We start from the raw sequence: 57,671 nt of genomic DNA on the forward strand, positions 1-57,671 counted from the left end.
CCGCCCGGGGGGGGGGGGGGGCCCCCCCCCCCCGGGGGGGGGGGGGGGGGGGGGCGCGCGCCCGGGGGGGGGGGGGGGGGGGGGGCGCCGCCCCCCCCCCCCCCCGCCGCCGGATCAGGCCGCACCGACCTCGCGCACCAGCCTGCGGCGGATCGCCCGCAGCATGGACGCCCGGGTCAGCCCGCTGCCGAACCGCACCAGCCACCAGTAGGGCGCGAACGAGCGGCGGGTGCGCGCGTCGGTGGCGAGGACCCTCGTCTCCGTACTCAGCGTCCCGCCCTCGAAGCGCACGTTCATCCCGACCTTCAGGATTCCCGGCTCATGGCATCCGGTCACGATCTCGGAAATGGTGCCGGGGGGCCGGGGGACGTCGTGCGGCGACTGCACCCCGGCGAACAGGAACTCGTCGTCGCCGGCCGGGATCACCTCGCCCATGCCGCTCAGGTAGTCGGAGACGATACGGCGCTCGGCCGACACATCCGCCCGGGTGAGCGCCACGAGGACACGGGCCAGCGGCGCCTCCGACCAGGTCGCCGCCCGGACGGCCTTCATCACCTGGTCCGTCGTGCCGGGCACCGTAATCCGGTGCACTTCCCGGAAATGCCATTCGGGCAACAGCCGGTCCAGTTCCGATCCGCTCTCACCAGGCATTTCAGTCCCCTTCATGAAAAGGCAGCCTTCTGACTCCGCGGGACATCCTAGAGAAGTTTTCGAAATGGTCTCGCCGGGACCGGCCCACTGGCAGGTAAATGTCAGCAACAGGCTGTTTCGCCACACGTGCACGCCCGGCCGTCCGGCCGCCATTCAGCAAGTTGACAGAAAGAGTGCCGTGCCGCTCGCCGGCCCGCCGACGGCGGGCTCAATCGAATGCCGCCGCACCCGACACATCGGATGGGGAACAACGTGACCGCACACGACGTCGAATACATCGAGATCCTCACGAGCGACCTGGAGGCGACCTGCGCCTATTTCACGTCCGCGTTCGGCTTCCGTACGCGGGCCCGCGGCACGGCGGCCGGCCTGGAGGCGGTGCTGCTGGAGCAGGGTGCCGTCCGCCTCGTCGTCGCCGCGGGGCCGGCCGCCGCCGGTCACCTCGCCGCGCACGGCGACGGCGTGGTGGACATCGCCTTCGCCTGCACCGACCCGGTCGCCGCGCGGGACGGGGCGGTGGCCGCCGGTGGGCGCGCGCTCACCGGGCCGGCACCGGAGACGCTCGTCGTGTCGGGCTTCGGCACGGTGCGCCACACCCTCGTGCGGCGGGAGCCCGGGGCGCCGGCCCTGCTGCCCGCCGGCTATGACTGGGCCGACCTCGGGCCGTCCGCACCGGCCGGTGCCGCGCAGACCGCGCCACCCGCGCTGACCGCCCTCGACCACGTCGCGGTGTGCCTGGAGGCCGGGACGCTGCACGATGTCGTCCGCTACTACCTCGACGGCTTCGGCTTCGAGCAGTTCTACAGCGAGTACCTGGCCGTCGGCGAGCAGGCCATGGACTCCATCGTGGTGCGCAGCCCCTCCGCCGGGATCACGTTCACGGTCATCGAGCCGGACGTGTCCCGCAAGCCCGGCCAGATCGACGAGTTCCTGGTGCGCAACGGCGGTGGCGGTGTGCAGCACCTGGCGTTCCTCGTCGAGGAGATCGTCCCGGCCGTACTGGCGTTCGAGGCGCGGGGCGTGGAGTTCCTGCGCACCCCGGACACCTACTACGACGCGCTGGCCGAGCGGATCCCCTCGCTCGAGGCGATGATCGCCGACCTGCGCAAGACGAACGTACTCGCCGACCGGGACGAGTGGGGTCACCTGCTGCAGCTGTTCAGCCGCTCCCCCTTCGAGCGCCGCACCCTGTTCTTCGAACTGATCCAGCGGCAGGGCGCGCAGGGCTTCGGCAGCGCCAACATCCGCGCCCTGTACGAAGCGGTCGAGCGGGCCAGGGCGGTCACCGCATGACCGGCCGGCCGGACACCGCCGGCGACCACCGCCCGGCCCTGACCGTCGCCGACTTCGCCGAGCGCGCCCGCAGCCGGATGGAGCCGGCCGTGTGGGACTTCGTCGAGGGCGGCGCCGGCGAGGAGCGCACGCTCGCCGCGAACCTGCGCGCCTTCGACGGGGTCCGGCTGCGGCCGCGGGTACTGACCGGCGCGGGCGCCCCGTCGCTCGCCACCACGGTGCTGGGCCGCCGCTGGGCCGCGCCGCTCGCCGTGGCGCCGATGGCGTACCACACCCTGATGCACCCCGAGGGCGAGACGGCGACGGCACATGCCGCGGGCGACTCGGGGCTCCCGCTGGTCGTGAGCACCTTCGCGGGCCGCCCGTTCGAGGAGATCGCCGCGGCGGCGCAGGCGCCGCTGTGGCTGCAGGTGTACTGCTTCCGCGACCGGGAGACCACCCGCCGACTCGTCGAACGCGCCGAGCGCGCCGGGTTCGAGGCACTGGTCCTCACCGTGGACGCGCCCCGGCTCGGGCGCAGGCTGCGGGACGAGCGCAACGGCTTCCGGCTGCCGCGGGGCATCACGCCCGCCAACCTGCCGGCGGGCGACTACTCGTCCCCGGCCGAGCACGGCCGCCGCGGGCTCGACCCCGCCATGGACTGGTCCGTGCTCGCCTGGCTGCGCTCGGTGAGCCGGCTTCCGGTGCTGGTGAAGGGGCTGCTGACCGCCGAGGACGCGGTGCGGGCACGCGCCGCCGGGGCGGACGGGATCGTGGTGTCCAACCACGGCGGACGCCAACTGGACGGCGCCCCGGCCACCTTGGACGTCCTCGCCGAAGTCGCCGCGGCCGTCGGCGGGCATGCCCCGCTGCTCCTGGACGGCGGTGTGCGCCGGGGATCCGACGTGCTGGCGGCGCTGGCGCTCGGCGCGGACGCGGTGCTGGTGGGCCGTCCGGTCCTGCACGGTCTGGCGGTCGGCGGCCGGGACGGTGTGTCCGGGGTGCTGCGCCTGCTCACCGACGGACTCGCCGACGCCATGGCCCTCACCGGCACCGCGACGGTCGCGGACGCCGGCCCCGCGCTGCTCCGCACCCCGCCGGTGGCGCCGGCCGCACAGCACCCGGCGGAGCGGCACGTGCCGCCGGGCGGGCCCGCCCGGCCCGGTGAGGTGCGGCTGCGCAGGCAGGAGCTGCACCGGAGCGTCCTGGACCCGGTGCTGGACACCATGAACTTCCTCAACGAGGTCAGCGAGCGCTTCCCCGAGGCGATCTCCTTCGCGCCCGGACGGCCGTACGAGGGCTTCTTCGACACCGAGCAGATCTTCGCGCACGTCCACCGCTACCTGGACCACCTCGCCGGGCAGGGCGCCTCCCCGGAGGCCATCCGCACGGCCCTGTTCCAGTACGGGCCGACGGCGGGGCGGATCCGTGAACTGATCGCCGGCTCGCTCCGCGCCGACGAGAGCATCGACGTGCCACCGGAGTCGATCGTGGTCACCGTGGGCGGCCAGGAGGCGATGCTGCTGACGCTGCGCGCCCTGTTCGCCGGCCCCGGCGACGTGCTCCTGGTCGCCAGCCCCTGCTACGTCGGCATCACCGGCGCGGCACGGCTGCTGGACATCCCGGTGGTGCCGGTCGAGGAACGCGCCGAAGGGCTGCGGTGCGCGGACGTCGAGGCGGCGGTCCGCGCCGAGCGGGCCGCGGGACGCCGCCCCCGGGCGCTGTACCTGGTGCCGGACCACTCCAACCCGACCGGCACCACGCTGTCCCGGTCGGCGCGCGAGCAGCTGCTCGACCTGGCGGGCCGGCACGACCTGCTGATCCTCGAGGACAGCCCCTACCGGCTGGTCAGCCCCGGCCCGCAGCTGCCCACGCTCAAGTCCCTCGACCACGCGCGCAGGGTCGTCCACCTCGGCTCGTACTCCAAGAGCGTCTTCCCGGGCGCGCGGATCGGCTTCGTGGTCGCCGACCAGCCGGTCGTGGACGCCGACGGCCGGCAGGGACTGCTCGCCGACGAACTGGCCAGGATCAAGAGCATGGTGACGGTCAACACCCCGGCCCTCAGCCAGGCGGCGGTGGCCGGCGCCCTGCTGGCCGCCGACGGCAGTCTCGTCTCGTACAACGCCGTGCCCGCCAAGCACTACGGTGCCGCGCTGCGGTCCCTGCTGGACGAGCTCGACCGGCAACTGCCCGAGTCCTGGCGCTCCGTCCACGGCGTGGAGTGGAACCGGCCGGACGGAGGGTTCTTCCTCACGCTGCGGGTGCCGTTCCGCGCGGACGACGCGGCGCTCGTGCGCTCCGCCGAGGAATTCGGCGTGCTGTGGACACCGATGGCGCACTTCCATCCGGGGGCGGGCGGCGACCGGGCGATACGGCTGTCCTTCAGCAGCCTCGGTCCCGAGGAGATCGAGGCGGGAGTGGCCAGGCTGGCCCGGTTCGTGCGGGCGGAAACGGCCCGGTCCGCCGGGCCGAGCGCCGCGGAGCCGGCGGAGGTGGAGCTGTGAGGAGCGCCGCCGTCATCGGCACCGGACTGGTGGGCACCTCGGTGGCGCTGGCGCTGAGCCGGCAGGGCGTGGCGGTGTTCCTCGACGACCGGGACACCACCGCGGCCCGGACCGCCGAGGCCCTCGGCGCGGGATCCCTCGCGCCGCCGCCCGCCCAGGTGGACGTCGCCGTGCTGGCGGTGCCGCCCGCGCACGTCGGCGCGGTCCTCGCCCGCTGCCAGGAGCAGGGGCTGGCCGGGACGTACACGGATGTGGCCAGCGTCAAGGAGCGGCCGTACCAGGACCTCGTCCTCGCGGGCGGCGACCCGGCCCGTTACGTCGGCGGGCATCCGCTGGCCGGCGGGGAACGCTCGGGGCCGCTCGCGGCGCGGGCCGACCTCTTCGACGGCCGGCTGTGGGTGCTGACCCCGGCGGAGGCCACGGACCGGTCCGCGCTGAACCCGGTGCTGGAACTGGTGGCGCTGTGCGGCGGCACCCCGGTCATCATGGACACCGTCGCGCACGACCGGGCGGTGGCGCTGACCTCGCACGCCCCGCATCTGGTGTCGTCGCTGACGGCGGCCCGGCTCGCCGAGGCGGACGACGAGCACATCCGGGTGTCCGGTCAGGGGCTGCGGGACATGACGCGCATCGCGGCGGGCGAGCCGGCTCTGTGGAATGACATCCTGGAGGCGAACGCGGAGGCGGTGGCGGACGTGCTGGAGGCCTGCGCCGCCGATCTGGACCGGACCGTCGCCGCGCTGCGCGCCCTGCGCAGTGCCGACGGCTCGCGGCGGCGGCGGGCGGCCGCCGACCTGGACGGGGTGCTGCGGCGCGGCGCCCTCGGCGCGGCGCGGGTGCCCCGCAAGCACGGCACGCCGCCCGCCGAGTACGTCACGGTGCCGGTGGCCGTGCCGGATCAGCCGGGTGCGCTGGCGCGGCTGTTCGCGGCGGTCAGCGCGGCGGGGGTGAACATCGAGGACGTCAGCATCGAGCACTCGGTGGACCAGCCGAGCGGCCGGGTGGAGCTGGTCGTGGAGCAGTCGTCCACGGAGGAGATGCGCCGTCTGCTGGACGTGCACGGCTGGACGCCGCAGCCTCCGCCTCCGCTCGTATCGGGCATGTCGCCCACCGGCGGGCGGAGTTGACCGGCCGTCACTAGAATCGGCGGGATGCCCCTGCCGACCGGTAACCAGTCCGGGAATCTCGTCCGCCGCCGTCTCCTCCAGCCGCTCTGTGCGCTGCTCGCGGCCGCAACGGTCACGGGCGGCCTGGTCACCGGCCCCACAGCGGGCTGGCGGGCGGTCGTCCCCATGATGATCGCGGTGCTCGGCGCGCTGGCCGTGGCCGGCCGGCGCGACCGGGTGCCGATCGTGCCGACGGCCGTGGTCGTGGCGGCCGCCTCGGCGCTGGGCACACTCTTCGGCGACCCGCCGGTGCAGCGCCAGTCGACGGGCCTGGTGACCCTGTTGGAGATCGGTGCCACCCTGCTGCTGGTCTGCCTGGTCGCCCGGTACGCCGCCGCGCGGGCCGCCGTGGTGCTGTGCGGGGTGCTGGGCGTCCTGGCGTCCACGGTGATCCTGCGCCTGCAGGTGCCGCCGACGCTGCTGGAGGCGGCCGCGCAGTGCACGTTCTTCGCCCTGGGCGCGGTGGCCGCCGGCGCCGTCGGCGGCTATCTGCGCGGGCTGGAAGGCCGCCGGCTGCGCTCGGTGCGCGAGGCGCGCCGTCACCAGCGCCTCCAACTCGCCCGGGACCTGCACGACTTCGTGGCCCATGACGTGTCCGCCATCGTGGTTCTCGCGCAGGCGGCCCAGGTGGTCGGCGGCGACCACCCGGAGAAGGTGATGCCCATCCTGAGCCAGATCGAGACCGCCGGGCAGCAGGCGCTCCGCTCCATGGACCGCACCGTGCAGATGCTCGACGACGGTGCCGGTACCGCCGCCCCGGCCGCCGGGGAGGGCAAGACGCGGGCGTACGGGCTGCCCGACATCCCCGATGTCGTCGACCGGTTCCGGTCGGCCGGACGGTCCGAGGTGTGCCTGGGCATGGACCTGACGCCGGAGCAGATCGATCAGGTGCCGCGTGAAGTGGCCAGCACCGCGCACCGGATCGTCGTCGAGGCGCTGACGAACATCCGCCGGCACGCCGCGGCCACGCCGCTGGTCTCGGTGTCCGTGACGCTCGACGCCGAGGCCGCGGAGCCGGCCCTCACCGTGTCGGTGACCAACAGTCCGCCGTCGATCACGGAGCCCGGCGGTCTGCTCGGTGACGGGGGCCGGCGCGGCGGCGGCACGGGCCTGACCGGGCTGGCCGAGCGGGCCGGTGCGCTGGGCGGCAGCCTGGAGTACGGCGGCCACGGCGCCGGCGGCTGGCGGGTCACCGCCGTTCTTCCCCTGCGCTGACCCCGACGCCCGCCGCTGCGGCGCGGCATACCACGCGGACGGCGATTTCCGGGAATTCCGCAATTCCACTTCAACAGTTCTGATCCATGCTCCATGAATTCCCGCCGCACGGCTACCGTACAGCTGTAGGTGACGGCCCATGGGGTCCCTTTCGGTCATCCCTGAAAACGCCCGAAGACCGGTAGCGGACTTCCGGGATCGACGAAAGGGAATTCCATGGACACCCCGATGATCGAACTGACCGACGTCACGAAGGCGTTCGGCTCCACCAAGGCTCTCGACGGGGTCAGCCTCACGGTGCCGCACGGCACCGTGCTGGGCCTGCTCGGGCACAACGGCGCCGGGAAGACGACCGTCGTCGGCATCCTCAGCACGCTCGCCGTACCGACGTCGGGGCAGGCCCGGGTGGCCGGGATCGACGTGGTGCGCCACCCCGGGGAGGTGCGCCGGCGCATCGGGCTCACCGGTCAGTACGCGGCCGTCGACGAGACCCTGTCCGGGCACGCCAACCTGCTGCTCATCGCCCGGCTGCTGGGCGCGACCCGCTCCCAGGCGGCGACCCGCGCGGAGGAGCTGCTGGAGCTGTTCTCCCTCACGGACGCCGCCCACCGCGCGGTGAAGAACTACTCCGGTGGCATGCGCAGGCGCCTCGACCTGGCGGCGAGTCTGGTCGGGGACCCCGATGTGATCTTCCTGGACGAGCCCACCACGGGGCTCGACCCGACGGCCCGCCGGGCCCTGTGGACCGTCGTCCAGCGGCTGGTCCGGGCGGGCACCACCGTGCTGCTGACCACCCAGTACCTCGAGGAGGCGGACGTCCTCGCCGACTCGATCACGGTGCTGTCGGCCGGCCGGGTCGTGGCGTCGGGCACCGCCGAGGAGCTCAAGAACCGGATCGGGCACCGGTCGGTGTCGGTCACCGTGCGCGGCGCCGACGACCGGGTGTCTGCGGCCGCCGCGCTCCGCAGGGCCGGTCTCAGCCCCGCGCACGAGGAGGACGGTCTGGTGCTGACGATGCCCGTACGGGACTCCACCGCCGTGGCCCAGGTCGTCCGGGCCACCGACGAGGCGGGCGTGGACCTCGCGGGGCTCGCCTTCTGCGAACCCTCGCTGGACGACGTGTACATGGCCCTGAACCACTCCGACGGACGCTAGGCAGGGATGCCCCCATGACCCTCATCACCGATCAGACAGCGGGGGCCCCGGCCTCCGCGCTCACGCGCCCGCTCCGTTACGGCGGGGCCGGGGTGCTCCGGCAGGTCTCCGTGCTGTCGGGGCGGTCGCTCCGGGCACTGCGCGAGCCGGCGCTGGTGCTGCCGGGCGTCCTGGAGCCGATCCTGATGCTGACCGTGTTCAGCCAGGTCTTCAAGAGCGTCTCGCAGACCTCCGCCTTCCCGGCGGGCGTCAGCTACATCGACTACCTGCTGCCCGCCTTCCTGGTCACCGGTTCCATCAGCGCCGGCCTGAAGTCCGGGGTGGCGCTGACGACCGAGATGAACAACGGGATCATCGCCCGCTTCAAGGCGATGCCCATTCACACGGGGTCGGTCCTGGTCGGCCGGAGCATCGCCGACACCGTGCTGAACTGCGTCAACATGCTGGTGATGCTGGCGGCCGCCGCTCTCGTCTTCGGGTACGGCCCGGACGGCGGGCTGCTCGGCTCGCTCGGCGCGATGCTGGTCGCGGTGATGCTCGGCTGGTCGCTCGGCTGGGTCTTCATGGCGCTGTCCGCGTGGGTGAGGAAGCCGGAGGCCCTGCAGCCCATCGGCGGCATCGTGAACATGGTGCTGCTGTTCGCCTCGAACGCGTTCGTGCCGGCCGAGGGACTGCCCGGCTGGCTGAGGGCGTTCGCCGAGGTCAACCCGATGTCGTACGCGATCACCGCGGCCCGGGACCTGGCGCTCGGCGAGCCGAGCACGGCGACCGTGCTGGCCACCCTCGGCACCTGTGTGGTGATCGTGTCCGTCACCGCGCCGCTGGCGGTCCGCAGTTTCCGCCGCGCGACCTGACCGCGCGACGCGGACACGGCCGGGGCCCGGAACCAGCGACTGGTTCCGGGCCCCGGTGTGCTGGGGACGGCGGCTCAGCAGGGGATGAGACCCACGTAGCGGTCCGCGACCCAGGAGGGCTCGCTGGTGCTGACCGTCCGGCCCGGTGCGACGGTGTGGCACTTGTCCGGCACGGACGGCACTCCGCCCTTGCTGTACTGGACGTTCACCTGCTGGGTGGTGGAACAGTGGTTGGTGATCTGCACCGTGACCGTCACCAGGTGGATGGGCTTGGCCACCACGCAGCTGGGCACGGACGCGGCCGCTTCCGTGCCGGCGGCCCGGGCGGTGCCGTGCACGGCGCCGACCAGCGCGAGCCCGGCCACTCCGGCGCCCATCGCGCGAGTGATCCTCTTCATTCCCGTTCCTCCGTGTCTCTCGTCTGTCATGCCGTCGGTTCGGCGTACGGAAATCAATTGAACAAGTGGCGGACATTGCCACTCCAATGCAGATCAATAAATTCATTTCCGGACACCTGGCGAATCTCCGCAATCGCGACGGGAATCAGCCACGGCCGCAGTGCGCGCAGCCGCCGCGGCGGCGCAGGTGATAGCCGAAGGCCGCCACGCCCAGCGCGACGCCCCACACCGCCCAGAAGACGGACGGCCCCAGCGTTCCCCACATGTGCGGGTCGAAGTCCCGGACGGCCATCAGGCCGGCCGGGATGAGCACCACGGCCACGACGGACGCGGGCACGACCGCGGTCGCGGGATGGACCGGCCGGCCGCGCTTGAACCACACCCAGCGGGGCCACACCTCTCCCCACCGCGCGATCAGACCGTGCATCAGCAGACTGCCGAGTGTGGAGACGACCCCCAGAGCCAGGCCCATCTCCAGCATGTTCGGGGTCTCCTGCATGTCTTTCAGGAACTCGTCGGTGATGCCGAGCGGCCAGCCGAAGTACCAGGCGATCCGGGTGATGTCGTACGGGAGGGTGGAGATGACGGCGATCCACACCGCCCAGCGGCACCAGCGCAGTGTCGCCGCCGGGTCGGTCCAGGACGCCGCCGCCCGTTCGCCGCGCCCGCAGCGCACGCAGCTGCCGCCCGTTCGACGCTGGTAGGCCAGCGTGGCGGCGATCCAGAGCAGTCCGCCGACGAAGACGATGATCAGGTTGATGCGGTGCCAGTACAGGATGTCGCCGAGGTCCTGCGGCCCCGGGACCCCGGTGAAGACGAACACCAGCAGCACCGGCGAGAACACCAGCAGTCCGAGCAGCGAGTAGTCGGGGATCAGGAAGGTCAGCAGGCCGCCGGCCGTCCAGCCGAACGCGAGCAGCGCACGGCGGGTGCGGCCGGTGCCCCGGCCGCGGACCATCAGCGTCCCGGCGACCGCCCCCACGGCACCGAACACCGCCATCACGGGGGCGACGACCGCAGCACTGCTCGGCTCCAGGATCGACGAGGAGGAACGGTCCTCGACGGTCTTGGTGAAGGGGTACCCGTCCCCGCCCAGGGCCCAGTACAGGCCCGCGAGGCCGTACAGGACGGACCACACCACGACCAGGCGGCCCGACCAGTCCGGCCACCGGTGCCACCAGCGGCGGCGGGGCGCGGGGCCCTCGGAGGTCATCGGTGTCCGCAGGCTGTCCGGCTCTTCAACGGCTGTGTCTGCCATGACGGTTGTCCTTCTCCCACCGCTCCCCCGCGGGGTGCGGTTCCTGTCGTCGTGGAAACAAGGCTGCGGCCCGCGATCCGGTCGGCGCATCTGCCGTTCAGCAGATCTCGGCGGAAGTCCCGGCCGACGCGGGGACACACGGAAAGGCGGCTCCGGGCCCGGCGGGGGAAGGCGGGCCCGAAGCCGCCGGTCTGTGAAATCAGCGGGTTCGGAAGGGATTTCCGGTCGTGCTGTCCGTGTCTTGCCGTGTGCTGTGTATCCGTGTGCCGTCTTGCCGTGTACCGTCCTGCCGACTTCTGCCTTGCGGTGCCGGTTCATTGAATCCGGCGCCCGGCAGCCGCTCAAGCACGCATCGACGAATTCGAATCGAGGTGCTGTGCCGGCTCCGCCGCCACGCCCTGCGGGCCGCCCAGGCCGCAGTGCTTGCACGCCCCGCGCCGCCGGAAGTAGTAGGCGAGCGTGGCCGCCGCGAGGGCCGCGCCCCACACCGGCCAGATGGTCTCGGGCACGGTGGCGCCCCAGTTCTCCGCCGGGTCCTCGAAGGCACCCTGGAAGTGCAGGCGGATGTACATGATCCCGGCGGTGGTGACCATGACGGCGACGAGTGAGGCGGGCACGATCGCCAGGGCCGGCGGCACCCGCCTGCCCCGCAGTCCGGGAATCCAGCGCGGGAACACCTCGCCCCAGCGCTGCACCAGCCCCAGGGTGAGCAGCGAACCGAGGGCGCCCATCGTGGCGAGGGCGGCACCGAACAGCCAGAGCTTGTCCTCCTTGCCCTCCTCCCACATCTTGTCGGAGATGCCGAGCGGATAGCCCAGCGCCCAGGCCCAGCGTGTGCTGGCGTACACCAGCGGCACGGCGACGGCGGTGTAGGCGGCCCTCCTCCCCCAGCGTGCGGCGGACTCCCTCGAGGTCCAGTCGGCCCGCGCGTCCGTGCGCCCGCAGGCGGTACAGGCCCCGGTGGTGCGCCGCTGGTAGGTGACCGCCGACATCGTCATGAGTCCGACGGCGACGACCGCGAACACCTGGTTGATGACGGTCCAGTTGATGGCACTGAACCTCAGCATGAACACGTAGGCCAGGTTGCCGAGGATCCGGAAGTCCGCGATCACCCCGAGCACCGCGGCGACGGACAGCCCCGTCGCACCGAGCAGCACCGGGGTCGGGACCCGGCGCCGGCCGGGCAGCGCGAGCAGCACGGCCACCGCGGCGCTGAGCAGGAACCCCGTCGCCATCCAGGGCGCGAGCAGGTCCCGGCCGACGTGTTCGAAGGCCGAGTACTCCGGGTTCGCGTCGTCGGCGCCGAACGGGAAGCCCGACCCGCCCAGGGCCCAGTGGACATGAGCGAGGCCGTAGGCCGTCAGCGCGGCGACGGCCGCCCAGCCGATCAGGGCGGGCCGGCCGTGCGCCCGGTGCCCGGTGCGAGCCGCTCGTCGTAAGGGCGCGTTCTCCACCCGTGTCATGGCGCCTGCCTCTCCTTCGGTCGTTGCACGTTCAGCATGGCTCGCGGTGGTCCGCCGCCACATCTGCCGATCGGCAGATCCGCTCGGTGCGGCACGGGCAGCGCGCGGGCAGCACGCGGGCCCGGCTGCCGTGGCGCTGGTACGGAGCCGGGCCCGGTGGTGCGGGGTGGTCAGCGCCCGCCGAGCCGGTCGTTCAGGGCACGGCCGATCTCGGCGACGGGTCCGGCCTGGAGCAGCTGCCGGTGCTCGCAGTCGACCTCGCGGACCTCCACCGCACCGGTGACGAAGCGGCTGAGGCGGGCCACCGAGCGTGCGGTCTTGTCCTCCGGGTGGTCCTCGTCCCGAGTGGCCACGAACAGCAGGACGTCGCCGTCGAAGACGCCGGGTTCGAAGCCGATCGTCAGGTGCCAGTTGTTGTTGTTCACCGCGCCGATCCGCATGATGTGCTCCTCGTCGAACGTGGCGAGGGCACTGCCCTCCTCGCGGAGCACCGCCATCACCTCCTCGTGCCGCAGCGGACCGTCCCCGAACATCCCCGGGTCGCGGCCGACGAAGTCCAGCAGGGCCAGCAGGACCTTCTGCTCGTCGGCCTCGGTGTACTCGCCGTCGAGGTCCTCGGCGCTCATCGGCACCTGGTCGAGGTTGGCGAGCAGGGCCACCTCCTGTCCCTGCTGCTGGAGCCGGACGGCGACCTCGTGGGCGAGGATCGCGCCCATCGACCAGCCGAGGAGGTGGTAGGGGCCGGACGGCTGGACCTCGCGGATGCGCGCCACGTAGTCGTCCGCCATCTCCGGCACCGAGCGCGGCAGCGGCTCGTCCCGGGCGAGTCCGCGGGCCTGGATGCCGTACACGGGGTGCGCGCCGTCCACGTACCTCAGCAGACCGGAGTACATCCAGCTGACCCCGCCCACCGGGTGCAGGCAGAACAGCGGGGCCGCCTCTCCTCCGTCGCGCAGGGTGAGGACCACCTCGAAGGAGTCGTCCGGACGGCTGCCGGCCCCCATCAGCTCCAGCAGGGACGCCACCGTCGGGGCCTGGAAGAGGGCCCGGTTGGACAGGTCCGCACCGAGGACGGACCGGATCCGGCTGGTGAGCTGGAGCGAGATGATGCTGTCGCCGCCGAGTTCGAAGAAGTTGTCGTCGATGCCCACCCGGTCCAGCTTCAGCAGCTCCGCCCACAGCCGGCACACCAGCTCCTCGCGCGGGTTGCGCGGCCCGCGGCTGCCGCCGGACGGACCGAAGTCCGGGGCGGGCAGCGCCGTGCGGTCGACCTTGCCGTTGGTGTTCAGCGGCAGTTCGGGCAGGGCCACGAACGCGGCCGGAACCATGTAGTCCGGCAGGCGCCACGCCATCTGCTCGCGCAGGCCCGCGGTGTCCGCGCCGGGCACCGGCACGACGTACGCCACCAGCTGCTTGCTGCCGGGCCGGTCCTCGCGGACCGTCACCAGGCTGCGGGACACCTGCGGCTGGTCCTGCAGGACGGCCTCGATCTCGCCGAGCTCGATGCGCAGACCCCGGATCTTCACCTGGTGGTCGGCGCGCCCGACGAACTCGATCCGTCCCTCGGCGTCCCAGCGCACCACGTCGCCGGTGCGGTACATCCGCCCGCCGGCCGGCCCGGAGGGGTCGGCGACGAAGCGCTCCGCGGTCAGCCCCGGGCGGCCCACGTAACCGCGCGCCGTGCCCGCCCCGGACAGGTACAGCTCACCCGCGACGCCGACCGGGACGGGCCGCAGCCGGTCGTCCAGGACATGGGCCCGCATGTTGTCCATCGGCCGCCCGACGGGGATGCCGCGGCCGGTGCGGTACGGGGCGCGCAGCGGCAGACAGGTGGCGTACACGGTGGTCTCCGTCGGGCCGTAGACGTGCACCACCGTGGTGTCGGGGCAGGCGTCCAGGACCCGCTGGAAGGCGGCCGGGGAGACCTGCTCGCCGCCGGTCCAGATCTCGCTGAGCGGGGCGAAGCAGGCCGGGTCCTCCTCGGCGAGCAGGTTGAACAGCGCCGTGGTCATGAAGGCCGCGGTCAGCCGCTCCTCCCCGGCGAGCCGGCGCAGCCCCGCCGCGTCCAGCTGCCCGGGCGGCGCCACGACGAGCTGCCCGCCCCGCAGGAGGGTGGCCCAGATCTCGTACGTCGAGGCGTCGAAGGCGTGCGGCGAGTGCATCAGGACCCGCTCGTGGCCGCTGCGCCAGCGGGTGTCGGCGGCCAGCGCGACCACGTTGGCGTGGGTGATCCCGATGCCTTTCGGCCGACCGGTCGAACCGGAGGTGTACATGATGTAGGCCAGCTGGTCGGGGTGGACCGGCCCGCCCGGCAGCGGACCGGCCGGACCGTCGTCGTGGCCGTCGGCTTCCAGGTCGGCCCGCAGCACCTGCGCGGTGTGCTCGAACTCCACGCCGGACATGGCCTCGTCGGTGAGCAGGACGGCGCAGCCGGTCTCCGCGACGATGTGCTCCAGGCGCGGCACCGGGTAGCGCACGTCCAGCGGGACGTAGGCGGCTCCCGCCTTGAGGACGGCGAGCGTGGCGACCAGCAGGTGGACCGAGCGTTCCTGGAGGATCGCCACCCGGGCGCCGGGGGTGACCCCGGCGGCGGCGAGCCGTCGGGCCAGCCGTCCGGCCCGCGCGTCCAGTTCGGCGTAGTCGAGGGTGATCCCGCCTCCGGTGACGGCCGGTGCGGCAGGCCGTTCGGCCGCCCGCGCCTCGAACAGCGACACGATCGTCCCGCCCGGCAGTTCCCGGTCGGTGTCGTTGGCCTGTGCCAGCAGGGCCCGCTCGTGCGGCGCCAGCAGGTCGAGGTCGGCGATGCCGGCGGCGGGGTCGGCGACGACCGCGGCGAGCAGCCGGGTCAGGCGGTCCGCGAACGCCTCGGCGGTGGCGCGGTCGAACAGCGCGCTGTTGTACTCCAGTTCGCCGCCGATGCCGCTGGTGCCGCCGTCGCGGGGCACTTCCCCGAACGCGAAGGAGAGGTCGAACTTGGCGATGTCCGCCGAGGTCGGCTGCGGTGCCAGGGTGAGGCCGGGCAGGTCCAGCCGGGCCTCCTCGTTGTTCTCCAGGCTGATCGCCACCTGGAACAGCGGGTTGCGGCCGAGCACCCGCGGCGGATTGAGCTCCTCGACCAGCCGTTCGAAGGGCACGTCCTGGTTGCTGAACGCGGCCAGGTCGGCCGCGCGCACCCGGTCCACCAGTTCCCGGAAGCCGGGGGCACCGCTCAGGTCGGTGCGCAGCACCAGGGTGTTGACGAAGAAGCCGACCAGATCGTCGAGGGCCTCGTCGCCGCGGCCCGCCACGACGGTGCCGACCGGGATGTCGGTGCCGGCGCCGAGCCGGTGGAGCAGGGCCGCGACGGCGGCGTGCAGCACCATGAACAGGCTCGCGCCGCTCTCCGACGCCAGCCGGTGCACGCCCTCGGCCACCTCGTCGGGCAGTACCAGCGGCACACGGCCGCCGTGGCCGGCCGCGTCCGCCGGGCGGGGCCGGGCCGCCGGGAGCTCCAGTTCCTCGGGGAGTCCGGCCAGCGCGGTGCGCCAGTGCCGCAGCTGCCGGCCGAACGGGCTGTCCGGGTCGCCCTCGTCGCCGAGGACCCGGCGCTGCCACAGCGCGTAGTCGGCGTACTGCACGGGAAGCGGTACGAACTCGGGGGCGCGTCCCGCCCGTCGGGCGGCGTACGCGGTGCCGAGGTCGCGGGCGAGCGGTGCCAGGGAGGAGCCGTCGGCCGCGATGTGCTGCAGCACGAGGTCGAGCACGTGCTCGCGCGGGGCGAGGCGCAGCAACCGGGCCCGCAGCGGCAGGCCGGCGGCCAGGTCGAAGGCGTACGCGGCCGACTCGGCCAGCACATCGCCCAGTTCCCCCTCGGTGACCGCGCGGGTCTCCAGGGCGGGGACGGCCTCGCCGGCGTCGAGCACCCGCTGGTGGGGCGTGCCGCCCTCGGCGGGGAAGACGGTGCGCAGCGTCTCGTGGCGCTCCACCACGTCGCTCAGGGCCGCCTGGAGGGCAGGCGTGTCCAGGTCGCCGAGCAGCCGGACGGCCAGCTGGATGTTGTAGGAGCCGGCCGTCTCCTCCACCGAGTCGATGAACCACAGCCGGCGCTGCTGGTGGGAGAGCGGCACACGGGCCGGTCGTTCGGCCGGGGCGAGGCGCAGCCGGGCGGTCTCGGCCTCACCGAGCCGGGTGGCGAGCGCGGCGACGGTCGGCGCCTCGAACACGGCCCGTACCGGCGCCTCGGCGCCCAGCGCGCCGCGGATCCGGTTGACCAGCCGGGTGGCCAGCAGGGAGTGTCCGCCCAGGTCGAAGAAGCTGTCGTCGATGCCGACCTCGGGCACCCCGAGGACGTCGGCGAACAGGGCGCACAGCGTCTCCTCCCGTTCGTCGCGCGGAGCGCGGCGCTCCGCCCAGCCGCCGAGCTCCGGGGCGGGCAGGGCCCTGCGGTCCAGCTTGCCGTTGGCGGTCAGCGGCAGCGCGTCCAGGAGCCGCAGCGACGACGGCACCATGTAGTCCGGGAGTTCCGCGGCGAGGTACTCCTTCAGTTCCCCCGGCTCCACGGGGGCCGCCGCGACGACGTACCCGGCCAGGCGCTTGTCACCGGGCCGGTCCTCGCGGACGACGACGGCGGCCTGGGCCACGGCCGGGTGGCGGCCGAGGCGGTCCTCGATCTCGCCGAGTTCGATGCGGAAGCCGCGCAGCTTGACCTGCTCGTCGACGCGGCCCGCGAACTCCACGACGCCCTCACCGGTCCAGCGGGCCAGGTCTCCGGTGCGGTACAGCCGGGAGCCGGCCGGACCGAACGGGTCGGCCACGAACCGCTCCGCGGTCGTACCCGGCCGGCCGGTGTAGCCGCGGGCGAGCCCCGCACCGCCTATGTACAACTCGCCGACGACTCCGACGGGGACCGGGCGCAGCGCGCCGTCCAGGACGTACGCGCGCATGTTGTCCAGCGGCCGTCCGATGGGTATCCGGGCGGGCACCGGGGCGTCGGCGGCCAGCGTGTGGGACAGCGCGAACGTGGTGGACTCGGTGGGGCCGTAGCCGTCCACGACGACGGTGTCCGGGCAGGCCTCGCGCACCCTGCGCACGGCGGCGGCCGGTACGGCGTCGCCGCCGGTCCACACCTCGCGCACGCCCGCCAGGCTGTGCGGTGCCTCCTCGGCGACCAGGCGGAACAGTCCGGCGGTGAGCCACAGGGCGGTGACGTCGTGGGCGGTGAGGAGTCGTCCGAGGCCGGCCACGTCGAGGTCCGCGGGCGGGGCGACGACGACCGTGCCGCCGTTCAGCAGCGGCACCCACAGTTCGTAGGTGGACGCGTCGAACGCCGTCGGCGAGTGCAGCAGCACCCGCTGGTGCGCGCCGCCCTGCCAGCGCCGGTCCACGGCCAGTTCGACGATGTCCCGATGGGTGATCGCCACGCCCTTGGGCACGCCGGTCGAGCCGGAGGTGTACATCACGTACGCCAGCTGCTCCGGCAGGACGGTGCGCCCCGGGGCGGTGCCCGGCGCGTCCTCGTGCGCGCCGGCCACGGTGACGCCGAGGCGGGCCGCCCGGTCCGCGAAGGCGGCGTCGGTGACCACGACGGGGGCGCCGGTGGCGGTGACGACCTGCTGCTGCCGGGCGAGCGGATCGCGTGCGCGCAGCGGCACGTACGCGCCGCCCGCCTTGAGGACGGCGAGCAGGGCCACGGGCAGGTCGGCGGAGCGCTCCATCAGCACGGCGACCGGGGTCTCGGGGCCGACACCGAGGCCGGCCAGCCGGCCGGCGAGCCGGTCGGAGCGTTCGTCCAGCTCCCGGTGGCTGAGCGTCACGTCGCCGAAGACGACGGCCGGGGCGTCGGGAGTGCGCTTCGCCCGGGCCCGCAGCAGTGCGGGCACGGCCTGCCCGGGCACGTCGGCCGCGGTGTCGTTCCACTCCACGAGCAGGGTGTGGCGCTCGGCCTCGGTCAGGGTCGCCAGGGAGTCGACGCTCCGGCCGGGGTCGTCGGCGAACGCCTCCAGCAGGCCGCGCAGCCGCTCGCCGAGGGCGCGGGCGGTGCCGTCGTCGAACAGGTCGGGCCGGTAGTCGATCCGCAGGGTGAGGGCCGTGCCGTTGTCCGAGGTGCCGAGCGCGAGCGGATAGTGGGTGCCGTCCTGGATGCGGGCGTCGACTATGCCGAGGTCCTCGGCGGTCTCCTCCAGGTTCTCCTTGTCGACGGGGTAGTTGCTGAACTCGGTGGAGGTGTCGAACAGTGCCTGGGTGCCGGTGATGCGCTGGATGTCGGTCAGGCCGAGGTACTTGTGCGGCAGCAGTCCGTACTGCTGCTCCTGCAGCCGGGTGACCACGTCGAGCAGCGAGTCGCCGCGCTCGATGCGCACCCGCACCGGCAGGGTGTTGATGAACAGGCCCACCATGGTCTCGACGCCGGGCAGTTCGGCGGGGCGGCCGTTGACGGTCTCGCCGAACAGGACGTCGTCGCGGCCGGTGAGCCCGGCCAGCAGCAGGCCCCAGGCGGCCTGGACGACGGTGTTCTTGGTGACGCCGTGGCGGCGGGCCGCGGTGGTGAGGCCGGCGGTCGCCCGCTGCGACAGGGTCAGTTCCCGGATGCGGGGGCGCAGCGGTTCGCGGGCCGGGTCGGCGGGCGCGACCAGGGTGGGCTCGTCCACGCCGGCCAGGGCGCTGCGCCAGGCCTCCTCGGCGGCGGCCCGGTCCTGTCCGGCGAGCCAGGCGAGGTACTCCTTGTACGGGGTCACGGGCGGCAGCGCCGCGACGTTGCCGCCGTTGCGGTAGAGCTCGAAGAGGTCACCGGTCAGGACGGGGCCCGACCAGCCGTCGAACAGGATGTGGTGGCTGGCCAGCAGCAGCCGGTGGGTCTCGGGGCCGGTGCGGACCAGGGTGAAGCGCAGCAGCGGCGGGGTGCGCGGGTCGAACCGCTCGGCGGGCGCCTCGGCGGTGATCCGTTCGAGTTCCCTCTCGCGCGTGCCGGGGTCGTGGGCACTGAGGTCCACCTCCCGCCAGGGCACCTCGACGTCGCGCGGGATGACCTGCAGGGACTGACCGGCGGCGCCGGGGCGGAAGGCCGCGCGCAGGTTGTCGTGCCGGCGCAGCAACGCGCCGGCGGCGTCCCGCAGGCGGGCGGGGTCCAGGGGGCCGCGCAGGTCGAAGGCGAACAGCGTGGTGTAGATGTCGGCGCCGCGCTCGTCGTAGAGCCCGTGGAAGAGCAGACCCTCCTGGAGCGGGGAGAGCGGCAGGACGTCGGTCAGGCCGTCGGTGGCCGCTTCCAGGCGGTCGATCTCGTCCTGGTCGACGGTGACCAGGCTCAGGTCGGAGGGGCTCAGGCCGCCCGTGCCGGTGGCCGATTCGGCGTGGTCGACCAGCGCGCGCAGCGCCCTGAACCAGCTCTCGGCGAGGTCGCGCACGTCGTCGTCGGAGAACAGCTCCCCGGCCCAGATCCAGGTGGCGGTCAGGCGGGGGCCGTCGGAGTGGGTGACGGCGGTGGCGGTGAGGTCGAGGGCGTGCGGCAGGGCCATGGCGGCCTCGGCGACGCCGGACAGGTCGCGGTCGACCTCGGCCTCGGTGCTGTCGGGTTCCCCGGCGGTGCCGAGGCGGCCGAGGTAGTTGAACCCGATCTGGGGCTGCGGGTAGCGGGCGAGGACCTGGGTGGTCTGCGGGTTGAGGTGGCGCAGCAGGCCGTAGCCCATGCCGTTGTCGGGCAGGGCGCGCAGCTGTTCCTTGATCCGCTTCAGGGCCGTGCCCGCCGCCGGTCCGCCCGACCACAGCTCCTCGCCGGGGAGCGGGCCCGCGTCGAGGCGCAGCGGGTGCAGGCTGGTGAACCAGCCGACGGTGCGGGACAGGTCCACTCCGTCGGTGATCTCCTCGCGGCCGTGGCCCTCCAGGTCGATCAGGACGTCGGTGCCGGTGCCCCGGCCGGTGCGCTGCCGCCAGTCGGCGACGGCGACGGCGAGCGCCGTCAGCAGTACGTCGTTGATGCCGGCGTGGAAGCGTGCCGGGACGGGCCCGAGGAGCGGCCGGGTGTACTCGGCGGGCAGGCGGAGGGTCAGCCGCGCGGCGGTGCCGAAGGTGTCCCGCGCCGGGTCCAGCGGGCGGGGTGTCAGCATCGGGTCGGGGCCGTCCAGGACGTTCCGCCACAGAGTCAGTTCGCTCATCCGCTCCGGCTGCGCGGCCAGTTCCGTCAGGCGCCGGGCCCAGCTGCGCAAGGAGGTCCCGACGGGCTCGAGGGTGACGCCGCGGCCGGCCGCCACCGCCTCCAGGGCGGCCTCCAGGTCGGGCAGCAGGATGCGCCAGGACACGCCGTCGACGGCCAGGTGGTGGACCACGAGGGTGAGGGTGCCGGGGGCGTCGGTGCCCGCGTCGAACCAGACGCAGCGCACCATCGCGCCGGCCTCGGGGTCGAGCCGCGCCTGGGCCGCGGTGGTCTCCGCGACGGCGCGGGCGTCGAGTTCGTCCTCGTCGAGGCCGGCGGCGAGCAGGGCCGCGGCGTCGACCCGGTGGACGCAGTCCTCGGCGCGTACGGTGCCGGGCGGGGCGATCTCGAGGGACCACCCGAAGTCGGCGCCGAGCCGGGACAGGGTCATGCGCAACGCGTCGTGGTGGTCGAGCACGGCCTGCAGGGCGGCGGTGAGGGTGGCGGCGTCCGTGCCCTGCGGGACGGGCATGGACATGGTCTGGTTGAAGCGGTCGATGGAGCCGCCGCGTTCCCGGATCCAGTGGATGATCGGGGTGAGCGGCACGTCACCGACCCCGTCGGAGGGCTCGGCGGGTTCCGCCGCGGGTTCCTCCTCACGGCCCAGCAGCAGTTCCGCGAGGGCCTGCGGGGTGCGGTGGACGAACACGTCGCGCGGGCTGAAGGCGAGCCCGGCGCTGCGGGCGCGGCTGACCAGCTGGATCGAGCTGATGCTGTCGCCGCCGGCGGCGAAGAAGCTCTCCGCCACGTCGATCCGTTCGACCCCGAGGACCTCCGCGAACAGCCTGCACAGCGTCGCCTCGGTGTCGTTGAGCGGTTCGCGGGTGAGTGCGGCGGGAGCGGCGGCCTCCGGTTCGGGCAGGGCCTTGCGGTCGAGCTTGCCGTTGACGGTCAGCGGCAGCGCGTCGAGCGGGATGCACAGGGCGGGCACCATGTGCGCCGGGAGCGCGGCGGCGACATGCTCGGTCAGCGCCTGCGGGTCGGGCGTCCGGCCGTCCGCGCCGACGACGTAGGCGATCAGGCGCTTGACCGCGGGCTGCGTCTCGTGGACGACGACCACGGCTCGGTCCACGTCGGGGTGGCGGGCCAGGACCGTCTGGATCTCACCGAGTTCGATGCGTACGCCGCGGATCTTGACCTGCTGGTCGTCGCGGCCGACGAAGTCGAGCGTACCGTCGGCACGGCGGCGCACCATGTCCCCGGTCCGGTACATGCGCGCGCCGGACGGGCCGAACGGGTCGGCGACGAACCGCTCGGCGGTGAGCGCGGCCCGGCGCAGATAGCCGCGGGCCAGCGCGCCTCCGGACAGGTACAGCTCACCGGCGGTGCCCGGCGGTACCAGCCGCAGCGAGGCGTCCAGCACGTAGGCGCGGCTGCCGGGCACCGGCCGGCCGATGGGCGGTGTGCCGTGGCCGGGGGCGAGCGGCTCGGACAGGGTGGTGGCCACGGTCGCCTCGGTGGGTCCGTAGGCCACGACGAAGCGCCGGCCGGGGCTCCACCGGTCCACGAGGTCGGTGGGCACGGTGTCGCCGCCGACGGCGAGGCTGCGCAGTCCGGGCAGGGCCTGCGGCGAGAGGGTGGCGAGGACGGCCGGCTGGATCTGCAGGTGGGTCACCCCGCGGTCGGCCAGGATGCCGGCCAGCGGATCGCCGGCCAGCGGGCCCGGCTCGGGCACCACGAGGGCGGCACCGGCGAGCAGGGTCATGCACAACTCCATCACCGAGGCGTCGAAGCTCGCCGAGGCGTACTGCAGGACCCGGCTGTCCGGGGTGACGTCGAACCGCTCGTGCTCGGCGGCGGCGAAGTCGGCGAGCCCGCGGTGGGTGACGACCACGCCCTTGGGCACGCCGGTGGAGCCGGACGTGTAGATGACGTACGCCGGGTGGTCCACGCGCAGTGGCGCCACGCGGTCGGCGTCGGTGACGGCGGTGCCGGGCAGGCCGTCCAGCCGTGCGGCGACGTCCGCGTCGTCGAGGACGGTGATGTGCGGGACGGCCCCTTCGGGCACGGCGGCACGGTGGGCCGCGGTGGTCAGGACCGCGCCGGGCCCGGCGTCGCGGAACATGAACGCGATGCGGTCGGCCGGGTATTCGGGGTCCACGGGCAGGTAGGCGGCGCCGGACTTGAGCACGGCGAGCTGGGCGACCACGGATTCCACGGACCGGCCGAGGACCAGCGCCACGGTCTGCTCCGGGCCGGCGCCCTGCGCCACGAGCAGCCGCGCCAGGCGGTTGGCGCGTTCGTCCAGTTCCGCGTATCCGAGCCGGAGGCCGGGGGCGTCCACGGCGAGGGCGTCGGGGTGGGCGGCGACCCGGGCGGCGAACAGCTCGGGGAACGTGGCGGGGTGCGCCGGGGCGTCCCCCGACGTTCCCGGTGCGGTCATGACGGCGCGTTCGGCCGCGGAGACCAGCTCCAGGCCGGCGAGCGGGCGGGCGGGGTCGGCGACGAAGGCCCGGAGCAGCCGCAGCACGCGGTCCGCGACGGCCTCCACGTCGGCGTGGGCGAACAGGTCGGGCCGGTACTGCCACGTCATGCTCATCCGGGTGCCGCGCAGGGCGACGCCCAGCGCCAGCGGGTAGTGCATGGCGTCGTGCACCTGGGCGTCGACCACGCCGAGTTCCTGCGCGGAGGTCTCCAGGGCCTCGAAGTCGACGGGGTAGTTCTCGAAGACGAGCACGGTGTCGAAGAGTTCGCCGAGGCCGGCGAGCCGCTGCACCTCGGCGAGCCCCAGGTGCTGGTGGGCGAGCAGGCCCGCCTGCTGGGTCTGGACCCGCCGCAGCAGGGTGAGCAGCGTGTCGTCGCGGCGTGCGGCGACCCGCACCGGCAACGTGTTGATGAACAGGCCGATCATCTTCTCCACGCCGGGCAGCTCCGGCGGGCGGCCGGAGACGGTGGCGCCGAACACGACGTCCTCGCGGCCGGTGAGCGCGCCGAGCACCATGCTCCACGCGCCCTGCACCAGGGTGTTGACCGTCAGCCCGTGCTCGCGGGCGCGGGCCACGAGGTCCGCCGCGAAGGACTCGGGCAGCTCCGTCTGCAGCCGCTCGGGGGCGACGGGGTCGCGGTCCTGGGCCTCGGCCGCGAGCAGGGTCGGCTCGTCGAGGCCGGCCAGGGCGGAGCGCCAGGCCTCCTCGGAGGCCTCGCGGTCCTGGGCGGCGAGCCAGGCGAGATAGTCCTTGTACGGCACCGGCCGGGGCAGCCCGGCGGGGTCCCCGCCGCGTCCGTACAGCTCGAACAGCTCACTCACCAGCAGCGGCAGGGACCAGCCGTCCAGCGCGATGTGATGGACGGTCAGGACGAACGTGTGCCGCTGTTCGCCGAGCCGGACCAGGGTGCAGCGCAGCAGGGGCGGGCTGCCGAGGTCGAAGCGGCGTCCGCGGTCGGCGGAGAGCACCCGCGCCAGCTCCTCGTCCTGGGCGGCGCCGGACAGGTGGCTCAGGTCGGCCTCCGCCCACGGCAGTTCCGCCTCGGCCGGGACGACCTGGAGGGGTTCTCCACAGGCACCGCTGACGAAGCAGGCCCGGAGGTTGTCGTGGCGGCGCAGCAGGATCTCGGCCGAGTGCCGCAGCACGGCGGTGTCCACCGGTCCGTCCAGGGCGAGCGCCGACTGGATGGTGTAGACGTCGGAGACCGTGTCGTCGTAGAGGCCGTGGAAGTGCAGTCCGCGCTGGAGCGGCGACAGCGGCAGGACGTCGGCGAGGCCGCCGGGTGCGGCGGACAGCCGGTCGATCTCGTCCTGGGTGACGGTGACCAGGGGCAGGTCGGACGGGGTGAGGCCGCCCGCTCCGGGCTGGGCGGCGTGTGCGCCGAGGGCCTCGAGCGCCGCGAACCACAGCCGGGCGATCTCCCGGACCTCGTCCTCGGTCAGCAGCTCGCCGGACCAGGTCCAGGAGGCGGTCAGCCGGGGGCCCTCGGGGTGGTCGACGGTGGCGGCGTTGAGCTCGAGGGTGTAGCCGAGCGGCATTCCGTCGTCGCCGGCGCCGGTGAGGTCGCGCACGCGCACGGTGTCCGCGGCGGCCTGTTCGGCGGGGTCGGCGGTGCCCATGCGGCCGAGGTAGTTGAAGCCGATCTGCGGCTCGGGCCGGCCGGCCAGCTCGGCGGCGGTGTCGGAATTGAGGTGGCGCAGCAGACCGTAGCCGATGCCCTTGTCGGGGACGGCCCGCAGCTGCTCCTTGACCGTCTTGAACGCCGCGCCGAGGGCGGGGCCGCCACGGAACAGTTCCTCGGTGTCGTGTGCGCCGGGGTCGACGGCGACCGGGTAGAGGCTGGTGAACCAGCCGACCGTGCGGGACAGGTCGGCGCCCGGCACGATCTCCTCACGGCCGTGTCCCTCCAGACCGACGAGGACGGCGCTGCCGTCACCGCGGCCCCGCTCCCGCCGCCAGCGGGCGACCGCCAGCGCCAGCGCGGTGAGCATGGCCGCCTCGGGACCCGCGTGGAACAGCGCGGGCACCGGGCCGAGCAGCGCCTCGGTGGCAGCGGCGGGCAGGGCCGCCGTGAGCCGGCGGGCCACGCCCAGGGTGTCGCGGGCGGGATCGGTGCGCCGGTCGGCGAGCAGCGGGTCGTCGGTGTCCAGCACGGCGCGCCACAGGTCGAGCTCGGCGGTACGACGCTCGCTCAGCGCCTCCTGCCGCAGCTCCCGCGCCCAGCGCCGGAAGGAGGTGCCCACCGTTTCGAGGCGGACGGGGGTGCCGGCGCGTGCGGCGTCGAGTGCCGCTCGGAGGTCCGGCAGCAGGATGCGCCAGGACACGCCGTCCACGGCGAGATGGTGCACGACGAGGGCGAGCCGGCCCTCCGTGGCCGGACCGGCGTCGAACCAGACGGCCTGCACCATACGGGCCTCGGCCGGCGCCAGCCGCGCCGTGGCGGCCCGGACCTGCGCCGCCTCGTCGTCCTCGTCGGCGGGGACGTGCCGGTGGACGCAGATCTCGGCGCGGACCGCGCCCCGCTCGGCGACCTCCAGGCTCCAGTGGCCGTCCGGGGTCCGGCCGAGCCTGAGGCGCAGCGCGTCGTGGTGGTCGAGCAGGGCCTGCACGGCGGCCCGTACGTGCGCCTCGTCGAGGCCCGCCGGCACGGGCACGGTCATGGTCTGGTTGAACGCGTCGACCGGACCGCCCAGGCTCTCCTGCCAGTGCATGATCGGGGTGAGCGGCACCGGGCCGATGCCGTCGTCCGGGCCGTGCTCCGGCGCGGCCTGGGCCGCGCCGGCCGTCGGGGCCAGCGCGGCGAGCCGGGCGACCGTGCGGTGCTCGAAGATCTCCCGCAGGCTGAGGGCGATGCCCTCCTTGCGGGCGCGGTGGGCCAACTGGATGGAGCTGATGGAGTCTCCGCCGCGCTCGAAGAAGCTGTCGTGCACGGAGACCGACTCGACGCCCAGCACCTCGGCGAACAGCCGGCACAGCAGCGCTTCGCGTTCCCCGTCGGCGCCGCCCGCCGGTGCCGCCTGCGCGGCCGGCTCGGGGGCGGCGGACCCGGTCCGTCCCGCGTGCAGCAGCCGTGCGCGGTCGGCGGCGGTGAACGTGCCGACGGTGCCCACCGGCCGGTGGGGGTCGGTGGCGAAGGCGGTCAGTACGGCGAGCAGCCGGTCCAGGATCTCGCGTCCGGCGTCCTCGCTGAACAGGTCGGGGCGGTGGTCGAGGCGCACGGTCATACGGTCGCCGCGGACGGTGCCCTCCAGGTTGAGGGCGTAGTGCGTGGCGTCCCGGGTCGTGGCGGCGACGGCACCGATGCCCTCGGCGGAGTCCTGCAGCGAGTCGGTGTCGACAGGGTAGTTGGCGAAGATGGTGATGGCGTCGAACAGCGGGCCGGCGCCGAGCAGCTGCTGGATCTCGGGGAGCCCCAGGTGCTTGTGGGCGAGCAGGTCCGCCTGACCGTCCTGCAGCGCACGCACCTGCTCGCCGAGGGTGAGGGCGGGGTCCAGGCGCAGCCGCACGGGCAGCGTGTTGATGAACAGGCCGATCATCTTCTCCACGCCGGGCAGCTCCGGCGGGCGACCGGAGACGGTCTCGCCGAACACGACGTCGTCGCGGCCGGTCAGCCCGCCCAGGACCAGGCCCCAGGCGGTCTGGAACACGCTGTTGAGGGTGAGTCCGAGCGAGCGGGCCCGCTCCGTCAGGCGCGTGGTCAGGTCGGGGCCGACGTCCTTGATCAGGGTCACCGGCAGGGCGGCGCCCGCTCCGGCCCCGGCCACGAGCGTGGGCTCGGCCCCGTCGAGCGCCTGCTTCCAGGCGAGTTCGGCGGCGCCCCGGTCCTGCCGGGCGAGCCAGCCCAGGTAGTCCTTGTACGGCACGACCGGCGGCAGGGCGGAGGTGTCCCCGCCGGCCGTGTACAGCGCCATCAGCTCGCCGAGTACCAGCGGCATGGACCAGCCGTCCAGCAGGATGTGGTGGGCCGTGAGGACGAACCGGTACTCCTGCTGCGCCAGCTTGACCAGGGAGAACCGCAGCGGGGGGCGGGTGAGGTCGAAGCGGCGGGTGCGGTCGGCGTCCAGCAGGCGCCGCAGTGCCTCCTCCCGCTCCTGGCCGGGCAGTCCGCTCAGGTCGGTCTCGGACCAGTCGGGGTCCGCGTCGCGCAGGACGACCTGTACCGGCTCGCCGCTCTTGCGGTTGCGGAACGAGGCGCGCAGGTTGTCGTGCCGGCCGAGGACGGCCGTCACGGCGGCCCGCAGGGCGGTGGTGTCCAGGTCGCGTCGCAGGTCGAGCGCCATCTGGATGACGTAGACGTCATCACCCCGCGTCCCGTCCCGGTCCCCGTCCTCGTAGAGGGCGTGGAAGAGCATGCCCTTCTGGAGCGGGGACAGCGGCCAGATGTCGACGAATCCAGGCTTCGTCACCGTGCTGTTTCCTTCCATCAGCTCAGATCACTCTCGAATTCATCGATCTCGTCCTGCGACAGTTGCAGCAGGTCCACGTCGGACGGGGTGAGGCCGCCGGCCTCGGGGCGCTCGGCGCACTGCGCGAGCGCCGTCAGTTCCAGGAACCACAGGTCCGCCAGCTCGCCGATCTCCTGTTCGGTGAACAGGGCGCCGGGCCAGGACCAGATGGCGACGAGGTGCACCCCGTCGGGGCGGTCCTGGGCGACCGCGCTCAGTCCCAGGGCGTGGGTGAGGGGCCGCTGCTCGTGCCCGCCGCTGCCGAGGGTCTCGGTGGCCTCCGGCGGCGCGGCCCAGTCCTCGGCGCGTTCGGCGGCCGTGCCGGCCGCTTCGAACCGGCCGAGGTAGTTGAAGCCGATCTGCGGCTCGGGCCGGCCGGCCAGTCGAGGGGCGGTGTCGGGGTTGAGGTGGCGCAGCAGGCCGTAGCCGATGCCCTTGTCGGGGATGGCCCGCAGCTGCTCCTTGACCGTCTTGAGGGCGGCGCCGGGCTCGGTGCCGGGCGTGCCGGGGTCGACGGCGACCGGGTAGAGGCTGGTGAACCAGCCGACCGTGCGGGACAGGTCGGCGCCCGGCACGATCTCCTCACGGCCGTGTCCCTCCAGACCGACGAGGACGGCGCTGCCGTCACCGCGGCCCCGCTCCCGCCGCCAGCGGGCGACCGCCAGCGCCAGGCCGGTGAGCAGCACTTCGTCGACCGCGGCGCGGAAGGCCGCGGGCACCGCACCGAGCAGGGGGGCGGCGGCCTCGGGAGGCAGGCTGACGGTCAGTCGCCGGGCGGTGCGGGCGACGTCCGCCGCGGCGTCGAGGGGCCGCCGCCCGAGCTGCGGGTCGGGGGTGTCCAGGATGCCGCCCCACAGGTCGAGTTCGGCGGTGCGGCGCTCGCTCAGGGCTTCCTTCTCGAGCTCGCCGGACCAGCGGCGGAACGACGTCCGCACCGGTTCCAGCCGGACCTCGCGGTCCCCGGCCACCGCGTCCCAGGCCGCCTTGAGGTCCTCCCGCAGCACCCGCCAGGACACGCCGTCCACGGCGAGGTGGTGCACGAGTACCAGCAGGCGTCCGGGCCGGCCGGGGCCCGCGTCGAACCAGACGGCGCGGACCATCCGGCCGTCGGCCGGCGAGAGGTCGCCCTGCACCCGGCTCTGGGCGTCGGCGACGACGCCGATCAGGTCCCCGGCGGCCACGCCGGTGACGTCGACGCGGTCGAGCAGCGCGGTGGCGTCGGCCGAGCCTCGCGGGGTGACCTCCAGGCGCGGGCCCGCGGGGCCGGCGACGGTGCGTGCGCGCAGGATGTCGTGGTGGTCGAGGACCGCCTGCAGGGTGGCCGCCAGCCGTCGCCGGTCCGCGTCGGCGGGGGCCTGGAGCAGGGCGGCCTGGTGGACCTCGTCGGTGGGGCCGCCCCGCTCGTACAGGTCGTGCATCACGGGGGTGAGGGCCAGTTCGCCGATGGCCTCCTCGGGGGCCTCGCCGGCCGCGGCGCCGTCGTCCTGCCGGGCGACGCGGGCCAGCGCGCGGACCGTCTTGTGCTTGAAGACGTCCCGCAGGCTGATCAGCAGGCCCGCGCTGCGGGCCCGGCCGGCCAGCTGGATGGAGACGATGCTGTCGCCGCCCAGCTCGAAGAAGTCGTCGTCCGCACCGACCTCGTCGACGCCCAGCAGTTCCGCGAACAGCCCGGTGAGGATCCGCTCACGCGTGGCGGGGCCGTCCGCGTCGGCCGGTTCCGGCACGCCGGCCCCAGGGGCGGTCCGCTCCCGCGCAGGCTGCCCAGCGATGCGAGCGCGGACGCCGGCCCACCAGCCGGGGAGCGGATCGTCCGCCGGACGCCAGGGCCCGGCCGGGTCCGCGGCGAGCGCCTCCAGGACGTCGCGCAGCCCGTCGGCGACGGCCTCGGCGTCGGCCTTGGTGAACAGGTCGGGCCGGTACCCGAAGCGGCAGTGCAGCAGGTCGCCGGCGAGGCCGGCGTCCAGGGTGAGGGGGTAGTGGGTGGCGTCGTCCATCACCAGGTCGACCGCCCGGACGCGGTCGTCGTCGCCGCCGAACCCGGCGCCGTCGGCCGGGATGTTCTGGAACACCAGCAGGGTGTCGAAGAGTTCGCCCTTGCCGGTCAGCCGCTGCAGATCTACCAGACGGATGTACTGGTGTGCGGTCAGGTCGAGCTGCTGTTCCCACAGCCGGGGCAGCACGGCCTCGGCGCTCTCCCCGGGCCTGAGACCCACCCGTACCGGAACGGTGTTGATGAACAGCCCCACCATGCGCTCGACGCCCGCGACCTCGGGCGGCCGGCCGGAGACGGTGGCGCCGAAGACGATGTCGGTGCGGCCGGTGAGCCGGGCCAGCAGCTGTCCCCAGGCGGCCTGCACGACCGTGTTCATGGTGGTGCCGTGCCGGGCGGCCAGTGCCGCGAGGCCGGCGATCAGTTCGCCGCCGAAGGTCACGGAGATCTTCTCGGTCGCCACCGCCGCCCGCTCCGGGTCCGCGGGTGCCAGCAGGGTCGGCTCGGCCGAGTCGTCCAGCACCCGGCGCCAGGCCCGCTCGGCGCCCGCGCGGTCCTGGCGGGCGAGCCAGGACAGGTAGTCGCGGTACGGCCGGACCTCGGGCAGACCCGCCGGGTCGCCCTCTGCCGCGTACAGCCGCATCAGCTCGTCGAGCAGGACCGGCGTGGACCAGCCGTCGAGCAGCAGGTGGTGCAGGGTCAGCACCAGCCGTGCCCGGCCGCCGCCGAGGCGGAGCAGCGCGCAGCGCAGCAGCGGGGGCCTGCCGATGTCGAACCGCTCCGTCCCGGCCTCGCGCATCGCCCGCTCCACGGCGTCCTCCCGTGCGGCCTCGTCGAGGTCGCCGAGGTCGGTCTCCGACCACGGCACGTCGACGTCCTCGGGGATGAACTGCACCGGTCGGCTGAGGCCTTGGTGGGCGAAGCCGGCGCGGAGGTTGGCGTGCCTGCGCAGCAGCGCCCCGACCGCGGCCCGCAGCACCGGGGTCTTCGGGTCGCCCTCCAGGTCGAGTCCGAACTGCACGGTGTACACGTCCGGTTCACGCTGGTCGTAGAGGGAGTGGAAGAGCAGCCCCTCCTGCAGCGGGGCCAGTGGCAGCACGTCGGCGAGGCGGTGTCCGTCGCGTTCGAGGACGTCGATGTCCTGCTGGACGAGGTCCACCAGGGGGAAGTCCGACGGGGAGCGGCCCCCCTCGTGGACGGCGGCGGTCTCACGGACCGCCTGCTGCCAGTCCGCGGCGAGTTCGGCGGCCTCGCCGTCCCCGAACAGCGCCTCGGGCCAGGACCAGACGGCCGTCAGGCGGGGGCCGTCCAGGCCGTCGTGGGACCAGGTCTCCACGTCGAGGACGTAGCGGGCCGGTGTGTCCGCGTCCTCGCCGCGGACGGGCCGGGCGGCTCCCGGTGCGTCGACCGGCACGGAGCCGTCGGCGAGCGGCTCGGCGCAGCCGTCCCGGTGTGCGACGCGCACCCACGGGGCGGGCAGCCCGGCCAGCAGGGGGACCGTCTGCGGGTTGAGGTACCGCAGCAGGCCGTATCCGGAGCCGTCGCCGGGGACGGCCGCGAGCTGTTCCTTGACCTGCTTGACCCGGGCCGCGGGTGCGGCGTCCGGCTCGCCGGCGCCGAGCAGCACCGGGTGGACACCGGTGAACGGGCCGACGGTACGGCCCGTGCCGCTCCGGGCGTCGCGGTCGTCCTGTTCGACGGCGACCAGGACACCCGCGTCCGCGGGCAGTCCGCGCCGGGTGCGCCACTGCGCGACCGCGGCCGTCAGCGCGCCGAGCAGCACTTCGCGCACCCCGGTGGCCAGCCCCTCGGGGACGGTGGTGAGCAGGGCCTTCGACTCGGCCGCGGAGAAGGTCATCTCCAGACGCCGGACCGTTCCCTCGGTGTCGCGGCGCTGGTCCGGCGCCGCCGCCACCGGGGCCACGGCCTGGGCGGCGAGCATGCCGGTCCAGGCTTCGAGCTCGTCGACGAGTTCCGGGACGGCGGCCCCCGCGGCGATCTGCTCGGCCCGGGTGCGGTAGGCGGTGGGAACCGGCGGCAGCTGGGGCGCCGCCCCGGTGCCGGCCGCCTGCCACGCGGTGCGCAGGTCGTCGAGGAGGATCCGCCAGGAGGCGGCGTCGGCGGCGAGGGTGTGCACCGCGAGGACCAGCCGGTGCTCACCGTCGGGTCCGCCGTCCAGCCACGCGGCCCGCAGCAGCACGCCGTCCTCGGGCGCCAGGGCGGACCGGGCGGCGTCCGTCTGCCGGGCGGTCTCGGCGGCGAGCGCGTCCGCGTCGGCCGCGGCCACGTCGACGCGGGTGAGCAGACCGGCCGCCGGTACGTCGCCGCGCGGCAGAACCTCCAGGCCCCACACCAGGTTGCCGGCGCGGCGGGTGAGCCGTTGCCGCAGGGCGTCGTGGTGGTCGATCAGTGCCTGCAGCACGGTGTGCAGCCGGGACTCGCCGGTGCCGGGCGGAAGGGCGAGCACGACGGTGGCCGCCGAGTGACCGGCGTGGCCGCCGCGTTCGCGCAGTGCGTGCACGGCGGGCAGCAACGGGACCTCGCCGGTCCCGGTGTCACCGGAGCCGTCCGGGCCGTCGGCCGACAGGAGGGCGGCCGGTCCGGTCGCGGCGGCGGCGAGTGCCTCGACGGTGCGGTGGCGCAGGACGTCCGCCGCGGTGAACTCCAGGCCCGCCTCGAGGGCCCGGCTGACCAGCTGGATGGACACGATGCTGTCGCCGCCGAGGTCGAAGAAGCTGTCGTCGATGTTCACCGACTCCACGCCGAGCAGGTCACCGATCAGTTCGCACAGCAGGGTCTCCTTGGCGTCGCGCGGGGCGCGGCCCTCGCCCCGGGAGGTGAAGTCCGGTTCCGGCAGCGCCGCGCGGTCGACCTTGCCGTTGGCGTTCAGCGGCAGGGCCTCCAGCAGGGTGTACGCCGCGGGGACCATGTACTCCGGGAGCCGTTCGGCGAGATGGGTGCGCAGCACCCGCGGGTCGGCGTCGGCACCGTCGGCGGCGACGACGTGTGCGACCAGTTGCTTGCGGCCGTCGTCGCCGTGGTGGACGGTCACGGCCGAGCGGGCGACGGACGGGTGGCCGTCCAGCGTGGCCTCGATCTCCCCGAGCTCGATGCGGAATCCGCGGATCTTGACCTGGTCGTCGGCGCGGCCGGCGAACCGCAGCTGCCCGTCGGCGTTCCAGGCCACCAGGTCGCCGGTGCGGTACAGGCGGGCTCCGGGCGCCCCGAACGGGTCGGCGACGAAGCGTTCCGAGGTGAGGGCGGGCCGGTCGAGGTAGCCGCGGGCGAGCCCGTCACCGGCGATGTACAGCTCGCCGGTCACACCGGCCGGCACGGGGCGCAGGAAGTCGTCGAGGACGTACACCCGCGTGTTCCACAGCGGGGCGCCGATCGGCGGCTGGACCGCGCCGGACTGGGGCGCGCTCATCGTCGCGCAGACGGTCACCTCGCTCGGGCCGTAGACGTTGAGCAGCCGGCGGCCCCGGGACCAGTGGGCCACCTGCTCGGGCGGGCAGGCCTCGCCGCCGACGGCGAGGGTGCGCAGGTGGGGCAGCGGGTCGCTCGGCAGGGTGGCCAGCACGCCGGCCGTGATCTGCAGGTGGGTCACCTCGTACTCGGTGAGCAGCTGGGCGAGTTCGTCACCGACCGGGGCGCGGTTGCCGTCGGGCAGGACCAGGGCGGCGCCGTTCAGCAGGGTCATCGCCAGGTCGGCGACGGACACGTCGAAGCTGGGCGACACGGCCTGCAGGATCCGGCTGTCCGCGTCGATGGCGAAGTTCTCCGCGTGGGCCCCGGCCATGCCCGCGACACCCCGGTGGGTGACGACGACGCCCTTGGGCCGGCCGGTCGACCCGGAGGTGTAGATGACGTAGGCGGGGTGGTCCGGGGCGAGCGGCCGCGTGCGGTCGGCGTCCGCCGGGTCGGTCGCCGAGGCGGCGGACACCGCCTCCCGGACGTCGGCGGCGTCGGCGCGCAGCACCGGCACCCCGGCGGGCAGCGCCTGGTCCGCGAGGGCCTCGCCGCTGGTGACGACCAGGGCGGGGCGCGCGTCCTCGGCGATGTAGGCGATGCGCTCGGCCGGATAGCCGGGGTCGACGGGCAGGTGGGCGGCGCCCGCCTTGAGCACGCCGAGGGTGACGGCGAGCCACTCCGCCGAGCGGGGCAGGGCGACCATGACCCGCTGTTCGGGGCCGGCACCGTGCCTGATGAGGTGGTGCGCCCAGCGGTTCGCCCGGGCGTTGAGGGCCGCGTAGGTGAGCCGCTCCTGTCCCGTGATCACGGCCGTGGCCCCGGGGGTGGCGGCGGCCTGCCGCTCGAACAGCTGCGGCAGGGTGGCCGCGGGCACCGCACGGGCGGTGTCGTTCCACTCGGTGAGCATGCGGTGCAGTTCGGCCTCGGGCAGCAGGTCGATCCGGCCGAGCGGGCGGTCCGGGTCCGCGGTGACCGCGCCGAGCAGTGCGGTGAAGCGGGACACCACGGACTCGACGGTGCCGCGGTCGAACAGGTCGGTGCGGTAGCTGACCAGTCCGCGCAGTCCGGCGGGGCCCCCGTCGGGGGTCCGTTCCTCGGTGAGTTCGATGCCCAGGTCGGTCTTGGCCGAGGTGAGTTCCACGGCCGCCGGCCGGACGGTGAGGCCGGGCAGCTCCAGGCGCGGGGCCGCGTTGTTCTGGAAGGCGAGGAACACCTGGAACAGGGGGGTGTGGGCGAGCGACCGGGCCTCGGCCCCGAGGTGGTCGACGAGCCGTTCGAAGGGCAGGTCCTGGTGGGCGTAGGCCGCCAGGTCGATGGCCCGCACGCGGCGCAGCAACTCGGCGAAGGTGGGGTCGCCGGAGGTGTCGGTGCGCAGCACGAGGGTGTTGACGAAGAAGCCGACGAGGTCCTCGAGGTCCGCGTCGGAGCGGCCGGCGACGGCGGTGCCGACGGGGATGTCGGTTCCGGAGCCGAGCCTGGTCAGCAGTGCCGCGAGCGCTGCCTGCGCCACCATGAACAGGCTGACCTGGTGGGTGCGGGCGAGTTCGGTGAGGCGGGCGTGCAGCGCGGGCTCGATCCGGAAGCCCACCGTGGCGCCGTCGCCGGTCATCTCGGCCGGCCGGGGCCGGTCGGTGGGCAGAGCGAGTTCTGCGGGCGCGCCGGCCAGGGCGTCGCGCCAGAAGGCGAGTTGGCGGGCGGCGAGGCTGTCGGCGTCCGTCTCGTCACCGAGCAGGTCGCGCTGCCAGAGGGTGTAGTCGGCGTACTGCACGGGCAGTGGCGCGAAGTCCGGTGCGCGGCCGGCCTGCCGGGCGGCGTACGCCCGGGAGAGGTCGCGGGCCAGCGGGGCGTTGGACCAGCCGTCGGACGCGATGTGGTGCAGGGTCAGGAGCAGACGGTGCTCGGTGTCGGAGACGACGAACAGAGTGGCGCGCAGCGGCGGTTCGGTGGCGAGGTCGAAGCCGCGGGCGGCCTCCTCGCGCAGCGCCGCGTCGAGCTCCTGCGGCCCGCACGTCACGACGCGCAGCGGCACGGGGGTGTCCGCGGCGTCGAGGACGGCCTGCCGCGGCCGGCCGCCGTCGTCCGGGAAGACGGTGCGCAGGGCCTCGTGGCGGGCCACCACGTCGGCGAGGGCCGCGCGCAGCGACGGTACGTCGAGGGCGCCGTCGAGCCGGATGGCGAGCGGGATGTTGTAGGCGCCGGACGGGCCGTGCAGCCGGCTGAGGAACCACAGCCGGCGCTGGGCGTACGACAGCGGGATTTCGGCGGTCCTCTCCCGGGCCGTGAGCTCGGGGCGCCGGTTGCCGGACGCGGTCAGCCGGGCGGCGAGCAGGGCCGGTGTCGGCGCCTCGAAGACGGCGCGCACGTCGACTTCGGAGCCGAAGGCGGAGCGGACCCGGCTGAGCAGCCGGACGGCGCTGAGCGAGTTGCCGCCGAGCTCGAAGAAGTGGTCGTCGGCGCCGGCCTCGGGGCGGTCCAGCACCTGGGCGAACAGGCCGCACAGGATCTCCTCCTGCGGGCTGCGCGGGGCGCGGGCGGCCGGGCCGGCGGCCGTCTCCGGTTCGGGCAGGGCCCTGCGGTCGAGCTTGCCGTTCGGGGTGAGCGGCAGCTCGTCGAGGAGGGCGACGGCGTCCGGGACCATGTAGTCGGGCAGGACCGCGGCGAGTTGCTCGCGCAGCGCGGTGGCGGTCGGTGCCGCCCCTGGCGCGGGCACGGCGTACGCCAGCAGCCGGGCTCCGTCGGCGGAGCCGGTGGTCACGACGGCCTGGGCGGCGACGCCGGGGAGGGCGGCGAGGGCGGCGGAGATCTCGCCGGTCTCGACCCGGTGGCCGCGGATCTTCACCTGGTCGTCGGCGCGGCCGGTGAACACCAGGTTCCCGTCGGGCAGCCGGTGGGCCACGTCTCCGGTGCGGTACATCCGTGAGCCGGCCGGGCCGTGGGGGTCGGCGGTGAAGCGCTCCGCGGTCAGGCCGGGGCGCCCGAGGTAGCCGCGGGCCAGGCAGGGCCCGGCGAGGTACAGCTCGCCGGGGACACCGGGCGGGACGGGCCTCAGCGCCCGGTCCAGGACGTAGGCGCGCACGTTGCCCTGGGGGCGGCCGATCGGGACCGGGCCGGGGGCGAGTTCGGTGCCGGGGTCGATGCGGTACTCGGTGACGTTGACGGTCGCCTCGGTGGGGCCGTAGACGTTCCACACGGTGGCGTCGGGGTGGCGGTTCCGCCAGGCGGTCAGCGACTCGCCGAGCAGGGCCTCGCCGCCCAGGAGGAGTTCACCGGACGGCGAGTACTCCTCGGGGAGGGCGCCGAGCAGCGGCAGGTGGCTGGGGGTCGCCTTCATGAAGGCGACCGGGGTGCGCCGGAGCCGCCCGGCGGTCGCCGGGTCCTCCTCCAGGGCGGCCATGAGTACGGTGCCGCCGACCGTGAGGGGCGTGAACAGGGCGGTGACCGTCAGGTCGAAGGCGACCGGCGAGTGCAGCAGCGCGAGGCCGGCGGCACCCCGGTAGGCGTTCCCCGCCCAGGTGAGGTAGTCCGCGACGGAGCGGTGCGTGACGACGACGCCCTTGGGGCGCCCGGTGGAGCCGGAGGTGTAGATGACGTACGCCGGGTGGTCGGCGGTGAGCGGGGCGCGCCGGTCGGCGTTCACGAGGGCGGTGGCCGGGTGGGCGTCCGCGCGCCGGGCCGTCTCCGGATCGTCGACGACGAGTGTGCGCACGTCGTGGTCCGCGAGTACGGCGGCCGTCGCCCGGTCGGTGAGCGCCAGTCCCGGGCGGGCGTCGGCGAGCAGGTACCCGATGCGCTCGGCCGGGTGTGCGGGGTCGACGGGCACGTAGGCGGCACCGGACTTGAGGACCGCGAGCAGCGCCACGGCCAGGTCCGCCGACCGTCGCAGGGCGACGGCGACGAGCTGCTCGGGTCCGGCCCCCTCGGCGGTCAGCGTCCGCGCGAGACGGTTGGCGCGTGCGTCGAGCTGGGCGTAGGTGAGTTCGGTGGTGGCGTCGGCGACGGCGACGGCGTCGGGGGTGCGGGCGGCCTGGGCCTCGATCAGCTCGGGGACGAGGGTCGCGGCGGCGGCCACGGCGGGGCCGGCGGAGCCGGTGGTCAGCTGCCGGGTCTCCTCGTCGTCCAGCAGCCGGAGCCGGCCGACGGGGGTGTCGGGCGCGGTGACGACGGCCTCCAGGACGCGGCGCAGCTGACGGGTCGCGGACCGTACCAGGTCCTCGTCGAGCAGGTCGCCGCGGTAGTACCAGTTGATGACCATGCGCCGGTCGTCCTGCATCACGACCATGCCCAGCGGGTAGTGGTTGTCGCCCTTGGTGTCGACGTCGGACAGGGTGAGCCCGTGCACGGTCCGCCCGGTGCCGTCGTCGGCGGGGAAGTTCTCGAAGACGACGGCGGTGTCGAAGAGGGTGCCGAGGCCGGTCAGGCGCTGGAGGTCGGCCAGGCCCAGGTAGTGGTGGCCGAGGAGTTCCACGCGCTGCGCCTGGACGCGGGTGAGCGTCTCGGCGAGCGAGAGGGCCGGGTCGACGCGGACGCGTACCGGCACGGTGTTGCTGAACAGACCGACCATGGACTCCACGCCCGGAAGCTCCGGCGGGCGGCCGGAGACGGTCTCTCCGAAGAGCACGTCGCCGCGGCCGGTGAGGCCGGCCAGCACCAGGCCCCAGGCGCCCTGCACCACGGCGTTCATGGTGAGGCCGTGGGTTCTGGCCGCCGCGGTCAGGGCGGCCGTGAGGCCGGCCGGCAGTTCGTCCACGATCCGGCCGGGCAGGGCGGCGGCGTGCCCGGCCGCCTGCGGAGCGACGAGCGTCGGCTCCTCGACGCCGGCGAGCGCCGCCCGCCAGGCGTCCTGTGCGGCGTCGCGGTCCTGCCGCGCGAGCCAGGCGAGGTACTCCCGGTACGGGACGACGGGCGGCAGTGCCTGGGCGTCGCCGCGCTGCCCGTACAGCGCGAACAGCTCACCGGCGAGCACCGGTGCCGACCAGCCGTCGAGCAGCAGGTGGTGGGCGGCGAACAGCAGCCGGTGGCGGTCCGGGCCGAGCCTGATGAGGGTGAAGCGCAGCAGCGGCGGCTGCTCGGGGTCGAAGCGACGGGACCGCTCGGCGGCCAGCAGCCTGTCGAGTTCGGCCTGCTGGGCCTCTTCACCGAGGCCGCTGAGGTCGATGTCGTGCCAGGGGGTGCCGGCCTCGGCCGGGATCAGCTGCACGGGCGTGCCGTCGGCGGTGCGGTGGAAGCAGGCGCGCAGGCTGGCGTGGCGGGCGAGCAGCCCGGCGACGGCACCGCGCAGTGCCCCGGTGTCCAGTTCGCCGCGCACGTCGACGGCGAGCCGGGTGATGTAGACGTCCTCGGCGTCCTGGTCGTACTCGGTGTGGAAGAGCAGGCCCTCCTGCAGCGGGGAGAGCGGCAGGATGTCGGTCAGTCGCGGCCGGGCCCGCTCCAGGCGGTCGATCTCGTTCTGGTCGAGGGCGACCAGCGGCAGGTCGGAGGGGACCAGGCCGCCGGTGTCCTCGGGCCGTTCGGCGCGCGCGACGAGGGCGCTCAGGGCGTCGAACCAGCCGGTGGCTAGGTCACGCACGTCCTCCTCGGTGAGCAGGCCGCCGGGCCAGGTCCAGGTGGCCGTCAGCCGCGGGCCGTCGGCGTGGGTCTCGGTGACCGCGTTGGCGGTCAGGGTGTACGGCAGCGGCGTGCCGGGGTCCGCGCCGCCGCCCAGGCCGCTGTCCTGCCCGTCGCCGGCGGTGTCGCCGGACTCGCCGATGCGGCCGAGGTAGTTGAAGCCGATCTGCGGCTCGGCGAACCGGGCCAGGGCGGCCGCGGTGCGCGGGTTGAGGTGGCGCAGCAGGCCGAAGCCGATGCCGTTGTCGGGGATGGCCCGCAGCTGTTCCTTGACGGCCTTGAGCGCGCGGGACGCCGCGGGACCCTCGGCGGCGAGGGCGGAGGCGGTGACCGGTCCCGGGTCGAGACGCACCGGGTAGAGACTGGTGAACCAGCCGACGGTGCGCGACAGGTCGGCCCCGTCGAGGATGTCCTCGCGGCCGTGGCCCTCGAGCCCGATCAGCACCGACGAGGTGTCGCCGCGGCCCTGCCGGCGCCGCCAGTCGGCGACGGCGAGCGCGAGGGCGGTCAGCAGGACGTCGTTGATCTGTGCGTGGAAGGCTGCCGGGACCCGGCCGAGAAGCGGCTCGGTGACGTCGGCGGGCAGGCGCAGGGTGAGGTGCCCGGCGCCGGCGAGGGTGTCGGCCTCCGGGTCGAGGGGGCGGTCGGTGAGCAGCGGGTCGGGCGCGGAGAGGACGGAACGCCACAGGGAGAGTTCGCGGATGCGGTCGGGTTCGCCGGCGGCCGCGGTCAGGTGCTGTGCCCAGCGCCGGAAGGAGGTGCCGACGGGCTCCGGTGCGAAGGCGGTGCCCCGGACGGCCGCGTCGAGTGCGGCGGAGAGGTCCGGCAGCAGGATGCGCCACGAGACGCCGTCCACGCACAGGTGGTGGACGACGAGCAGCAGGCGGCCGGGCCGGTCGGCACCGGCGTCGAACCAGACGGCCTGCACCGTCCGGCCCTCCTCGGGAGCGAGCCGGTCCTGGGCGGCGGCGAACTCCCGCTCGTTGACGGCCCGCACGGCGTCCGCCGCGAGGCCGGCGACGTCGACCCGGTGCAGGGCCCCGGCGGCCGCGACGGTGCCGGGCGGGGTGATCTCCAGTGTCCACTCGTCGATGTCCTCGATGCGGGTCAGCCGCAGCCGCAGCGCGTCGTGGTGGTCGAGGAGGGTCTGCAGGGCGGTGGTGACCCGGGCGGTGTCCAGACCGGCGGGCACCGTCACGGGCATGGCCTGGCTGAACCGGGCGGCGGGGCCGCTGTGTTCGCGGAACCAGTGGATGATCGGTGTCAGCGGGACCCCGCCCACGCCGTCGGACGGGGCGGCACGGCGCGGGGCGGCGCCCTCCTGGGCGACCTCGGCGAGCGCCTCGACGGTGCGGTGGGTGAACACGTCGCGGGGGGTGAGGCGCAGTCCGGCCTTGCGGGCCCGGCTGATCAGCTGGATGGAGCCGATGCTGTCACCGCCGAGCTCGAAGAAGCTCTGGTCGGCGCCGGCCTTCTCCAGTCCGAGCACCTCGGCGAAGATCCCGCACAGCAGTTCCTCGCGCTCGGTGGCCGGGGCCCGGCCCGCGCCGGGGGCGGGCTGCGGGGCGGGCAGCGCCTTGCGGTCGAGCTTGCCGTTGGCGGTCAGCGGCAGCGTGTCGAGGGTGACGACGACGGACGGCACCATGTACTCGGGCAGCAGTTCGCCGACGTGGGTGCGCAGCGTGCCGGCGTCGGCGTCGCCCGCCCCGGACGGCACGACGTAGGCGACGAGCTGCCGCACGCCCTCCTGGGGCTCGTGCACGGCGACGGCGGCCCGGTCCACCTCCGGGTGGCGTGCCAGGGCGCTCTCGATCTCGCCGAGTTCGATGCGGAAGCCGCGGATCTTGACCTGGCCGTCGGCGCGGCCGACGAACTCCAGCTGTCCGTCGGGCCGTATCCGCACCACGTCCCCGGTGCGGTACATCCGCTCGCCCGGGGAGCCGAAGGGGTCGGCGACGAAGCGCTCGGCGGTCAGGCCCGGGCGGCGCAGATAGCCGCGGGCGAGACCGGCACCGGACACGTAGAGCTCGCCTTCGGTTCCTTGGGGTACGAGGCGCAGTGCCGCGTCGAGGACGTAGAGGCGGGTGCCGCGCACCGCGGCGCCGATCGCGGGGACCGTTCCGGTGGGCTCCAGCGGAGTACTCATGGACACGGCGACGGTGGACTCGGTGGGACCGTAGGCGTTGACCATGCGGCGGCCGGGCGCCCAGCGCTCCACGAGCTCCGGCGGGCAGGCGTCCCCTCCGACGATCAGGCAGCGGAAGTCCGGCAGTTCGGAGACGGGCACGCTGGCCAGCGCCGCCGGCGGGATCAGGGCGTGGGTGACCCGCCGGGCGCCGATCAGCTCGGCGAGCGGCTCGCCGGCGAGCGCGCCGGGCTCGGGGACGACGAGAGCGGCCCCGGAGGTCAGCGCCATGCACAGCTCCAGCACCGAGGCGTCGAAGCTGGGCGAGGAGAACTGCAGGACGCGGGCGGTGGCGTCGACGGCGAACCGCTCGCGCTCGGTCGCGGCGAACGCGGCGAGCCCGGCGTGGCTGACGACGACGCCCTTGGGCACGCCGGTCGAGCCGGAGGTGTAGATCAGGTAGGCGGGCGAGGCCGCCGACACGGGCCCGGCGGGCCGCTCGGCGGCGTCGGTCCGGGCGTGGTCGTCGTCCAGGACGACGACGGTGGCGTCGCCCGCGGGGACGACGGCCCGGTGGCCGGTGGTGGTGAGCACGGCGGCGGGACGCGCGTCGTCGAACATGAAGGCGATGCGCTCGGCCGGGTAGTCGGGGTCGACCGGGAGGTAGGCGGCGCCGGCCTTCATCACGGCGAGCGAGCCGATGACGGACTCGGCGCTGCGGCCGAGGACGAGGGCGACGATTTGCTCGGGGCCGACGCCCGCGGCGCTCAGGCGGGCGGCGAGCGCGTCGGTGCGCGCGTCCAGCTCGGCGTAGGTGAGCGTGAGACCGGGGGCGTCCACGGCCACGGCGTTCGGGGTGCGGGCCGCCTGGGTGGCGAACAGCTCGGGGAAGGTGGCCTGTCCGACCTCCTGCGGTCCCGCGGTCAGGCGGGCCCGCTCGTCGTCGTCGAGCAGGTCCAGGCCCGCGACGGTGCGCGCGGGGTCCTCGGCCAGCGTGTTCAGGATGTTCACCAGCCGGGCGCCGATCACCTCGACCTGTTCGGGCTCGAACAGGTCCGGGCGGTAGTTGAGCAGCAACCGGAGCCGGCCCTCGTGGACGTGCGAGACGAGGCAGAGCGGGTAGTGGTTGGCGTCCAGGACGTCGAAGCCGTCGATGCCGAGGTCGCCGGCCAGCTCGCGCAGGCTCTGCAGGTCGAAGGGGAAGTTCTCGAACGCCACGTAGGTGTCGAAGAGTTCGGGGTGGCCGGAGACACGGAGGATGTCCCGCATGCCGGTGTACTGGTGGGCCGTCATCTCCAGGTGCTCGCGCTGCACCGCGTCGAGCACGCTGTGCAGGGTGTCGCCGCTGCCCAGCCGGACGCGGACCGGCAGGGTGTTGATGAGCATGCCGACCATCCGCTCGACGCCGGCCACCTCCGGGGGCCGGCCGGAGACCACGGTGCCGAACACAACGTCGTCGCGGCCGGCGAGCACCGACAGCAGCAGGGCCCAGGAGCCGTGGACGGCCGTGGAGAAGGTCAGGCCGAGGGCACGCAGCCGGGCCGAGAGCGCCTCGGTCTCCTCGGTGGACAGCTCCAGGACGCGGGTGTCGGGGTGCACGACCTCGCGCGCCGGGTCCGACGGCACCAGCCGGGTGGGGGCGTCGATGCCGGCGAGGGCGCGGCGCCAGGCTTCCTCGGAGGCCCGGTGGTCCTGGCGGGAGAGGTGGGCGAGGTGCTCACGGAAGGGCGTCACCGGTTCGAGGCCGGAGGCGTCGCCGCCGGCGGCGTACACCTGGAACAGCTCGCCGAGCAGCACGGACGTGGACCAGCCGTCGAGCAGGATGTGGTGGAAGGTGCACAGCAGGCGGTGCGCGTCCTCGGCGAGCCGGATCAGGCGGTAGCGCATCAGCGGCGGGCGGGTGAGATCGAAGGCGTGCGCCTTCTCCGCCGCCTGGATGCGGGCCAGTTCGGCGGTCCGCTCGTCCTCGCCCAGGGGGCTGAGGTCGCTCACGGCCCACGGCACCTGGACCTGTCGGGCGACGACCTGCACCGGGCGGCTCTGCTTGGGGTGCAGGAAGGCCACGCGGAGGTTGGCGTGCCGGTCCAGCAGTGCCTGCGCGGTGCGGTGCAGCGCCTCGGTGTCCAGGGCTCCGCCCAGGTCGAGGACGACCTGCACCGTGTAGACGTCGTTGCCGGTCTCGTCGTACAACGCGTGGAAGAGAAGTCCCTCCTGGAGCGGGGACAGCGGAAGGATGTCCTCGGGACCCGTGTTTGTCATTGCAGCGTCCTCCACTCGGCTTCGAGGCCGTCGATCTCGTCTTGGGAAAGCTCCACCAGGGCCAGGTCCGACGGGGACCAGCCGCCGGCGTCGGGGCGTTCGGCGTGGTGGAGCAACGCGCGTACGGCGCGGAACCAGGTGTCCGACAGTTCACGGACGTCGGCCTCCGACAGGAGCCGTCCCGGGTAGGTCCAGCGGGCGGTCAGGCGCGGCCCGTCGGGCTGCTCCTGGATGAGGGCGTTGATCTCGATCGGGTGGGACAGCGGCAGGTCCGCGCCCTCGGCGAGGACCACGTCGCTCTCGGCGGCGGCCGCCCAGTCGCCGCCCGAGGCGGCGACTCGTCCCAGGTAGTTGAAGAGCAGTGGGGAGGCTGCGAGCCCGGCCAGGCGTGGTCCGGCGTCCGGATGCAGGTGGCGCAGTACCCCGAAGCCGATGCCCTCGTCGGGTACGGCCCGGAACTGTTCCTTGACCGTGCGCAGCACCCGGCCGGCCTCCGGCCCTCCGGACCACAGCGCCTCCCAGTCCTCGACGCCGGGGTCGAGCCGGGCGGGCCGGATGGCGGTCAGCCAGCCGACGGTGCGCGACAGGTCGACGCCGTCGGCGATCTCCTGGCGGCCGTGGCCCTCCACGTCGAGGAGGACTCCCTCGCCCTCACTGCGGTGCCGGTGCCTGCGCCAGTGGTCGACCGCCACGGCGAGCGCGGTGATCAGGACCTCGTGCACACCGGCGTTGAGTGCGGTGGGCGCCCGGTCCAGGAGTCCGGCGGTGGCGTCGGCGGTCAGCACCTGGGTGAGGTGCCGGGCGGCGTGCGCGGTGTCCCGGACCGGGTCGAGCGGCCGGTCGGTGAGGGCGGGGGCGGGCTGCCGGAGCGCCCGTGCCCACAGCTCCTCCTCGGCGGACCGGGCGGTGGCCTGTTCGGTGAGCAGCTCGGCCCAGCGCCGCAACGGTGTGCCCACGGGGGCGAGTTCGGGTTCCTTGCCGGCCGCGGCCGCCTCCCAGGCAACCCGCAGGTCGGGCAGCAGGACACCCCACGACACGCCGTCGACGGCCAGGTGGTGGGCGGCGAACAGCAGTCGGCCGGGGGCGTCCTGACCGGCGTCGAACCACACCAGCCCGGCCATCGTGCCGGCCTCCGGGTCGAGGCGCCGCCAGGCGGCGCGGGCCTCCCGTTCCAGGGTCGCCCGCAGCTGTTCGCCGCGCTGCCCGGCGACGCCGACCCGGTGCACGAGCCCGGTGGCGCGGACGCTGCCGGGCGCGGGGATGTCGTACGTCCACTCGGCGCCGCTCCGGTCCAGGCGGAGGCGGAGGGCCGCGTGCCGGTCGAGCAGGGCCTGCAAGGCCTCCGTGAGCGGTTCCTCCCCCAGGCCGGGCGGGACCTGCAGGAGCATCGACTGGTGGAAGGCGTCCACCGGGCCGCCGCGCTCGCGCAGCCAGTGCATGACCGGGGTCGGCGTGAGCGGACCGCTGCTCGCGGCGGTGTCGTCGGCCGGTCCGGTCTCCATGGGGGCCGCCTGGGCTGCCAGGGCCGCCACCGTCCTCAGCTCGAAGACGTCCTTCGGGCTCAGCGCGATGCCGCGGCGCCGGGCGCGGGCCACCAGCTGGATGGAGACGATGCTGTCACCGCCGAGTTCGAAGAAGCTCTCGTCGAGGCCGACGGCGTCACGGCCGAGAACCTCGGCGAACAGCGCGGCGAGCGTCTCCTCGACCGGGGTGCGCGGCCGGTCCTCACCTGCCGGGGTCCCGGCGGTGGCCTCGGGGGCGGGCAGTGCCTTGCGGTCCAGTTTGCCGTTCGGGGTGAGCGGCAGGGTGTCCAGGACGACGACCGTCGCGGGCACCATGTAGGCGGGCAGCCGCCCGGCGGCGTGCGCGAGGACCTCCTCGGGTCCGGGCCGCTCGCCCTCGCCGGGGACCGCGTAGGCGACGAGCTGCCGGTGGCCGGGCAGGTCCTCGCGCACCGTGGCGGCGGCCCGCGCCACCTTCGGGTGGCGGGCGAGAACGGCCTCGACCTCGCCCAGCTCGATGCGGAAGCCGTTCAGCTTGACCTGGTCGTCGACCCGGCCGAGGTACTCCAGCTGCCCGTCGGCGCGCCAGCGGCCCACGTCGCCGGTGCGGTACATGCGGGCGCCGGCCGGGCCGTGGGGGTCGGCGACGAACCGCTCCGCGGTGAGCGCCGGCCGGTCCAGATAGCCGCGGGCGAGTTGCCCGCCGCCGATGTAGATCTCGCCGGCCACGCCCGGCGGGACGGGGCCCAGGGCGGGGTCGAGTACATGGATGACCGAGTTCCACATGGGACGCCCGACCGGCACCGGTCCGCCGGGCACGGGCTCGTCGGGGCCGATGCGGTACTCGACGCAGCCGACGGTGGCCTCGGTCGGACCGTATTCGTTGACGACGGTCACGCCCGGGCGGTGGCGGCGCAGTTCCGTGACGGCCTCGCCGATCAGCATCTCGCCGCCGACGACGAGTTCCCCGGTGGGCGAGAACTCCTCGGGGAGCACGCCGAGCAGGGCCAGGTGGGCGGGGGTGGCCTTCAGGAAGGCGGGGCGCTGGGCTCCCGTCGCGGGTCCGTCGAGCGCGGTGACGCGGACGGTGCCGCCGGTGATGAGGGGCGCGTACAGGGAGGTGACGGTCAGGTCGAAGGAGACCGGGGAGTGCAGCAGCGTACCGCCGGCCACCGACGGGTAGTGCTCGCGGGCGTACTGGAGGTAGACGGCGACGGAGCGGTGCTCGACCACCACGCCCTTGGGCCGGCCGGTGGAGCCGGAGGTGTAGATGACGTAGGCGGGGTGGGCGGGGCCGAGCGGTCGGATCCGGTCGGTGTCGGTGGGGTCGGTGTCCGGGGCGGAGTGCTCCGCGCCGGGGTCGACGACCGGCAGCCGTCCGGGGACCGCTGCCCGGGTGCGCTCGTCGGCCAGCACCAGTGCGGGCGCGGAGTCGTCGAGCATGTAGGCGATCCGCTCGGCGGGATAGTCCGGGTCGACCGGGACGTAGGCGGCGCCGGACTTGGTGACGGCGAGCAGCGCGATCACCAGTTCGACGGAGCGGGGCAGCAGGACCGCCACTCGCCTCTCGGGTCCCGCGCCGGCCGCGATCAGGTGGTGGGCCAGCCGGTTGGCTCGCGCGTTGAGCTCCGCGTACGTCAGCGCCCGGTCGCCCTCCCGCAGCGCCTCGGCCCGCGGGCTGCGCGCGGCCTGCCGCTCGAACAGCCGCGGCAGCAGCGCCTCGGGGGCGACGGCGGGGGCGGAGGCGAACTCCTCGAGGACCTGCCGCCGTTCCGCGGTGGAGAGGACGCCGATGTCGCCGGTCCGCCGGGCGGGGTCGGCGGTGAAGGCCTCCAGCACCCGCAGCAGGCGGTCGCCCATCGCCTCGACGGTCGACCGGTCGAAGAGGTCGGTGCTGTACTCCAGGCGGCCCGAGACGCCGGCGGCGACCTCGTGTCCCGCGGACCGCTCGTCGAACCCGAACAGCAGGTCGATCTTGGTGACGCCCGGGTCGACCTGCTGCGGGGCGGTGACCAGGCCCGGCAGTTCGAGGGTGGCCTCGGCCGGTGTCTGGACGTCCATCATCACCTGGAACAGGGGGTTCCGGGCGAGCGAGCGCTCGGGGTTGAGGACTTCGACCAGCCGCTCGAAGGGGAGGTCCTGGTGCGCCTGGGCCGACAGTGCCGTCTCCCGGCTGCGGTCGATGAGTTCGGCGACGGTCGGGTTGCCGGAGACGTCGTTGCGGAACACCACGGTGTTGACGAAGCATCCGACCAGTTCGTCCAGCCGCGCATCACCGCGGCCCGCCACGGCACTGCCGAGCGGGATGTCGTCGCCCGCGCCGAGCTTGCTCAGCAGTACGGCGACCGCGCTCTGCAGCACCATGAAGAGGCTGGCCCGGTGGGTGCGGCCCAGGTCGATGAGCCGCTGGTGCAGTTCGGCACCGATCTCGAAGCGGACGATGTCACCGCGCTGGCTCAGCTCGCTCGGACGCGGCCGGTCGACGGGCAGGTCCAGTTCCTCCGGCAGGCCGGCCAGCACCCGGGTCCAGTGGGCGAGCTGGCGGCCCAGCGGGCTGTCCGGGTCGCTGTCGTCGCCGAGCACCGACTGCTGCCAGAGGGTGTAGTCGGCGTACTGCACCGGCAGCGGCGAGAAGTCCGGGGCCCGCCCGGCGGTGCGGGCGGTGTAGGCGCGTCCCAGGTCACGGGCGAGAGGGGCGAGCGACAGGCCGTCGGCGACGATGTGGTGCAGGACGACGAGCAGGACGTGCTGCTCGGGGGCGAGCACCAGCAGGCGCGGGCGCACGGCGAGGTCGGTGGTGAGGTCGAACCCCTCGGCGACCACCCCGGCGACGGTGGCGTCCACGGTGTCGGGCTCGGCGGGCAGTTCCACGAGGCGTGCGCGGGTGGCGGCCTCCTCGGGGGTGAGCACGTGCTGGCGGGGCCGTCCGTCGGCCTCCGGGAAGGTGGTGCGCAGGCTCTCGTGCCGTGCCAGGACATCGGCGAGGGCGGCGCCGAGGGCCGCCTTGTCGAGCCGGCCGGTCAGTTTCAGTGCCAGGCCCATGTTGTAGGCGCCGCTCGGGCCCTGGAGCCGGTTGACGAGCCACAGCCGCTGCTGGGTCAGGGAGAGCGCCAGTTCGGAGGGGCGGTGGGGGGCGGGTTCGAGGGCTCTGCGGCGGTCACCGGCGCCGTCGAGCCGGGCGGCGAGCCCGGCGACGGTCGGTGTCTCGAAGACGGCGCGGATGGACAGCTCCGCGCCGAACGCCTCCCGGATCCGGCCGAGCAGGCGGATCGCGGTGAGCGAGTGGCCTCCCAGGGTGAAGAAGTTGTCGTCGAGGCCCACGCGGGGCACCTTCAGCACCTCGGCCACCAGCCCGCACAGCGTCTCCTCGTGCGGGGTGCCGGGCGCGCGGTACTCCACCGCCTCGGCGGCCGCGGGCCCGCCGGCGTCGTCGTCCGTCCGCGGCGGGGCCCAGCCGGCCGGCGCGGTGAGCGCGACGGAGTCGAGGGGGGTGTCCGGGTCGGCGCCGGCCAGCGCGGCGAGGAAGGCGGTGAGGGCCTCGCGGTGACCGGTGAGCGTCTCTTCGGTGTAGAGGTCGGCGTTGGCGTGGAAGTCGATGAGGAATCCGCCGTCGGCCGCGCGGTTGTCGACGACCAGCGACAGGTCTTCCTCCGGGCCTATCGAGAAGCCCCGCACGGTGGCCGGACGGCCGGCGAAGACCAGTGGCTCGCCGTACATGACGAAGTTGATCTCCGGGCCCCACAGCCGCTTGCGGTCACCGACCAGGCCGAGGTCGCGGTGGATGTCCTCGTAGCGGTAGCGCTGGTGGCGCAGGGCGCGGTGGATGCCGTCGCTGACCGAGGCCAGGAACGCGGCAACGCTCGTCGCGGGCCGCACCCGCACGCGCAGCGGCAGGGCGTTGGAGACCATGCCGGGGGTCCGCCGGGCGGCGGCCCCGGGGCGGGCGGCGGCGGCGAGCCCGAGGACGACGTCGTCGGCGCCGGTGAGCCGGTTGAGGTAGGCGGCGAGGCCCGCGACCACCACCGCGGGCCAGCTGACCCGGGTCTCGCGGGCCAGGTCGCGCAGCGCCGACGCGGTGCCGGGGGTGATGTGGCCGGCCTGACGGACGTGGTCGGCCGGCACCCGGGCGGGCCGGCCGGCCAGGCCGGTCGGCGGGGCGACGTCGGCCAGCTCCTCGCTCCAGAAGGCGGCGTCCGCCGCGAACTGGTCCGAGCCGCGGTAGGCGGTGTCGAGGTCGACGAGTCCGCGCAGGCTGCCGAAGCCGGCCGGCGCGGGTTCCTCGCCGGCCGCCAGTGCCGAGTAGACGGCGGCCACCCGGGACACGATCAGGGACCAGCTGTAGCCGTCGACGAGGACGTGGTGGACCCGGCTGAACCAGGTGTAGCGGTCGTCGGCGAGCTTGACCAGGCCGAAGGTGAACAGCGGTCCGGACGCCAGGTCGACCGGCGTCCTCACCCGCTCCAGCATCCACTGCTCGGCAGCGGCGGCGGGGTTCGCCGCATCGCTGACGTCGGGGGTGTGCAGCTGCCAGTCCGGTTCCGCCACCACGCTCTGCACGGGGCCTTCGTCGCCCTCCGAGAGCCGGACGCGCAGCACGTCGGCCTCGGTGACCGTCCGGCGCAGCGCTGTCTCGAACAGGCCCGGGTCGATCTCGCCCGATATCTCAACGCACTCGGCGATGCTGTACATCGGGTTTTCCGGATTCACCTGCTGCGCCAGCCACATTCCGTACTGAGCGGCCGTCAGCGGCAATTGGAGTCCATTCCGATCGGCCATTGCCATTCACTCCGATTGAGTAGATGCGTCGAGACCCGTGAAGAATCGCCTGCCGACAGGGGGCGGCAGTCGCGGCGACCCGGCCCACCCTACGAATGAAATCCCGCCGGTCAGGGGACTCATGGAAAACTTCGAAGCGCCGGAGAGCCATATCGAAGAATGCTCATCGCGCTGTACAGCAGGGTGTCGCCGGTACCCGGAAAACACCGGGTGCCCCGCCTCGGAAGAAGCGGGGCACCCGGGGCGCGCACGGCCGGCCGGGGGGGGTTACCGCTCCGCGCGCAGGGAGACGGGCAGACTGCTGTACCCGTGCAGGAAGTTCGAGTGGATGGGACGTCCGGGCGAGGTCAGGGCCGCCTCCGCGACATGGGTGCGCAGCGCGCTGAGCATCGCGTGGATCTCCGCCCTGCCCAGATAGGCCCCGAGGCAGAAGTGCGGTCCGTACCCGAACGACACGTGCTTGTTGGGTGTCCGGCGGAGGTCGAACACCTCGGGCCGGTCGAAGACGTCCTCGTCGTAGTTGGCGGAGCTGTTCCACAGGGTGACGACGTCCCCGGCACGGATCGTCCGGCCGCCGATCTCCACGTCGGTCAGGGCACGGCGTCCGAAGTGCATGGCCGGGGTGACCCAGCGCAGCACCTCCTCCACCGCGCTCTCCACGGTGACCTCGCCCTCCTTGAGGCGGCGCCACTGCTCGGGGTGCTCGATCAGCTCGTGCATCCCGCAGATCATCGACAGCCTGCTGGTCTCGTCGCCGCCGATGATGACGCTGTAGCAGTTGAGCACGATCTCCTGCTCGTTGAGCGGCTCGCCGTCGACGGTGGCCGCGGCGAGCACGCTGACCACGTCGTCGCGGGGGTCCTCCCGGCGGTCGGCGGCCAGGTCGGAGAAGTACAGCAGGAGTTCGTTGCGGGCGACCAGCGCCTCCTCCTCCGACTGGCCCTCCTCCTCGGAACTGAGGGCCTGCTTGGTCAGGGACAGCAGGTAGTCCCGGTCGGCGGTGGGCACGCCGAGCAGGTCGGCGATGGTCGCCATCGGGATGTGCTCGGCGACGTCCTGTGCGAAGTCACAGGTGCCGCGCGCCACCGCCTCGCGCACCAGCCGGTCGGCGCGTCGGCGCACCCCCTCGACGACGGGCTCCAGGACACGGGGCGCGAACGCCTTGAGCAGGACGTTGCGCAGGTCCCGGTGGCGCCGTCCGTCGGTGACGGCCAGCATCCGGCCGGCGGCCGAGTCACCGCCCTCCAGGAGGGTGGCGAGCACGTTGCCCCGCTCGGAGGTGAACCGCTTGTTGTCCCGGTACACCTCCATCACGTCCCGGTAGCGGGACAGGACCCAGAAGCCGGGCACCGCACGTCCCTGCACGGGATGCCAGTGGACCGGGTCCTGCGTCCGGAACGCCCGCCAGATGCCGACGAGTTCCTTCTGGCGGTCCAGGAAGGTCCGCGGGTCGGTGAGGTCGATGTCCGTGAGGTCGGCCTCACCGGGGGCCCTGGTGGCGGTGGTCATGCCGCGTCCGCCGTGCGCTGGGTCATGGCCACCAGCACCGTGCGGTCGCCGGTGAAGGGACGGCGGCCGTGCGAGGTGAGGATGTTGTCGATCATCAGCAGGTCGCCGGTCCGCCACGGCTCGGCCAGGGTCTTGTCCCGGTAGGCGCCGAGGACGGTGTCGATCTCGTCGCCCGTGATGGGCGTGCCGTCACCGTAGTAGGCGTTGCGGGGCAGACCGTCCTCGCCGCAGATCTCCAGCAGGCCCTCGCGGACGGCCTCGGGCAGCGCGTGGACGTGGAACAGGTGCGCCTGGTTGAACCAGACCTTGCGCCCGGTGACGGGGTGTTCCATGACCGCGGGCCGGCGCTGGCGGGTGCGCAGCACGTCGCCGTCCCACTCGGCCTCGATGCCGTGCTCGGCGCAGTACGCCTCGACCCGGCCCTTGTCGTCGGTCTGGAAGCCCTCCTGCCAGGACAGGCCCATGCCGGTGCGGTAGGTCCGGGTGTAGAGCACCCCCTTGTCCTCGAACCGGCGTACCAGGTCGGCGGGGAGCGCGTCGAGGAGGGCGGCGCTGTCGGCGACCGGGGTCTCGCCGCCGGTCTGCGCGGCGCGCGCGCAGAAGAAGAAGACGTTGTGGGGCCAGTTCTGCGAGTACGCGCTCTCGTTGTGCTGCGGGATGGTCTGTTCCTGCGGGTACTCGGTCGAGGTGTAGACGTTACCGGTCACCCGGCTGCGCGGGGTGGAGCGCTCGTTGTACTCCAGGCTCGGTCCCCCGCCGATCTCCTCGGCGATCTCGGCCAGTTCGGCCTGCTCGGCGAGCCCGCTCCCCTTCACCATGACGGCGGCGTGCTCGTACATCGTCGATCGCAGCGCCTCCGCGTTGGCGGTGAACCAGCCGCGGTGGTCGCCGCCGGAACGGGGTGTCACCCGTACCAGGTGGGTGCCGTTGTGCTCGACCAGCTCGGTCTCGGCGTCGGTGAAAGGCGTCGTCATCATTCCTTCTCCACGTCCAGGCTGTAGCCGTTGATGCTCGTGTGGTTGACCGGGTCGCCGGCCGCGTATTCGTAGGGGTTGAGGAAGGGGCCCGACGACACCGGGGCGGAGAACCGCCCGAAGGAGGGGTTGTACACGCGGGTGTCGAGGACCACGTTGTAGAGGGCTCCGGCATGTTCGGTGCCCACCTGGTACCGGCCGAGCCATCCGTAGTCGTAGTCGCCGGGCATGTTGTCCGGCACGCGGCGCGGGTCGACGGTGCCGTCGGCGGTCACGGGCTCGCCGTTCAGGTTGTAGCGGTGGAGGTCCCCGCGCTGGCGGCCGTCGTCGCCGGTGACGAGGAAGACGTCACCGCGGACCGTGGGGTGGCTCCACGTCGTGGGTGTGGCGCCGTCCCGGCCGGCGTCCACGGTCAGCACCACTCCGCCGGGCAGGCCGACGACCCGGTTCAGCAGCCGCCCGTCGCCGTCGAGGACCAGGTCGGGAGCGGCCTCGGCCATGTCGGTGTGCCCGTAGCGCAGGTGCCGGGTGCCCTGTGCCGTGGTGGTGGTGCGGGCCATCACGTGGTCGGCGATGTCCTTGACGTACGTCACGTCGGCGTCGCCGGCGCCCGCGCCGGTGACACGGGCGCCGAGGTAGCGCTCCGCGGCGTCGGGACGCTGCGTCACCCGGGTGCCGCCGGCCCGGTAACCGGTGAGGTGGCCGTTGAGGGCGTAGTCCGGGCCGGTGACGGCGTGGTCGCCGGTGGTGGCGAGCAGCCGGTCGGCGTCGTCGTAGCAGTGGCCGGTGACCGTCGTGCCGCGGGCGGTGCGGTCGGTGAGCCGGACGACGTTGCCGTTGGCTCCGGCGTTCGGCCGGGTGCCGCTCGGGCAGTCGTCGGCCGCCCGGGAGGTGAAGTCGCGGAGGTACTCGTGTCCCGTGGTCCAGGCGCGCACCAGCCGCCCGGCCGTGTCGTAGACGAAGTCGGGGCCGCCGGGGCGTCCGTCGGCGCCCGCGACGGTCTCGTCCACGACGGTGCCGGACCGGGACCGGGTCACGCCGGTGTTCCTGCCGGTGCCGTCGGCGAGCGTCCAGTTCTTGGCGGTGATCCGTCCGGCGGCGTCGCGCTCCACGGCGAGCCGGGTGCCGTTGGCGTAGCGCACGCCCTTCAGCGCGCCCGCGGCGTCGTACTCGGCCGTGGCCAGCCGCCTGCCGTCCAGGACGACGGTGCCGACGCGGCCGGCGGCGTCACGGCGGACCTTCGTGACCTGGGGGGCGTCGCCCGCGGACGGCGGGGTCACCGTTTCGAGCACGACGCGGCCGGCCCGGTCGTAGGCGGTCCGGGTGCGGGTGCCCTGGCCGTCCGTGTAGTCGACGGTGCGGCCGAGCAGGTCGACGGTGCGGGTCATGGTGTGGTCGTGCTGGGTGGCCCGCAGCGTCAGCGGGTCGCCGCCGTGGCTGTTGTCGTAGGTGACGCTCCAGGCGGGCAGGTTGGCGTTGCCCGGCATGGACATCCTGCTGATGACACCGCGCTCGTCGTACTCGACGCAGGTCCATTCGGGGCCGCCGAAGTTGACCGCGACGGGCAGGCCGCGAGCGCCGAAGACGAACCTCTCGACGCGGGCGGCGCCGTCGGCGCCGGCGGGCAGTGCGATGGACTTGGGCAGTCCGCGTTGCGGCGCGGGGTCGTTCTCGTCCGTGCAGGGGTTGTCCGCGCTCTCCGCGCTGCCGTAGTAGGTGAAGGTCTTCCGGGTGCCCGCCGGGCTGGTCTCGGCGACCGGTCGGAACGCCTCGTCGTAGGTGTAACCGGTGGCGAGGGCGAGACCGTCGGGGTCGGTCACCACGGCGGACGGGAGGCCGAGTTCGTCGAGGCGGGTCTGCGTGGTCAGTGGCGGCACGCCGTCGGAGTCCGCGCGTACGGTGGTGAGGCCGGTGGCGCCGACCCGGGTGGTCTGCGCCGGGATCCGGGCGCAGCCGTCGGGGGCCGGGCTGAGGAGGCGCAGATCGGCGCCGAAGCACTCGCGCGGCCCGGGCCCGTAGGAGCCGGACGGCATGCCGGTCTCGTCGTAGACGGTCGTGCTCGTCCGCCCGGCCGGGTCGGTCTGCGACGCCGGGCGGCCGTCCTCGGTCCAGGTGTAGCGGGTGGTGCGGCGGGTGGCGTCGGTGTCCGTCGCGAGCCGGCCGGCGGCGTCGAAGGTGACCCGGCGGGCCCAGCCCTGCGGCGTGGTGACTCCCGCGACCTCGACCTCGGTCCCCCGTGCCGCGATGGCGTAGGAACGCATCGGCCGGGGTGCGGACCGGGCGTCGCCGCCGTCCGGCACGGGGCCGGTGACACGGGAGACGACGGGGGTGTCCCCTCGGTAGGCGACGCGGTACTGGGCGGCGGCGGTGTCGCGGCCGGTGCCGGCCGCGATCCAGTCCATGACCAGCGGTGGGCGCACCGTGGTGAGCCGGTGGTCGGCCGTGTATCCGAAGTCCGTCACCTCCGCACCGGGGTTGACGACGCGGACGAGCTTGCCGTCGCGGTAGTGCAGCTGGGTGGTGCCGGCGCCGGGCACCCGGACGGCGCACACGTACCCGGCCGGCGCGTCCTGATCGGCGCAGGCCTCGTCGCCCGCGTAGCGGAAGGTGAGCCCTTCCTCCTCGGCGGCGTCGATCGCCGCGGCCTGGCCCTCGGGGACGGCGGCGGGGACCGCGTCGGCGCCGTCCTTGCCGGCGTCGCCGGCGCGGTCGCCCCGTACTGCCCGGTCTCCGGGCGTGGGGAAGGCGGCGGAGGGGGCGGATCCGGAGGCGGCGGAGGCGACCGGCCCGGAGGCCGTGGCCCCGGCGGGCGCCCGCCCTGCGGCCGTGGCGGCCGGTGCCGTCGATCCGGGCGTCGTGGGCGCGCCGGTGGTGGAGGCCGCGGCGGGCGGCGCCGCGTCGGGGGTGACCGTCCAGCCGGGCGGGAGCACGGCGCCGGACGGCTGCAGCCAGGAGGCGGGGACGGGGGCGGCGTGGCGGCCTGCGGCGGCCCACAGGGTGACCTGGCTGCCCTGCTCCGGGCGGCGGTACTCGACGGTGATCCGGTGGGCGGTTCCGGCCTTCAGCCGGACCTTTCGACCGTACACCGGCCCGTCCTCACCGGCCCGGTCGCCCTTCCAGTCGTCCAGGAGCGGCTTCCCGTCGACGAGGACGCGCAGTCCGCCGTCGTAGGTGCCGCCGAGGCGGTACGTGCCGTCGGCGGGGACCGACAGCCGTCCGCTCCAGCGCACCCGGAACCCGGCTCCGGGCTCGGCATCCGGGTAGGGGGCGTCGCCGCCCCAGCGGAAGTCGACGCGGGCGTCGGTGCGCACCTCGGCCGGCTCGGCGGCCTCCCCGATACGGGCCTCGTCGTCGCCCGCGTAATAGGAGCCGGTCAGTCCGCCGACGGTGGCGGCGCCCTGCGCGTCGAAGCTGAACATGGCGCCGAGGTCGCCCGAACCGGTGGGTACCTGGGCGGTGTTGACGGAGGTGGTGACGTTGCCGGTGGCGAGGTTGACGGTGACCGGGCCGAGGCTGTCGACGGGGACGGGGCCGCCCGCCTCCTGTGCGCCGAGCAGTTGGCGAACGGTGAGGGTGCGGGCCCCGGCGTCCTTGCCGACGCGGCCGGCGGCGTCCTTGGTGCGCACCGTCCAGTGGTAGCGGCCACCGTCCTTCAGCAGCCCGGCAGGAACCTGCCACCGGGGGGACCGGATCCAGCCGGACGAGGTCACCTGCCCCGTGCGGGCGCCGTCCCCGGTGCCGATGACGAACTCGTAGGCGCGCGCGCCGCGTTGCCGCTCGGCGGACAGCCAGGGCCGGGCGCCGGTGACGGCGGCACCGTCGGCGGGCGCCAGCGCGGCGGACCGGGCGCCGCTGCCGTTCGGCGGCGTGGCGGCCGTGTCGAAGTCGCCCTCCGGCCATGCGGGCCGGTGGGGCGATCCGGGATCGGCGGGCAGCAGTGGCACCCGGGTGGCGTCACCTCGCGCCGCGGCCTCGGACGCCGCCGGGGGGACAGCTCCCAGCAGGGTGAAGGACAGAGCCGTCGCCGCGGTCGCGGCGGTCCATCCGAGTCTCTTGGTGTGAGCCATGCTCAATCACCGCTCCAAAGAGGGAAGAAGCGAGAAGAAGGGGGGAAGGCGGCGCGCGGCGGCGCTCGGGTCCTGCCGTCCCGATCCTGTCAGTGGCCGGATCGGGGCCCCAGCCCGCAGAGAATCTTTGAATACGCTCCGGTGGCTGCCCGCGGGCCCGTCCAACTACGGTGCTGTCCGTGACCATTCGTATTCTTCTCGCCGACGACCAAGAGTCGGTGCGCATCGGGTTCCGCCTGATCCTGGACTCCCAGCCGGACATGGAAGTCGTCGGGGAGGCGGAGGACGGACGGCAGGCGGTGGAACTGGCCGAGCGGCTGAAGCCGGACGTGGTGCTCGCCGACATCCGCATGCCCCGCATGGACGGTCTCGAGGTGACCCGGCGGCTGGCCGGCCCCGAGGCCGCGAACCCGGTGCGCGTCGTGGTGGTGACGACGTTCGGGCTGGACGAGTACGTCCACACCGCGCTGCACAACGGTGCCTGCGGGTTCCTGCTCAAGCGGTCCGGCCCGACCCTGCTGGTGGAGGCCGTACGGGCGGCGATGGCCGGCGACACCCTCATCAGTCCCTCGCTGACGGTGAGCCTGCTGCAGAATCTGCAGGGCGCGAACCGGCCCGGTGCCGCGCAGCCGCTGGAGTCCCTGACGGAGCGGGAGACGGAGATCGCCCGGCTGGTCGCCAAGGGACTGACGAACGCCGAGATCGGCGCGGAGCTGTTCATCTCGGCCGGTACGGCCAAGACGCACATCGCCAACATCCAGCGGAAGCTGGACGCCCGCAACCGGGTGGGCATCGCCGCCTGGGTGTGGGGCAACGGCCTGGCCCAGAACTGACCGTACGGAATCCGGCCGGCTCCGGCCCCCCTCCGCCGGGGCCGGAGCCGGCCGGGTCATGCCGGCGCACAGACGTCTTTCATACTGTCGATCAATGCGAGTACCGCCCGCGCCGAGGGCAATATCATCCGGCCTTCGCGGGTGAGTCTCGCGCCGGTCGAATCGCGGGTGAAGAGTTTGATGCCCAGTACCTGCTCGAGGCACTTGATCTGGTAACTGATGGCCGGCTGTGAATATCCGAGCACCCTGGCGGCCTGGTCCATACGCCCGATCTCTGCCACGGACACGAAAGCACGGAACTCACGCTCGTGCATCACTCCCCCTGTCTGTCTGGTGGAACACAAGCGGCTCCGACGGACTTCCGCGCGGTGCCGCGGGATTCCGTCGAAATGCGCTTCCATGTCAGCCGACTTGGCCTGAAGAGGCAATGAACGGTGCAGGAAGCTGCAAACAGGGGACGTGCTACGGACAGCATCGAGCCCGGTCTCCCCCGCAGTACGGGGAAACCGGGCTCGGACGCGTGCCGTGCGGTCAGCCGTGGTTGACGGCAGCGAGCACGTTGAGCCGCGCGCCGCGCCGGGCCGGGGCGATCGAGGCGATGACCCCGACGACCGCCGCGCCGATCAGGTAGGCGGCCATCTGCCCCCACGGGAGGGAGAGCCGGGTGACGCCCTGGTCCTCCATCGCATGGGCGACGGCGAGGCCGAGCACTCCCCCGACCGCGATGCCGAGCACGGCGCCGAAGAGTGAGATCACCACCGACTCGGTCATGATCATGCGCCTCGTCTGTCCCCGGCTGAGCCCGATGGCGCGCAGCGCGCCCATCTCGCGGGTCCGTTCCAGGATGGAGAGGGCCAAGGTGTTGACGATGCCGAGGATGGCGATGAGCATCGCCACGCCCAGCAGGGCCTGGACGATCGCGAGCATCATGGCGAATCCGCCGCTGAACTCCTCGATGACGTCCTCTCGGGTCTGCACCGTCACCTCGGGGCTGTCCTTCAGGAGCGTCTCGATGCGGGACCGCACCTCGGACTCGTCGGCGTCGCCCGCCAGCTGGAAGTAGGCCTGCGAGGGCTGTCCGGTGCGGAAGCCGGCCTCGGCGTCCGCCCACGGCACGACCATGCCGTTGACGAGAGTGGAGTTGGCGAAGAGACCACCGACCCGGTAGGTGCGCTCCTCGCCGCGCTGGAGCTGGAGGCGGACGGTGTCGCCGACCTTCAGTCCGCGCGCCTCGGCCGTGCTCGTGTTCATCACCACGGTCCCGGCGGCCAGGGTCTCGAGGGAGCCGTCGGCGGACCGCAGGCCGAGCACCTCGCGCGCGGCGTTCCAGTCCCGCCAGGCGGCGACCGGCTGGTTCTCCTTGCCGACGGCGGCGGTGTCCATCACCGCGGCGGCCAGGTGGTGGACCCCGGGCACCTCGGCGATCCGGTCCAGGGCGGCCGGCTCGATGGACGCGGAGTTGGCCGAGCCGGCCTCGCCCATGGCCACCAGGTCGGCCTTCAGGTCCCGCCGGATGTCATGGGTGACGCTGTCCTCCGAGGATGCGGCGACCGTGCTGATGGCCGTCACCAGCGCGACCCCGATCATCAT

The 57,671-nt window shown here is 74.1% G+C and carries 19 protein-coding genes (1 of these 19 running past the window's edge); 7 read left to right on the plus strand and 12 right to left on the minus strand.

Going from position 1 to position 57,671, the window contains the following annotated elements; translation table 11 throughout:
• Positions 1 to 114: 114 nt before the first annotated feature.
• Positions 115 to 804, minus strand: a complete 690-nt coding sequence (locus ACP4IX_RS25150) for a hypothetical protein (RefSeq protein ID WP_426556683.1) — start codon at positions 802 to 804, stop codon at positions 115 to 117.
• Between the two features lie 99 nt (positions 805 to 903).
• Between ACP4IX_RS25150 and hppD the strand changes: the two genes are divergently transcribed.
• The 6 genes from hppD to ACP4IX_RS25180 all read left to right on the plus strand — a co-directional run bounded on the left by hppD (position 904) and on the right by ACP4IX_RS25180 (position 8,817).
• A complete protein-coding gene (hppD, locus tag ACP4IX_RS25155; RefSeq protein WP_426556685.1) occupies positions 904 to 1,944 on the plus strand; it encodes a 4-hydroxyphenylpyruvate dioxygenase in 1,041 nt (346 codons plus the stop codon).
• Positions 1,941 to 4,427 (plus strand): aminotransferase class I/II-fold pyridoxal phosphate-dependent enzyme, encoded by a 2,487-nt coding sequence (locus ACP4IX_RS25160; RefSeq protein ID WP_426556687.1) that lies wholly within the window; start codon positions 1,941 to 1,943, stop codon positions 4,425 to 4,427. Before hppD ends, ACP4IX_RS25160 begins: the two co-directional genes overlap by 4 nt.
• A complete protein-coding gene (locus ACP4IX_RS25165) occupies positions 4,424 to 5,554 on the plus strand; it encodes a prephenate dehydrogenase (protein WP_426556689.1) in 1,131 nt (376 codons plus the stop codon). The genes ACP4IX_RS25160 and ACP4IX_RS25165 overlap by 4 nt, the downstream gene beginning before the upstream one ends.
• Positions 5,555 to 5,578: 24 nt before the next feature.
• Positions 5,579 to 6,808, plus strand: a complete 1,230-nt coding sequence (locus ACP4IX_RS25170) for a sensor histidine kinase (protein ID WP_426556691.1) — start codon at positions 5,579 to 5,581, stop codon at positions 6,806 to 6,808.
• A 216-nt stretch (positions 6,809 to 7,024) separates the two neighbouring features.
• Entirely contained in the window at positions 7,025 to 7,963 is a 939-nt protein-coding gene (locus tag ACP4IX_RS25175; RefSeq protein WP_426517882.1) for an ATP-binding cassette domain-containing protein, read from the plus strand.
• 14 nt (positions 7,964 to 7,977) lie between these two features.
• Positions 7,978 to 8,817: an ABC transporter permease gene (locus tag ACP4IX_RS25180; protein ID WP_426517884.1), complete on the plus strand. Its 840-nt coding sequence runs from the start codon at positions 7,978 to 7,980 to the stop codon at positions 8,815 to 8,817.
• Positions 8,818 to 8,891: 74 nt separating this feature from the next.
• Here the strand turns inward: ACP4IX_RS25180 and ACP4IX_RS25185 are convergent, their stop codons facing one another.
• The 9 genes from ACP4IX_RS25185 to ACP4IX_RS25225 all read right to left on the minus strand — a co-directional run bounded on the left by ACP4IX_RS25185 (position 8,892) and on the right by ACP4IX_RS25225 (position 54,600).
• A complete protein-coding gene (locus tag ACP4IX_RS25185) occupies positions 8,892 to 9,215 on the minus strand; it encodes a hypothetical protein (protein ID WP_426517886.1) in 324 nt (107 codons plus the stop codon).
• A 145-nt stretch (positions 9,216 to 9,360) separates the two neighbouring features.
• Complete coding sequence (locus ACP4IX_RS25190; RefSeq protein WP_426556693.1) at positions 9,361 to 10,473, minus strand: NYN domain-containing protein; 1,113 nt, start codon at positions 10,471 to 10,473, stop codon at positions 9,361 to 9,363.
• Positions 10,474 to 10,814: 341 nt separating this feature from the next.
• Positions 10,815 to 11,936, minus strand: a complete 1,122-nt coding sequence (locus ACP4IX_RS25195) for a hypothetical protein (protein ID WP_426556695.1) — start codon at positions 11,934 to 11,936, stop codon at positions 10,815 to 10,817.
• Between the two features lie 170 nt (positions 11,937 to 12,106).
• Positions 12,107 to 26,950 (minus strand): amino acid adenylation domain-containing protein, encoded by a 14,844-nt coding sequence (locus tag ACP4IX_RS25200; protein WP_426556696.1) that lies wholly within the window; start codon positions 26,948 to 26,950, stop codon positions 12,107 to 12,109.
• Positions 26,950 to 42,420, minus strand: a complete 15,471-nt coding sequence (locus tag ACP4IX_RS25205) for an amino acid adenylation domain-containing protein (RefSeq protein WP_426556698.1) — start codon at positions 42,418 to 42,420, stop codon at positions 26,950 to 26,952. The genes ACP4IX_RS25200 and ACP4IX_RS25205 overlap by 1 nt, the downstream gene beginning before the upstream one ends.
• A complete protein-coding gene (locus tag ACP4IX_RS25210; RefSeq protein ID WP_426556700.1) occupies positions 42,417 to 48,704 on the minus strand; it encodes an amino acid adenylation domain-containing protein in 6,288 nt (2,095 codons plus the stop codon). Before ACP4IX_RS25210 ends, ACP4IX_RS25205 begins: the two co-directional genes overlap by 4 nt.
• A gap of 261 nt (positions 48,705 to 48,965) precedes the next feature.
• The gene (locus ACP4IX_RS25215; protein WP_426556702.1) at positions 48,966 to 50,207 is read right to left on the minus strand and encodes a cytochrome P450; all 1,242 of its coding nucleotides are present in this window, start codon (positions 50,205 to 50,207) and stop codon (positions 48,966 to 48,968) included.
• A complete protein-coding gene (locus ACP4IX_RS25220; RefSeq protein WP_426517900.1) occupies positions 50,204 to 51,184 on the minus strand; it encodes a TauD/TfdA family dioxygenase in 981 nt (326 codons plus the stop codon). Before ACP4IX_RS25220 ends, ACP4IX_RS25215 begins: the two co-directional genes overlap by 4 nt.
• Entirely contained in the window at positions 51,181 to 54,600 is a 3,420-nt protein-coding gene (locus ACP4IX_RS25225; protein WP_426556753.1) for a PA14 domain-containing protein, read from the minus strand. The genes ACP4IX_RS25220 and ACP4IX_RS25225 overlap by 4 nt, the downstream gene beginning before the upstream one ends.
• 827 nt (positions 54,601 to 55,427) lie before the next feature.
• Here ACP4IX_RS25225 and ACP4IX_RS25230 point away from each other — a divergent pair.
• On the plus strand, positions 55,428 to 56,081 hold the full coding sequence (locus tag ACP4IX_RS25230; RefSeq protein ID WP_426556704.1) for a response regulator: 654 nt from the start codon (positions 55,428 to 55,430) through the stop codon (positions 56,079 to 56,081).
• A gap of 56 nt (positions 56,082 to 56,137) precedes the next feature.
• On the opposite strand, the gene ACP4IX_RS25235 is transcribed toward ACP4IX_RS25230, so the two are convergent.
• Both ACP4IX_RS25235 and ACP4IX_RS25240 read right to left on the minus strand, forming a co-directional pair.
• Positions 56,138 to 56,395, minus strand: coding sequence for a LysR family transcriptional regulator (locus ACP4IX_RS25235; RefSeq protein ID WP_426517904.1), 258 nt, complete (start codon positions 56,393 to 56,395; stop codon positions 56,138 to 56,140).
• Between the two features lie 217 nt (positions 56,396 to 56,612).
• Positions 56,613 to 57,671: the end of an ABC transporter permease gene (locus ACP4IX_RS25240; protein WP_426556706.1), read on the minus strand. The gene runs 1,485 nt beyond the window's last position; 1,059 of the gene's 2,544 nt are visible here — the last part of the coding sequence; its start codon lies beyond the right edge, outside the window; it ends in the stop codon at positions 56,613 to 56,615.

The organism is Streptomyces sp. WG5 (assembly GCF_049974565.1).
Taxonomy (GTDB): Bacteria; Actinomycetota; Actinomycetes; order Streptomycetales; family Streptomycetaceae; genus Streptomyces.

Bases quoted from the DNA above. Each gene is read 5' to 3' on its own strand.
- ACP4IX_RS25225 (WP_426556753.1), bottom strand. From the start codon at position 54,600: ATGTTCAGCTTCGACGCGCAGGGCGCCGCCACCGTCGGCGGACTGACC.
- ACP4IX_RS25205 (WP_426556698.1), bottom strand. From the start codon at position 42,420: ATGACAAACACGGGTCCCGAGGACATCCTTCCGCTGTCCCCGCTCCAG.
- ACP4IX_RS25200 (WP_426556696.1), bottom strand. From the start codon at position 26,950: ATGGAAGGAAACAGCACGGTGACGAAGCCTGGATTCGTCGACATCTGG.
- ACP4IX_RS25150 (WP_426556683.1), bottom strand. From the start codon at position 804: ATGGCGGCCGGACGGCCGGGCGTGCACGTGTGGCGAAACAGCCTGTTG.
- ACP4IX_RS25175 (WP_426517882.1), top strand. From the start codon at position 7,025: ATGGACACCCCGATGATCGAACTGACCGACGTCACGAAGGCGTTCGGC.
- ACP4IX_RS25215 (WP_426556702.1), bottom strand. From the start codon at position 50,207: ATGACCACCGCCACCAGGGCCCCCGGTGAGGCCGACCTCACGGACATC.
- ACP4IX_RS25235 (WP_426517904.1), bottom strand. From the start codon at position 56,395: ATGCACGAGCGTGAGTTCCGTGCTTTCGTGTCCGTGGCAGAGATCGGG.
- ACP4IX_RS25180 (WP_426517884.1), top strand. From the start codon at position 7,978: ATGACCCTCATCACCGATCAGACAGCGGGGGCCCCGGCCTCCGCGCTC.
- ACP4IX_RS25185 (WP_426517886.1), bottom strand. From the start codon at position 9,215: ATGAAGAGGATCACTCGCGCGATGGGCGCCGGAGTGGCCGGGCTCGCG.
- ACP4IX_RS25195 (WP_426556695.1), bottom strand. From the start codon at position 11,936: ATGACACGGGTGGAGAACGCGCCCTTACGACGAGCGGCTCGCACCGGG.
- ACP4IX_RS25190 (WP_426556693.1), bottom strand. From the start codon at position 10,473: ATGGCAGACACAGCCGTTGAAGAGCCGGACAGCCTGCGGACACCGATG.
- ACP4IX_RS25170 (WP_426556691.1), top strand. From the start codon at position 5,579: ATGCCCCTGCCGACCGGTAACCAGTCCGGGAATCTCGTCCGCCGCCGT.
- ACP4IX_RS25160 (WP_426556687.1), top strand. From the start codon at position 1,941: ATGACCGGCCGGCCGGACACCGCCGGCGACCACCGCCCGGCCCTGACC.
- ACP4IX_RS25210 (WP_426556700.1), bottom strand. From the start codon at position 48,704: ATGGCAATGGCCGATCGGAATGGACTCCAATTGCCGCTGACGGCCGCT.
- ACP4IX_RS25220 (WP_426517900.1), bottom strand. From the start codon at position 51,184: ATGATGACGACGCCTTTCACCGACGCCGAGACCGAGCTGGTCGAGCAC.